Genomic DNA, 55,147 nt, shown 5'->3' with positions numbered 1-55,147 from the left:
CGGTGTCATGCGATGATTGTGGGCGGCGCATCACGGGGCGGTGCCGCATCTGCGGGCCTGACATACAGCGGCGCAGGGCGGGGCGGGGTGCGGTCGCCCTGCGCCCAGCGGATCGCGGCACAGCTTGCGATCCGTGCCGCCACATTCACAGGGGCCGCAACCCGCGCGGTGGCACCGAAATGGTCCGCGATCTGGTGGGCGCTAGCACCGGTCACGACAAGGCCGGACAGGTGCAGATCGGATGGCGGTGCCGCTGGATCGAACAGGCAGGGCGCGCCCGTAGCGATACCATCGCGGAATAGCTGGCCATGGACCTGTCCGCGCGGCGCATCCAGCGTCACAAGCTCTGCGCCGTGGGGTTCTTGGCGCAGAATATCAAACAGCGAAACGCCCATCACGGGGATCTGCAACGCCAGCCCAAGCCCGCGCGCAGCAGCAACGGATACGCGTATTCCCGTAAAATTCCCCGGCCCGATCCCGACCGCAATCAGGTTCAGGTCTGACCAAACCAATCCGTTCGTGGCCAACAGATCCTGCAACATCGGCATCAGATGTTCGGCCTGACCGCGCGTCATGTCCTTGGACACATGATCCAAGACGACTTTGCGCCACAGCGCTGCCGCGCAATGCGGTAGCGACGTGTCAAAGGCCAGTACGACGGGTGGTGTCGTCAGCTCCGTGGTGGCGTTGGCCATCAGGCGGCGACGGGGCGCACTTCGGTAACTTCGGGGATGTAGTGCCGCAACAGGTTTTCGATGCCCATCTTCAGCGTCAGGGTCGACGACGGGCAACCCGCGCAGGCGCCCTGCATGTGCAGATAAACGACGCCGCGTTCGAAACCGTGGAACGTGATGTCGCCCCCGTCTTGTGCCACGGCGGGCCGCACGCGGGTGTCCAGCAGTTCCTTGATCTGGTCGACGATGGCACCGTCTTCGCCATCATGTTCGGCATGACCGCTGACCGGTTTGTGATCCGCGCCCATGACCGGTTGGCCCGACTGGTAATGTTCCATGATCGCACCCAGCAGCGCCGGTTTGACATGGTCCCAATCGACGTCATCCGCCTTTGTGATTGTCACAAAGTCGATGCCAAAGAATACGCCGGTCACGCCATTTACCGCAAAAAGCCGTTGCGCAAGCGGAGAGCTGCCCGCAGCGTCCGCTGTCGGAAAGTCCGCCGTGCCTGCATCCAGCACGGACTGGCCGGGCAGAAATTTCAGCGTCGCGGGGTTCGGTGTCGATTCAGTCTGGATGAACATCGGCGTCGTCCTTTCGTGTCAGGCTACAGATATGCGCCCTGACCCGCCCGTCGTCAAGGTTTAGAACAGTTCTAAATTATGTGATCGCATCCAGCTTTTCCTTTGACAGGTCGCCCGGCACGATGGTGATCGGCACATGGAACGTCCCTGCCTGACGGCTCAGCGCGCTGACAAGAGGGCCGGGGCCCTTGTTGTCTGTGCCTGCACCCAGCACCAGCACGCCGATTTCGGGATCATCCGCGATCTGCGCCATGATTTCCGGCAGCGGCTCTCCTTCGCGGATCACCAGCTGGGGATCGACGTTCTGACGGTCCCGCATCCATTTGGCGAACACTTCAAAATGAACCTCGATCCGTTCGCGGGCTTCTTCGCGCATGATTTCGCCCACGCCGATCCAATGGTTGAATTCATCCGGCGGAATGACAGACAGCACGGTCACGCCGCCGCCGGTTTTCGATGCCCGCATCGCGGCATAGCGCATTGCGTTCAGACATTCCCTGCTGTCATCCAGCACGACCAGAAACTTGCGCATAACATCCCCCCATTTCGGGCGTATCCTGCCCCGCGTGCCCGTCCAACGCAACGGGTCAGAGCGTTTCGGACGCCGCCCAGTCCCAATACAAACTCCGGACCCGGTGGGTCATTGGCCCGACGTTATAGGACCGGTCGTCAAAGGCGCTGACCGGCGTGACCTTCATCATGTTGCCCGACAGGAACACCTCGTCGGCGGCGCGGAAATCGTCGAACGTCAGCACTTTTTCCACGACCTGAATGCCGTCGGCGGTCAGGTTCGCGATGTGGCGCGCGCGGGTGATCCCGGCCAGAAAGGTACCGTTCGGGATCGGGGTCAGCACGACACCGTCGCGCACCATGAACACATTGGCACTGGCGGTTTCCGCAACGTTGCCCATGATGTCGGCGACGAGCGCGTTGCCGAACCCCTTGGCGCGCGCCTCTGCCAGCATCCGCGCGTTGTTGGGATACAGGCAACCGGCCTTTGCGTTGACCACGTTGTCTTCCATCACGGGGCGACGGAAACGGGTCGTCGTCAGGGTGGTCGATGCGCTGTCCGGGGCCATGTCGATCACTTCAAGCGATATGGCAAAGCCGGTGGACCCTTCTTTCGGAACGATCCCCAGATCACCGCCATCCAGCGCCCAATACATCGGGCGGATATAGACCGGCGTACCGGGCGCATAGGCGCGCAATCCGTCGCGCACGATGGCCACCATGTCGTCGGTGCTGACCGTCGGCGTGATCATCAGCGCCTTGGCCGATTGGTTGACCCGCGCGCAATGTGCTGCAAGATCCGGCACCACGCCATTGGCATAACGCGCCCCGTCGAACACGGTCGAGCCAAGCCACGACCCATGGTCCGCAGCCCGCATCACGGCCAGATCGGCATCGTGCCAGCGGCCTTCGAAGTAGGTTCGTATCTCTTTGCCCGTCGCCATGTCCGGTTCCCCTGCTTTGATCGGCACAGGGTTAGGACGCTGGCGCGGCGACGTAAAGTACGTTCAGGCCGGATGGGCTGCCAGCAAGGCGTCCAGATCGAACCTTGCGTTGACCATTGCCAGCGTGCCGTCGGCGTTCAGCGGCCAGTCGACACACGGACGGTCGACATACAGTTCCACGCCGTTCTGATCGGGATCACGCAGATACACGGCTTCGGACACGCCATGATCGGCGGCACCGTCCAGCGGGATACCCGCATCCATCACACGGCGCAGCACTGCGGCCAGTGCGGCACGGTCGGGATACAGAAACGCAGTGTGATACAGCCCCGTATGGCCCGGCGGCGGGGGGGTGGCCCCGGCGGATTGCCATGTGTTCAGCCCGATGTGGTGGTGATAGCCGCCTGCCGACAGGAACGCGGCCCCCGTGCCCATCCGCTGCATGACGGAAAATCCCAGCACGTCGCGGTAGAACGCAATCGCGCGATCCAGATCGGCAACCCGCAGATGAACGTGCCCGACAGTGGTGCCGTTGGGGGCGTGTGACATGGCAAACTCTCCTTTGTTACCATCTTGGGTCCAAAGCAAAGACGCACCATCCGCCATGTTCGCGCAGTTTACTGCGCAAAATCGCGCAAGCTCAGCGCAGCAGGCCCACGATGTCATACGTCCGCGCCAGGATCGGTTCCGCAATGGCGCGGGCGCGGGCGGCGCCGTCGGCCAGAATGCGGTCGATTTCAGCCGGATCATCCATCAGGCGCGACATCTCGGTCGAGATCGGCGCCAGCTTATCCACCGCCAGATCGGCCAGTGCCGGTTTGAACCGCCCCCAGCCCGCGCCCGCATATTCGGCGATAACGGCTTCAGACGTGGTATCGGACAGGGCGGCGTAAATATCGACAAGATTCCGCGCCTCTGCCCGACCTTTGAGACCGTCAAGGGTTTCGGGCAGGGGTTCGGGATCTGTTTTCGCCTTTTTGAATTTTTTGGCGATGGTGTCTGCATCGTCGCGCATGTTGATGCGTTCCATGTCGCTTTCACCGGATTTCGACATCTTCTTGGACCCGTCGCGCAGGTTCATCACCCGCGTTGCGGGCCCGTCGATCACCGGGTCGGTCATGGGAAAGAAATCGACGCCAAAGTCATGGTTGAACTTTGCCGCGATATCGCGTGTCAGTTCCACGTGCTGTTTTTGATCTTCGCCCACGGGCACATGTGTCGCGTGATACAGCAGGATGTCGGCGGCCATCAGCGACGGATAGGCATAAAGGCCCAGCGACACCTTTTCCGCATTTGACCCGGCCTTGTCCTTGAACTGCGTCATCCGGTTCATCCAGCCCACCCGCGCCACGCAGTTGAAAATCCAGCCCAGTTCTGCATGGGCGGATACGCGGCTTTGGTTGAACAGGGTCGATTGCGCGGGGTCCAGACCGGCGGCAAGATAGCCTGCCGCGACCTCTCGGGTGGCGTGCGCCAATTCCTTGGGATCCTGCCAGACGGTGATCGCGTGCAGATCGACCACGCAATACATCGTGTCCATCGCGCCCTGCATCCCGACAAACCGTTTGATCGCGCCCAGATAATTGCCCAGCGTCAGCCCGCCTGACGGTTTGATGCCGGAAAACACGCGCGGGGTAAAAGTCGGTTCGGTCATGGGGTCATCCGGACTGGTAGGCTGTGGATTTGTCGCATACCCATGCCAGAGCGCACCGCCAACCGCAACAACCCGAAAGCATTCCCATGGCCTATGAAAGCCCCATCAACGCCCTGCCGCCTGTCGTGACGGCGCTGTGTCTTGTGATCTTTGCGGTTGAACTGACGATGTCCGCCGGTGCCATCGGTCTTGTTGGCGGACCGGGGGCGATTGGTTGGCGTCTGTCGGTGGTGCAGGATTACGCGGTTTCACCCGCCGTGGTCGATTATGTAGTCTGGCGGGGCGATCTGTCATTCGATCTGCTGAAACGCTTTGTCACCTATGCGTTTGTCCACGGCAGTTTCACCGACGCGCTGTTCGGGGGTGCGCTGCTGCTGGCGCTGGGCAAATTCGTGGGCGATGTCTTTCATCCCGTCGCAACCGGCTTGCTGTTCGTCATATCCGCCATCGCAGGCGCGGTGGCGTTCGGATTGGTCGCGGACGGGTCGCAGCCGCTGTACGGGGCGTATCCTGCGGTCTACGGTTTTATCGGTGCATTCACCTATTTGCTGTGGACGCGGATCGGCCAACAAGGTGGCAATCAGGTCAAGGCGTTCCGCCTGATCGGCTTCCTGCTGGCGCTGCAACTGGTGTTTGCGCTGATCTTTGGCGGCACGCTGCGCTGGGTCGCGGATGTCGCGGGTTTCACCGTGGGCTTTGCTGCGTCCATCGTGCTGGCACCGGGCGGCTGGGCAGCGCTGCTGGACCGCCTGCGCCAGCGTTAACGGCGCAATGCGCGGCGAAAGTCCTGCAATTTGAACGCACCCAGCAACTGGCCGACCGCGAAATAGGATACAATCCCGATTGCAATCAGCACCGCCAGCGCCAGATACCGCAGCCCCGGTGCCGCGAAAAACGGCCCCATGGTCGCGCTGGCCACAAACAGGATCGCCCCCATTACGCCCGACGCACCGACGATGCGCCAGATGCGCGCCTTGAACCGGTCGTCCCATGTGGCCGCAGCCCCCATGTCGCGCGACCCCATCCACAGTTGCAGCACCATGATCCAACCCACCGCCGTCGTGCCAAGTGCGGCCGCGATGAAACCGATGAACGGCGATAGCCCCACGGCGATCAGCAGGTTCAGCACCATCGCCACCAGCGCATAATTGAACGGACGCCGGGTGTCTTCGCGCGCGAAAAACAGTGGCTGCAGTGACTTTTGCAGCACGAATGCGGGCAATCCCAAACCATAGACGGCAACGGCAAGCGCCGTGGCAGTCGTGTCTTCGGGCGTGAATGCACCGCGCTGGAACAGCACGGACGTCAGCGGCACCGGGATTACCAGCAGCGCCACCGCGGCGGGCACGGTCAGCGCAAGGCTCAGTTCGGACGCCCGGTTGAACGCATCGCGCCCGCCCGCATCGTCGCCCGCCCGCAACCGCCGCGACAGATCGGGCAACAGCACCACGCCGATGGCAATGCCGACGACACCCAGCGGCAATTGATACAGCCGGTCGGCATAGGACAGCCACGCCACAGCGCCGTCAAAGAAACTGGCAACCTGCCGACCGACCAGCAGGTTGATCTGGACCACACCGCCCGCCAACGCAGCGGGGGCCGCGATCATCGCCAGCTTTTTCAGCTCTGGCGTCCAGCGCGGCATCCGCAGTTTCATCGTGAAACCGGCCTTGGACGCCGCCCACCAGACCACGGCCATTTGCAACAGCCCCGCAATCGGCACGGCGAACGCCAGACTGTCACCGATTTTCAGCCCAAACGCACTGTCAGCGCCCATGCCCAGACTGTCGGTCATATCCCGTCCCAAGGCGGCGGTGACCAGCATCGCCACGATGAACACCACGTTCAGGATCACGGGTGCCGCGGCCGCCGCGACGAAACGACCTGTGGCGTTCAGCACGCCCGACAGCAGCGCGGCAAGCGAGATGAACAGGATATAAGGAAACGCGACCCGCCCGTATTCCACCGCCAGATCGAACCTTGCGTCGTCACGGAATCCGCTGGCCATCGCGGTCACCAGCCACGGCATCAGGATAATCCCTGCTACCGTGAATAAGGTCAGGATGACTGTCATTGCCACAAAGGCATCCTGCGCAAAGACCTTTGCGTCCTCCTCGCCTTCCAGCTTTTTGGAAAACATCGGAATAAAGGCCATGTTGAACGCGCCTTCGGCAAAAAACCGGCGGAACAGGTTCGGCAGCGAAAACGCGACTATGAACGCCTGCGCGGCGATCCCTGTGCCCAGATAGCCCGCGATCAGAATGTCACGGGCGAACCCCATGACCCGGCTCAGCAGTGTCCACACCCCGACCGTAAAAAAGCCTGACATCAGGCGGATGGGTTTCATTGTCTGGGCCTCTTTTGGATGCGGCGCTAGCCTTGCGCCCGTTCCGCGCCCCGGTCAATGGCATCCCGCAACCGGGCTTCCAGCGCGTCACGTTTGGCTTGGGAATGAAATTTCAGGCCCGTCATGTCCTTGACGTAGAACGTGTCGACCGCCTGTTCGCCATAGGTCGCGATCACGGCGGACGAGATATAGACGTTCGCGTTCGCCAGTGTCCGGGTCAGATCATACAGCAGGCCGGGACGGTCGCGGGTGTCGACCTCGATGATGGTGTAGATTTCGGACCCGTCGTTATCAAAGGTGATAACCGTCGGCACACGGAATGCCCGCATCCGTTTGGGCAGCACATCGCGGTCTTTCAACGCCTCGCGTGCAACGATCTCTCCCATCAGGGTGCGCTGGATCATCGACCGCAGGCGGGGCAGGCGCGCTTCTTCAAAGGGATGGCCATCGGCGTCCTGAATCCAGAACACTGCGGTCGCATAGCCGTCCTTGGACGTATAGGTGCGGGCATCGACGATATTGGCCCCCACCAGCGCCAGTGCGCCGTTCATCCGGCTGAACAACCCCGGATGGTCAACCATGGCAAAACAGGCCCGTGTGGCGTCGCGGTCGTGGTCGAGCGTCAGGTTTATTTTAATCTCGCTGTCGGAAATGTCCTGCAACAATTCGGCAAAGACAACATGGGTCGTCGGCGGCAACCCTTGCCAATAAGGGCCGTAGTGACGCGACATTTCCTGTTTCAGCGCAGCCGTGTCCCAGTCCGCCAGCGCATCGCGCAGGGCGCGTTTAGCCACGGCTTCACGGGTTTCGCGGCTCAGGTCTTCTAGCCCGGTATCCAGTGCGTCGCGGGTCGCGGAATACAGGTTGCGCAGCAAGACTGCTTTCCAGTTGTTCCATGTTCCGGGGCCGACGCCGCGGATATCGCAGACCGTCAGCAGCAGCAAAAGATCCAGACGCTCCTTGGACTTTACCGCCTTGGCGAACCCCCGCACCGTGCGCGGTTCGGATATGTCGCGCTTTTGCGCCGTGTCCGACATCAACAGATGATTGCGGATCAGCCATTCGACCGTGTCGCACTCTTTTTTTGACAGGCCCAGGCGCGGCGCAACCTTGCGCGCGATGCGGGCACCCAGAACGGAATGATCTTCTGGCCGGCCCTTGCCGATGTCGTGCAGCAACAGCGCGACATACAGCACCTTCCGGTTCACCCCCGCCTGAATGATTTGCGACGCATAGGGCAATTCTTCGACCAATTCGCCGCGTTCGATACGCGCCAAGTGGCTGATCACCTGGATCGTGTGTTCGTCCACGGTATAGCTGTGATACATGTTAAACTGCATCATGGCGACGATCGGCGCAAATTCCGGCATGAACGCTGCCAGCATGTTCAGCTCGTTCATGCGCCGCAATGCGCGTTCCGGGTTGCCGTATTTCAGCAGCAACCGCAAAAAGATGCGGTTTGCTTCGGGGTCTTCGCGGACCGTGTCATCGATCAGATGCAGGTTCGCGGCGATCAGGCGCATGGCGTCGGGATGCATCAACGTGCCGGTCCGCAGCGATTCCTCGAAAATGTGCAGCAGGTTGAGCGGGGCCGCCAGAAACGTCTTTGGTCCAGAAACGGTCAGACGGTTCTGTTTGATTGCATAGGGCGGCTTGGTCTTGGGCTTACGCTTCAACAGCCGTTCCAGCATCGGTGCGGCCTTGGCATGGGTGCGTTCCTGCGCCGTCAGAAAGATCCGCGTCAGATCCCCCACCATGGTTGCGTGGCGAAAATAGGCCTGCATGAAATGTTCGACACCGCGCCGTCCGGTGCGGTCTTCGAACCCCATCGCGTCAGCGACCTGCACCTGCATGTCGAATGTCAGCTGATCCTGTCCGCGGCCCGCGATCAGATGCAGATGGCACCGCACCGCCCACAAAAATTCATGGGCTTGGCGAAACGTCTCGTATTCGCTTTGGGAAAAGACCTTGTATTTCACCAGATCCGACGCTTCCTGAACGCCGTGGATATATTTGCCGATCCAATACAACGATTGCAGGTCGCGCAGGCCGCCTTTGCCTTCTTTGACATTGGGTTCGACCATATAGCGCTGACCGCCCTGCTTTTTATGGCGTTCTGTGCGTTCTTTCAGCTTGGCTTCGATGAAATCGGGGGCAGAGGATTTGAACAGGTCGGTCCACAGCCGCTTACCCAGTGTGACCGCAAGATCGGCGTCTCCCGTCAGATAGCGGTATTCCACAAGACTGGTGCGGATCGTGTAATCTTCGGATGCCAGCCGCAGGCAATCCTTGACCGTCCGGCTGGCGTGGCCGACCTTCATTTTCAGATCCCACAGCATGTAAAGCGATGATTCGATCACCGCTTCGGCCCATGGTGTGATCTTGTAGGGTGTCAGAAACAGCAGATCGACGTCGGAATAGGGGGCCATTTCCCCGCGCCCATAGCCACCGACCGCAATCACCGACAGCCGTTCGCCGTCCGTGGGGTTGGGCAGCGGATGCAGGCGGTCCCGCGCGACGTCCAACACCGATGTCACCAGACAATCGGTCAGCCAGCTATAGGCGCGTGTGGTCGGGTTCGCCTGAAACGGTGCCGCGATAAACGCGGTGCGGATCGCCTCGCGTCCGCGCGCCTGCGCGTCTTTGAGGATGCGGACAATCTCTGTCCGCAGCGCGCGGTCGTCGGACGCGGTTTCGCAGGCGCTGCGGATCAGGGCGCCGATCGCGTCACGATCAAAAATCGACGACGCCGGAAGGATCAGATCCTCCGGCGTCGTTGGCGATGCGATCGGGGTTGCGTCAGCTGCCAGCACGGCCAAAACTGCGTGGCGCATTTTCAAGGATGACGACGGCATTGTCCCGTACAGTTGCGACGGACAGGGCCCGTTCGTTCAGGCCGTTCGGCAGCAACCGGAACACCCCGGATGTGCCCATGAAACCCTGTTGCTGGGTCAGTGCGTTTTTGGTCAATGCGTCGGATCTGCCCTGCGCCACCAGCGCACCCACCGCCGCAATCCCGTCGTAGGCCAGACCGGCCAACGCGTGCGGCTGTCCGCCATAGACGCTGGCATAGCGCGATTCAAAGCTGCTGGTCATCGCGCGGTCAGGCACGGCGAACAAACCGCCCTGCAATCCGGGCAGGGCCAGTGCCTGCGGTGCGGCGTCCCAGCGGGTCAGTCCCAGATACTGGGTGTCTGTCGGGTTGATCCCCGCATCGGGCAGCGCTGTCGCCAACAGGGGCAGATCGGCATTCACCCCGGCGGTCAGGAACACGGCGTCCGCGCCATTCGATTTCACGGTCGCAGCAATCTGACCGGCAGATGCGGTAATGCCCTGCTGGCTCAGCGGATAGCTGGCGATCCCTGCCAGTGTCGCACCATTCGCCTGCACGGCGCGGGCAATGGCGTCGCGGCCCACTTGACCCTGCAAATCATCGCCATGCACGATACCGATCCGGTTCAAACCCTGACGGCTGGCATAGCGCACCAGCCGGTTGGCCGTGTTGTCGAACGTCGCACCCAGTACGAACACGTTGCCGCCTGCGATGGTCGGGTTGTTCGAAAACGCCAGCACGTTCACGTTGCGCGCGGCCACCGCAACGCCTGCCGCGTTGGCGGCATCGGCAAACAGCGGCCCCAGAATGATCTTTGCGCCTTCGTTCACGGCTTGCGTGGCAACCGCGGCGGCCTGCGCCGAATCGGACCCAGAGTTGTACACTCGCAGGTCGATGGTGACGCCCTGCAGATCGCTGATCGCCATGCGCGCTGCGTTTTCCAGACTGGATGCAATCGCCTGATTGCTGCCTTGGGTCGATCCACCCGGCACCAGCAACGCGACCTGGACCGGGGCGTTGGCGTCGATGGTCTGTCCGGTATCCTGCGTCACGCCGACCGTGCCAACGGGCACACAGGCGGCCATCCACAACAGGCCTATGGCCGCTGTCACGCGGGCAGCGGCGTGGCGCAGCATCGCGGTCGGTGTGAACTTGGTGGCGACGGTCATGGCGTGTCCTTTTCGTGATGGCGCGACGGTGCGGCGTATCGGCGTTGTCCTTAACGCCGGAAAACCGCATTGTCCCCCTTTATTGCTATCATAAGGCGAGAGCCGGACGGGTCTAGAGATGAATCACCGCATTACGCCGCTCTCTGCGGGTTTGTATCTGGTCGCGACACCGATCGGCACAGCCCGCGATATCACCCTGCGCGCGTTGGATATCCTTGCAAGCTGCGACCTGATTGCGGCAGAAGATACCCGCACAGCACGCAAACTGATGGAAATTCACGGCATTCCGCTGGGGGACCGGCGCGTTGTTGCGTTCCACGACCACAGCAGCGACGCCGCAGTCACAAAGCTTGTCGACGCCATACGTGGCGGGGCTGCCGTGGCGTGCGTGTCAGAAGCAGGCACGCCGCTGATCGCCGATCCGGGGTTCGAACTGGCGCGCGCGGTCCGGGCTGCGGGTCTGCCGGTGACGGCAGCGCCGGGGCCGTCTGCCGTGATCACAGCCCTAAGCATCGGTGATCTGCCCACGGACCGCTTTGCGTTTTGTGGGTTCCTGCCTGCCAGCCCCGCCGCGCGGTCGGCGGAACTGGTCGAATTGCGCGATTTGCCATTCACGCTGGTTTTTTACGAATCGCCCAAGCGGGTTCATGATTTTTTAATCGCTGCGCGCGATGCTTTGGGGGGAGAGCGGCAGGCCAGCGTCTGCCGGGAACTGACGAAAAAGTTTGAAGAGGTATCCACCGGCACTCTGTCGGAACTGGCCGACGCTTTCGACGGACGCAGTGTAAAAGGTGAAATCGTCGTCCTGATCGGTCGCGCCGGTGCCGTGGCGGTGGTGGATGCCGATATCGAAACCGCGTTGCGGCAGGCGATGCAGACCATGCGGGTCAAGGACGCAGCGACCGCCGTGGCGGGCGCCATGGGACTGCCGCGACGGCAGGTCTATCAGACGGCGCTGAACCTGAAGGACGACCATGATGACGGCCATACAGACACCGGCGATCGGGACAGCTAAGGCCAAACCCCGGACCGCCCGCCAGCATCGCGGCCAGCGCAATTATCACGCGGGCGTCGTGGCCGAAGACATCGTGGCGCAACACTATCTTCGGCAGGGCTGCCCGACCGTGGCGCGACGCTGGCGCGGCACGGCGGGGGAAATTGATCTGATCGTGCGCGACGCTGCCACGCTCGTGTTCGTCGAAGTGAAGAAAAGCAGCACATTTGACCGGGCGGCCACGCATATCACCCGCAGACAGGCGGACCGAATTTGTACCGCTGCCACTGCATTTGTGGCCAGCGAACCGACTGGCCAGCTGACTCCGATGCGGTTCGATGTGGCGTTGGTGGACGGGATCGGCGCCGTGCGGATCATTCCCAACGCCTTTGGTGGGTGGTAAGCGCCATTGCCCACGGGACCGACCTGCGCCATATCCGGGAGGAAACCCGCACGCAGGAGCTGCCACCGATGCCGTTGAAAATCGCCTTTCAGATGGACCCGATCGGTCCGATCAACATCAACGCTGACAGCACCTTTCGCATTGCCGAAGAAGCGCAGGCGCGCGGGCACGAACTGTTCTATTACACGCCTGACCGGATTGCGTTTGACGCGGGCCGTGTCACCGCACGTGGCTGGCCGCTGACCGTCCGGCGCGAAAAGGGTAACCATTTCACACTGGGCGCCGAGACGACCGTCGATCTGTCGGATTTCGATGTGGTCTGGCTGCGGCAGGACCCGCCATTCGACATGAGCTATATCACCACCACGCATCTGCTGGACATGATCCACCCCGACACGCTGGTGGTCAATGATCCGTTCTGGGTCCGCAACTATCCTGAAAAACTGCTGGTCCTGCAATTTCAGGACCTGACGCCGCCCACGATGATCGCCCGCGATCTGGCCACGTTGAAAGAGTTTCGTGCCAAACACGGCGAGGTGATTTTGAAACCGCTTTACGGCAACGGCGGTGCGGGTGTGTTCAAGCTGGGCCAGTCCGACAGCAACCTTGCATCGCTGCATGAATTGTTTTCCGGCATCAATCGCGAACCGCTGATCATGCAGAAATTCCTGCCCGCCGTGTCAAAGGGCGACAAACGCGTGATTCTGGTCGATGGCGAACCGGTCGGCGCGATCAACCGCGTCCCCGCCGAAGGCGAAACGCGGTCCAACATGCACGTCGGCGGCCGCCCTGAAAAGGTGGCGCTTACAGACCGTGATCGTGAAATCTGCGCGCGCATCGGCCCGATTTTGCGCGAAAAGGGCCAGATTTTTGTGGGCATCGACGTGATCGGTGACTGGCTGACCGAAATCAACCTGACCTCTCCGACCGGGATTCAGGAACTGGAACGGTTTGACGGCACCAACGTCGCCGCGAAAATCTGGGAAGCAATCGAAGCGCGCCGCCTAGCGTAGGCGCGGCGCCGCGCCCAGCGGCAATGGCCCCAGCATCATGTCGCCCCCGGCAAAGGTCAGCGGCAGTTGCAGGCTGTCGCTGCTCCCTGACAACATCCGCAAACCTGACGTCACCGCAGGCAACACGTTTTCAGGCACGATCCCGCCTTGATCCAGCAATGTCAGCAGATCGCGCCAGTTCACGACCTGCAAAAGGATACGCCCCTCTGGCACCCCATCCGCGCCGATGTCGACCGTGCCTTCGCCGGCCAGCCGCAGATCGCCCCAGTTCAGATCAAAGGTGTTGATGGTCAGCCGGTCCAGAAGGGCTGGCGCGTTGATCACCAGACGGTCCAAAGGGCGGTCCAGCACCGCTGTGACATCGGCGGTCAGTTGCGCAGGCACGTCGGGCGCACCGGCCAGCGGGATCGTCGGCACGATATCGGACAGGCTGATATATCCGGCATAGGTATTGATTGCCGGTCCCATCGGGCGCAGGGCCACCACTGCCGGGCCGGTCTGCACTTGCCAGCCCGCGTCGGATTGAATGTCAAAAGACGCGGCTTCGGCGGTGAAATTTTCAAAAGGTAGCGACGGCGTGGCCGCAACATCAAAATTCGCGCGCAGCCCGTCGGATTCGACCGTCAACGCTTGCTCGCCCACTTGTACGGTCTGCACGGGCGGGAGCGTGGCAATCACCCGGTTGGGCCTGTAGCTCAGCGCGGCGGTCTGCACCATCGGCGCCTGCCACTGCACAAAACCCATCGGGCTTTGAACCCGCAGGTCTGTTGCGGTGACATCAAAACGCGATGGAAAGCCCGATGTTTCCAGTGTGCCCGTCTCGACCTGCCAGCCATAGCTTTCAGCCGTTTCGATGGCAGTTTGCAATCCGCCGTCCAGACCGCGCGTCGCCACGACCCAATAGCCGGAATAAAGTGCCGCCAGCGCCAGAACCACAACCAAAAGTGTCTTCATCATAGTGCCCTCGCATTCAGTCCGGTCGCGGTCTATAGCGGCAGCAAAGAAAGGGCCAGCCGCATGAGTCTTTGGGTATTCGGCTACGGATCGCTGTTGTGGAAAGCGGGGTTCACCCCTGTCGAACAACGCCGCGCCGTGCTGTGTGACTATCACCGCAGCTTTTGCATGCTGTCCATTCACCATCGCGGCACGGTCGCGGAACCGGGGCTGGTGCTGGCGCTGGATGAAACGCCGGGTGCGACCTGCACAGGCATCGCATTTCGCGCCGCCGACGATCAGGCCGACGCCGTGCTGGCCATGCTACGCGAGAGAGAGTTGATTTCGTCGGCCTATCTGGAACGCATGCTGACGCTGGATACCGACGACGGGCCGCTGACCTCGTTGGCCTATGTGATCGACCCGACGCATGAACAATATGTCCAGTTCGATCTGGAAACGCAGGCGCAGATGATCGCCCGCGCGACCGGTGGCATGGGGCCGAACCCCGAATACCTGTTCAACACCGCGCATTTGCTGGACGACATGGGAATCAGCGATCCCGACATGCGCTGGCTGGCGTCGCGGGTGCGTGACCTGACGGGTCAGGAATAAACGTTTTCACGCCCGGCTTAGCACGTTAGGCTTCGCAAAACAGAGCAGGGACCGAAACCTTTGTCAGACCTTCGGGAATCCAAGGCAGACCCACAATTTTCGCAGCCTGTCCGGCAGATCACATCCATGTTGATCGTGTTGGCGCTGGTGGGTGCGGGACTGTATGTCGGCTATCCGCAGATGCGCGGCATCTTTTTGACGAACCCGTATCTGAACGGGGCGATCCTGCTGGTGTTCGTGATCGGTGTCTATTCCACCTTTGCCCAAGTCTATCAGTTGATGAAATCGGTCGAATGGATCGAAGGCTTTGCCGCCGGGCGGTCCGGTCATCATCTGACGCAGGCGCCATCGCTGCTGGCACCGCTGGCGACCTTGCTCAGATCCGTGGGCAAGCGGATGCAGATCAACGCCACGTCCAGCCGGTCGATCCAGGATTCCGTCGCCCAGCGAATCGATGAAGACCGCGAAATCACGCGATACATCGGTAACACCCTTATTTTTCTTGGCCTTTTGGGCACGTTCTACGGTCTTGCGACAACCGTGCCTGCGCTGGTCGATACGATCCGGTCACTGTCGCCCGCCGATGGTGAAAGCGGTCAGGACGTGTTCGAACGCTTGCAGCAGGGGCTGGAAAGCCAGCTTGGCGGCATGGGCACGGCGTTTTCGTCGTCCCTGCTGGGGCTGGCGGGGTCGCTGATTGTCGGGCTGCTGGAACTGTTCGCAGGCCATGGTCAAAACCGGTTCTACCGCGAACTGGAAGAATGGCTGTCCACGATCACCCGCCTCAGCTTTGCGTCGGGTGAAGAGGGCGGCAACGAAGACGGCGCGATCCTGACCGCCTTTGCCGAACATATGGGGCAGCAGCTGGATACGATGGGCGAAATGTTCGCCCGTGCACAGGACAGCACCCGCGAAACCGACGAACAGCTTAGCCAGTTGGCCCGCACGATTGACCGTCTGGTCGATGCGCAGCGTGGGTCGGGCACCAACGACGCCTTGCTGACACGCATTGCCGAAGGCCAGCAGCGTCTGATCGAAAAGCTGGAAGACGGCGGCGTTGACGGTCTGGATGCCGAAAGCCGGATGCGTCTGCGGTCGATGGACACCCAGATGCTGCGCCTGACCGAAGAAATGGTGTCCGGCCGACAGGAACTGATCGGCGAATTGCGCACCGAACTGGCGAACTTGACGCGGGCGATCCGGCAGACCCGCAGGGAGGGCTGACATGGCGCTGTCCCGCCGCAGCCAACGGATGAATTCAACGATCTGGCCCGGTTTCGTCGACGCGATGACGGGCCTTTTGCTGGTCTTGATGTTCGTGCTGACCATTTTCATGGTGATCCAGTTCGTGCTGCGTGAAACAATTAGTGGGCAGGCGACCCAGCTGGATAATCTGGCGGGGCAGATCGCGTCGCTGACGTCGGCGCTGGGCCTTGAACAATCGCGGACGGCCAGTCTGACGGCGGATTTGACGGCGGCCAACGAAACCGCCGACGCGCAAGCCAGCCGGATTGCCGCGTTGATCGGTGAACGCGACAGCGCGGCCGATGCGCTGGTTGCCGCACAGAACCGGATCACCGGATTCGAGGCGCAGGTCGCTGGTCTGCTGGCCCAACGCGCCGATCTGACGGCACAGGTCGATGGGCTGGAAACCCGACAGACCGAATTGCTGACCGAACAGGAACAGCTAAATCTGGCACTCGCCAGTGCCCGTGACGAAGTTGACGCACAGGCCGAAGCCGCGCGTCTGGCGGCAGCCCGCCGCGAAGCACTGCAGGCGCTGGTTGCTGATCTGGAAACCGAAACCGGCACACAGGCCGAACGTATTTCTGATCTGGAAGCGACACAGTTGGCTGACGCGGCTGCCGCACAGGCGTTGCGCGACCGGCTGGAAAACGCCGACGCCGAATTGACCGCGATGACACTGGCACTGGAAGAACAGCGGCGCGAAGCCGAAGAAACGCTGACCCTTTTGGCCGCCACCCAATCCGCGCGGGATGAACTGGACATGAATCTGTCCGCAGCACTCTTGGCGCAGCAGCAAGCGGAAACCGATTTGTCAGCGGCGCTGTCACAGGGCGACGATCTGGATGAACGGCTGGTCGCCGCACTCGCCCTGCAGGAAAATACGGCAGCAGAACTGGATGCGGCGCGCGCGGCGCTGGATCTCAGCCGGACGCAGGCCGAAGATCTGACCGCGCGTCTGGCCGCCGCCGCCATTTCAGAACGCCAAAGCGATGCGGAACTGGCCGACGCCCGCGCGGCCCTTGATGCCGCATTGGCCGAAGGCGAAGCTAATCTTGACGATATGCAGGCGCAACTGGCAGCTGCCATTCTGGCCCGTCAGGCTGCCGAAACGCAGGCAGAAAATGCCGGCGAACGAAACGCCACACTCGAAGACCGCTTGGCAGAGGCGCTGCTGGCGCGCGATGAATTATCGGCGCAGGTCGATGCCTTGCGCGATACCACCTCGACCGTCGATCAGCAGCGGGCCGACATCAACGCCCGTATGGTCGCAGCACTCGCCGCGCGGACGGATGCCGAAGAACAGGTTGACCAGCGGACCGCCGCACTGGCCGAAGCGAACCGCCGCCTGTCCGCGCAAGAAGCGCAGACCGCGAACGCACAGCGCCAGACGGCATTGCTGAACGAACAGGTCGCCGCCCTGCGCGCGCAGGTCGGATCGCTGCAAACGCTGCTGAACGTCGCGGGGCAGGACAATCAGGATGCAGAAGTGCAGATCGAACAGCTTGGGGCGCAGTTGAACACCGCGCTGGCGCGTGTCGCTGCCGAAGAACGGCGCCGCCGCGCGCTGGAAGAAGCCGATCGCACCAGACTGGAAGCAGAAGCAGCCCGCCTTGCGGCAGAGGCGCAGAACCTCGAACGCTTCCGGTCGGATTTCTTTGGTCAAGTCCGTGACGCGGTCGAAGGTCTGGACGGGGTCCGCATTGACGGCGACCGTTTCGTGTTTTCGTCAGAGGTGCTGTTCAACCCCGGGTCTGCCACGCTGTCGCCGCAGGGGCGGGACGACATTTCCAACGTGGCATCGCTGTTACAGCAGATCGCGTCCGAAATTCCTGACAGTATCGACTGGATCATCCGGGTCGATGGTCACACCGATGACATCCCCCTGTCTGGGCAGGGAGAATTTGCCGACAACTGGGAATTGTCGCAGGCCCGTGCCTTGTCCGTCGTGCGATATATGGAAGATTTTCTGGATATCCCGCCGACACGGCTCGCGGCCAATGGATTTGGGGAATATCAGCCGATCAACCCGGCCGACACGCCCGCGGCCCGCGCCCAGAACCGCCGGATAGAGCTGAAATTGACCGAACGCTAATCGGTCAGGACGATTTCGGATGTCAGCATGGCCTTGCGCTGTCCGTCGCGGAACAGTTCCACCCGTCCGGTGTGCAGGCCCGGATTCCATCCGCCCGCCGGTGTGCGGCGACCGCCCGCGCGGAACAATTGCGCCTGTGTCCGGTCCAGCACGTCGGTGGTTTCAAAAACCGGCCGCCCGTCCGGGCCAAGAATCGTCAGTTTCACAATGTCCCCGACCTGACTGCCGAACAGATACCCCCACAAAACCAACGCATCCGATCCAGTGGTCAGGTCTGTCGCCGTGGCGGTTCCGGCCTTGATCGCGTCATAGCTGGGCACCGCGTCGCTGAAACCCACGGAAATGATACCGCCGGGCGGGGCGGGGATGATGTCGGACCACAGCAAGTCCGGATCGGGATCGCCGCAGATGATCAGGCCATCGGGATCATAGGGGTCGACGACCTGACCGTCCTTGCGGACCGACAGGTGCAGGTGTGGAAACTGTGTCTGGCCGGACAGGCCGACGCGGCCCAGCGGATCGCCTGCACTCACCAGATCACCGCCCGCCACGCTGATCGACCTTGCCGCAAGATGGCAATACTGCGTTTCCCAACCGTCATCGTGACGGATCACGACGCCGTTGCCGCATTCCCGGCCCGCTACGTCGGGGGCAGTTTCACCGGTTTGCAAAATATCGGGCATCCCGTCGCGCACGCCTGCCACAACGCCATCCGCTGCCGCCAGTACGGACACGCCCGCTGCCTGTGCCGCAAGCGACGGCAAGGCAAAATCAGTGCCTTTATGTCCGTCATAGGTCAGCGACCCGCAGCGAAAATCCGATGCGCCGTCGGTTGGATCGTGATCGACCATCTGCTGCACGTGGCAATCCTGCCCCAGCGTGCAGGCGATGGGCTGTACCAACGAAAAATCCCCCGCAGCCGATGTGGCTGCGAGGGACAATGTCGCGATCAATCCGGTCCGGATCATTCAGCCGTCAGAAGAGGCGGCTTTTTTCCCGATATCCGGCCCTGTTCAGGTGGATCATAGGACAGGTCCAGCGCGCCGTCCTTGACGCCCACCTTGACCAGACCGCCTTTCATCAATTTGCCGAACAGCAGTTCTTCTGCCAGCGGTTTCTTGATGTTTTCCTGAATCACGCGGCCCAGCGGGCGCGCGCCCATCTTGGCGTCATAGCCCTTGTCGGCCAGCCATGCGGCGGCTTTGGGCGTCAGTTCAATATGGACGTTGCGGTCAATCAGTTGCGCTTCAAGTTGCAGGACAAATTTGTCCACAACCTTCATGATGACCTCTTTCGGCAGGGCACCGAAACTGATGATCGCGTCCAGACGGTTGCGGAATTCCGGCGTAAAGATCCGTTCGATGGCGGCGGTGTCTTCGCCTTCGCGCGTTTCACGGCCAAAGCCCATGGCGTTCTTGCCCATTTCGGCGGCACCGGCGTTGCTGGTCATGATCAGGATCACGTTGCGGAAATCTGTGGTCCGGCCATTGTGGTCGGTCAGTTTCCCGTGGTCCATCACCTGCAACAGGATGTTGTAGACATCCGGGTGGGCCTTTTCCATTTCGTCCAGCAACAGCACGCAATGCGGATTCTGGTCGACACCGTCGGTCAGCATGCCGCCCTGATCAAATCCGACATAGCCCGGAGGCGCGCCAATCAGACGCGAAACCGCGTGCTTTTCCATGTATTCCGACATGTCAAAACGGATCAGTTCCACACCCAGCGTATCCGCCAGTTGCTTTGCCACCTCTGTCTTGCCCACACCAGTCGGCCCTGCGAACAGGTAGTTGCCGATTGGCTTTTCGGGTTCGCGCAAACCGGCACGGGCCAGCTTGATCGCGGATGACAGCGCCGAAATCGCCTGATCCTGCCCGAACACAACCCGCTTGAGCGACTTTTCAAGGTCTTTAAGAACCTCTGCATCGTCCTTGGTCACGTTCTTCGGCGGGATGCGCGCGATTTTGGCCACGACGTTTTCGATTTCCTTGACGCCGATGGTCTTGCGGCGCTTGGATTCCGCGACAAGCTGCTGGCTGGCCCCGGCTTCGTCGATCACGTCGATTGCCTTGTCGGGCAATTTGCGGTCGTTGATATACCGCGCCGACAATTCCACAGCCGTGCGAATCGCATCAGCCGTATATTTCACGCTGTGATGCTCTTCAAAGTAGGGCTTCAGCCCGCGCAGGATTTTCACCGCATCTTCGACCGACGGTTCGTTGACGTCGATTTTCTGGAACCGGCGCGACAACGCGCGGTCCTTTTCAAAATGTTGGCGGAATTCCTTGTACGTCGTGGACCCCATGCAGCGCAGCTTGCCGCCCTGCAACGCGGGTTTCAGCAGGTTGGATGCATCCATGGCACCACCGGATGTCGCACCGGCCCCGATGACCGTATGGATTTCGTCGATGAACAGAACCGCGTCCTTGTGGTTCTCCATCTCTGTCATCACGGCTTTCAGGCGTTCCTCGAAATCGCCGCGATACCGCGTGCCGGCCAGCAGCGCACCCATATCAAGGCTATAGATCGTGGCCCCCGACAGCACTGCGGGCACGTCTTTTGCGACAATCTTAAATGCCAGGCCTTCGGCGATGGCTGTTTTGCCCACACCGGGGTCGCCCACCAGCAGCGGGTTGTTTTTGCGGCGGCGGCACAGCACCTGAATGCAGCGTTCGACCTCATGGGCGCGGCCGATCAGCGGATCGACGTCGCCCTTGCCTGCCTTGGCGTTCAGATCGACGCAATATTTGGCCAGCGCTGATTCTTTTCCGTCGCCGTCGGTGACGCTTTCGTCCTCTTGCTCGATCGAGCCGGTGACAGGCCGCGCTTCGCCGTATGCGGGGTCTTTGGCCACGCCATGTGCGATGAAATTGACCGCGTCGTAACGGGTCATGTCCTGTTCTTGCAGGAAATAGGCCGCGTTGGATTCGCGTTCTGCAAAGATTGCGACCAGTACATTCGCACCGGTCACTTCGTTGCGGCCGGACGATTGCACATGGATGGCCGCGCGCTGGATCACCCGCTGGAATGCGGCGGTCGGCACGGCCTCTGATCCTTCGACGTCGGTTTCAAGCGTCGACAGATCGTCAGAGATGAAATCTTCCAGATCCTTGCGCAATTCGTCCAGATCGACCGAACAGGCCTTGAGGACGCGCACGGCGTCCGGTTCGTCGATCAGTGCCAGAAGCAGATGTTCCAGCGTCGCAAGTTCGTGACGGCGCGCATTGGCAAGCGCCAAGGCACCGTGGATGGATTGTTCTAGCGTTGCGGAAAATGATGGCACGTCGGGTGCTCCTTTTCTCGGGCGCGGGCGGGGTGCCGCGTTTGCCTCTTGCCTTCAAGGTCAGACGTTATTGGCCAACCTTCAAGAATTTTCTGTCACAGGGTGTTCACAAAATCACTGACGTGTCGTGAACGCCCGCCTCATTTGACGTTTCGCCTAGATTCGGTCTCTGCGACCGCGGACTTCGGCAAAAATTTCGGCAGGTTCTGCATCCGGCATCTTTAACGCACGCGCTAAATCCGGATCGTCGGCCCGCAGGAACGGATTGGTGTCCCGTTCCAGCGACAAAAGCGAAGGCACGGTCGCGTGGCCGTTTTCACGCGCCTTTTCCGTCGCTTCGAGCCTTGAAATAATCGCTCTGTTCGATGGTTCAAGAGATGAGGCAAAGCGCGCATTCGTCAAAGTGTATTCATGCCCTGAACAAACACGTGTTTCGGGGGCGAAATGACGCAGCTTGCACAGGCTGTCCCACATCTGTGCGGCGGTGCCTTCAAACAGGCGACCGCATCCCATCGCCATCAGACTGTCACCGGTGAACAACAGACGCTCTGCGGGCATGTGGAATGCAATATGCCCGACGGTATGGCCTGACACGTCCAACACGTCGACGTCACGCCCCAGCACCGTGAAACGCTCACCTTCTGATACGGCCAGATCCAGCGGGGGCAGGCGGTGCTGATCTGCCTTTGCGCCGATCACACGGGCCGTGCCGCGTAAATCGGCCACACCCTGCACATGGTCCGGGTGATGATGCGTCAGTAAGATATCCGTTAACGTCCAGCCCCGCGCGTCAAGTGCCGCCCGGATCGGTGCCGTTTCTGGTACATCGACGACAGCTGTGTCGCCGCTTTGCGTGTCATGAATAACAAAGGCATAGTTGTCCGAAAGACACGGGACGGTGATCAGTTCAACGGGCATGGCGTCCTTACCTGTGTTTTTGCTATGATGCCGGAACCCTAGAACAGGACCGCCACCTTATGCATCTCGACGTTCTGGACCTGCGCAGCTTTTACTACCGCAGCACCCTTGGGCGAGCCGCACAACGGGTCGTACGCAATGAATTGGTGCAAATCTGGCCAGAAGCAAAGGGCCAGACGGTCGCAGGCTTCGGTTTTGCCGTGCCCCTGCTGCGCCCCTATCTGGCAGACGCGCGGCGAGTGATCGGTTTGATGCCGGGTCCACAGGGGGTGATGCCGTGGCCGCCGGGTGAAAAAAACGTGTCCGTGCTGTGCGAAGACACGTCCTGGCCGTTGCCGACGGGTATCGTCGACAAGTTGGTGGTGATGCATGGGCTTGAAACCTCGCAGAAGCCTGAATTGCTGCTGGCCGAATGTTACCGCGTGCTGGGTCCGGGCGGGCGCGCGGTGTTCATCGTGCCGAACCGCGCGGGGATGTGGGCGCGGTCCGACCGGACGCCTTTCGGTTTCGGTCGCCCCTATCTGCCCGGCCAGCTCGAAGACCAATTGCGCGCACATGATTTTACGGTGCGACATGCGACCGCAGCCCTGTATCAACTTCCGTCGCAAAAACCGATCTGGCGCAAGTCCGCGGCCTTTTTGGAAAAAGCGGGCCACAAGATACCGATGTTGGCTGGCGGCGGCGTTCTGATCGTCGAGGCTGCAAAAGCAAAGGCAGCCATGCCGGGCGGCGGTTCTGTTGTAAAAACGACGGCCGGGGCACCCGCGTCCGTCCCGCAGGCGGCGCCTGCCTGAAAACCGATCTCAAAAGAATGCTTCAACGCTTGAAATGATGGCGCTTCACAGAGTTGCGGACCGCGCACACCTCTGTTATCTCCGCGCTGACTTTTACAGCCCAGACGCTCCCGTCTGGGTAAAATCTTAATGCCTGACGGATCCACGATGGATTCGTGGGCCTTAGATCGGAAGGGTGGACGTGTCCGAACCAGCTTCGATTTCTCAAGGCATCGCCAGTCGCTATGCGTCGGCGGTGTTTGAACTGGCCAAAGACGGCAATAATCTTGACGCAATGGGCCGCGATGTCGACGCGCTGCAGGCCGCGCTGAACGACAGCTCTGATCTGCGTGATCTGATTAGCTCGCCGATCTATGGCCGCGATCAGCAGTTCGCTGCGATCCGGGCCGTTGCCGCAAAAATGGGTTTGTCCGACACGATGGCAAACGTGCTTGGCCTGCTGGCCGACAAACGCCGCCTGTTCGTGTTGCCCGGCGTTCTGACCACCTTGCGTGAAAAGCTTGCCGAAGAACGTGGTGAAGCCACGGCAGAAGTCTTGACCGCAAAGGCGCTGACCAAACCGCAGCGCGAAAAATTGACCAAAGCCCTGTCCGACCAGTTCGGAAAGGCCGTTTCCATCGACGAAACCGTCGACCCCGCCATTATCGGCGGTCTTATTGTCAAAGTGGGCTCCAAGATGATCGACACCTCGATCCGCTCGAAGCTCGACGCACTCCAGAACAACATGAAAGAGGCCGGATAAATGGCGATCCAAGCATCTGAAATCTCTGCAATCCTCAAGGATCAGATCAAAAACTTCGGTCAGGATGCCGAAGTTGCCGAAGTCGGTCGCGTGCTGTCCGTCGGTGACGGTATCGCCCGCGTCTACGGTCTTGATAACGTGCAGGCTGGCGAAATGGTTGAATTCCCCGGTGGTATCCGCGGGATGGCCCTGAACCTCGAATCCGACAACGTCGGCGTCGTGATCTTCGGCTCTGACCGCGACATCAAGGAAGGCGACACCGTCAAGCGCACGAATTCCATCGTGGACGTGCCTGCCGGTCCCGAACTGCTGGGCCGCGTCGTTGACGGTCTGGGCAACCCGCTGGATGGCAAGGGCGACATCAACGCCACCGAACGCCGCGTCGCAGACGTCAAGGCGCCGGGCATCATCCCCCGTAAATCCGTGCATGAACCCATGCCGACCGGCCTGAAATCCATCGACGCCATGATCCCGATTGGCCGTGGCCAGCGCGAATTGATCATCGGTGACCGTCAGACCGGCAAGACCGCCGTGGCGCTTGACACGATCCTGAACCAGAAATCGTATAACGACGCGGCCAAGGACGATTCCGAAAAGCTGTATTGCATCTACGTCGCCATCGGCCAGAAACGGTCCACCGTGGCACAGCTGGTGAAAAAGCTCGAAGAAACCGGCGCGATCGAATACACCACCGTCGTGGCTGCCACCGCATCCGAACCGGCACCGATGCAGTATCTCGCACCCTATTCCGCCACCGCAATGGCCGAATATTTCCGCGACAACGGCAAGCATGCCCTGATCATCTATGACGATCTGTCAAAACAGGCCGTGTCCTACCGTCAGATGTCGCTGCTGCTGCGTCGTCCGCCGGGCCGTGAAGCCTACCCCGGCGACGTGTTCTACCTCCACTCCCGCCTGCTGGAACGCTCTGCAAAGCTGAACGAAGACAACGGTTCGGGCTCGCTGACGGCACTGCCGATCATCGAAACGCAGGGTGGCGACGTGTCGGCGTTTATTCCGACCAACGTGATTTCGATCACCGACGGCCAGATCTTCCTTGAAACCGAACTGTTCTTTCAGGGTATCCGCCCGGCTGTGAACACGGGTCTGTCGGTGTCGCGCGTCGGCTCTGCCGCCCAGACCAACGCGATGAAATCCGTCGCGGGTCCGGTGAAACTGGAACTGGCGCAATACCGTGAAATGGCTGCGTTCGCGCAGTTCGGCTCCGACCTTGATGCCGCCACACAGCGTTTGCTGAACCGTGGCGCCCGTCTGACCGAACTGATGAAGCAACCGCAGTATTCGCCGCTGACGAACGCCGAAATCGTGACCGTCATCTATGCGGGCACCAACGGCTTTCTGGATAAACTGTCCGTCGATCAGGTCGGCAAGTTCGAACAGGGTCTGCTGAAGCATATGCGCAACAACAAGCGCGACGTGCTGGACTACATCACGAACGAAGACCCCAAGATCAAGGGCGACGCCGAAGCCAAACTGAAGGACGCGATTGAATCGTTCGCCAAGGACTTCGCGTAACTCAGCCCGAGAGAGGAGTTTAGGTTTTGCCTAGTCTCAAGGACCTTAAAAATCGGATCGCGTCGGTCAAATCGACCCGCAAGATCACCAAGGCCATGCAGATGGTGGCCGCCGCGAAACTGCGGCGCGCCCAGGATGCAGCCGAAGCCGCGCGTCCCTATACGGAACGCTTCAACGCGGTGATGGCCGGTCTGAGCCAGGCAGCAGAGGGGTCGCCCTCTGCGCCGAAACTGTTGTCCGGTACGGGCAGCGATCAAACCCACCTGCTGATCGTGATGACGGCGGAACGCGGTCTTTGCGGTGGCTTCAACGCCAATATCGCAAAGCTGGCCCGCCAGCACGCACAGCGGCTGAAAGCCGACGGCAAGACGGTTAAAATCTTGACGGTCGGCAAGAAAGGACGCGACGCGCTGCGTCGCGATCATGGCGATTTGTTCGTCAGTCACGTCGACCTGTCCGACGTCAAACGGATCGGCTATGTCGATGCGCAAGGCGTCGCCAAAGAGGTGCTGACCCGATTTGATGCCGGCGAATTCGATGTTGCGACGATCTTCTTTGCGCGCTTCGAAAACGTTGTGACCCAGCATCCGACCGCACAGCAGATCATTCCGGCAAAGTTCGAAGATGTCGCCGATGGCAATGCTGCCGACGCGAACACGCTTTACGACTACGAACCCAGCGAAGAGGCCATTTTGGCCGACCTGCTGCCGCGCGGTGTTGCAACGCAGATCTTTGCCGCATTGCTGGAAAACGCAGCCTCCGAACAGGGCGCGCGGATGTCCGCCATGGACAACGCGACCCGCAACGCGGGCGAAATGATCGACGACCTGACGATCGAATATAACCGCTCGCGCCAGGCCGTCATCACCAACGAGCTGATCGAAATCATTTCCGGCGCGGAAGCGCTGTAACGAACCCGGAGAACCATTATGGCTAATGCAAAAGGCAAGATCACGCAGGTGATTGGCGCCGTCGTGGACGTGCAGTTCGACGATCACCTGCCGGAGATCCTGAACGCACTCAAGACGGACAACAACGGCAAGGAACTGATCCTTGAAGTCGCGCAGCACCTTGGTGAAAAAACCGTGCGCTGTATCGCGATGGACGCGACCGAAGGTCTGGTCCGCGGTCAGGAAGTGATCGACATGGACGAAACCATCACCGTTCCCGTCGGCGATGCAACGCTGGGCCGGATCATGAACGTCGTCGGCGCGCCCGTCGATGAAAAAGGTCCGATCGAAACGACCGAACGTCGTTCGATCCACGCCGAAGCGCCCACATTCGAAGCGCAGTCCACCACATCCGAAGTGCTGGTGACCGGCATCAAGGTCATCGACCTGCTCGCGCCCTACGCCAAAGGCGGCAAGATTGGCCTGTTCGGCGGGGCAGGCGTGGGCAAGACGGTTCTGATTCAGGAACTGATCAACAACATCGCTAAAGTGCACTCTGGCTATTCCGTGTTCGCGGGCGTCGGTGAACGGACCCGTGAAGGCAACGACCTTTACTATGAATTCATCGAATCCGGCGTCATCAACGCCGAAGACCTGACCAAATCCAAAGTGGCACTGGTTTACGGCCAGATGAACGAACCGCCGGGTGCGCGTATGCGCGTGGCCCTGTCGGGTCTGACGATGGCAGAACAGTTCCGCGACCAGTCCGGTACCGACGTTCTGTTCTTTGTGGACAACATCTTCCGCTTTACGCAGGCCGGGTCCGAAGTGTCCGCGCTGCTGGGTCGTATCCCGTCCGCCGTGGGCTATCAGCCGACGCTGGCCACCGACATGGGCCAGATGCAGGAACGCATCACATCCACCAAGAACGGGTCCATCACGTCCGTGCAGGCCATCTATGTGCCCGCCGATGACTTGACCGACCCCGCACCGGCCACGTCCTTTGCGCACCTCGACGCGACGACCGTTCTGAACCGTGCGATTTCGGAAAAGGGCATCTACCCGGCTGTTGACCCGCTCGATTCGACTTCGCGTCTGCTTGACCCCGGCATCGTGGGTGAAGAGCATTACAAGGTGGCCAACGACGTGCAGCAGACGCTTCAGCGTTACAAATCGCTGCAGGACATCATTGCCATCCTTGGCATGGACGAACTGTCCGAAGACGACAAACTGGCCGTCGCCCGCGCCCGCAAGATCGAGCGTTTCCTGTCGCAGCCGTTCGACGTGGCACAGGTATTCACCGGTTCCCCCGGCGTTCAGGTCGCATTGGAAGACACCATCGCGTCTTTCAAGGCTGTCGTGAACGGCGAGTATGACCACCTGCCCGAAGGTGCGTTCTACATGGTCGGCGGCATCGACGAAGTGAAAGCCAAGGCAGAGAAAATGGCGGCCGACGCCGCGTAAGGAGCCGACATGGCAGACAACCTGCAATTCGACCTCGTCTCGCCCGAACGCCGTCTGGCGTCGGTCGTGGCGACCGAAGTCCGCATTCCCGGTGCGGATGGTGACCTGACGGCGATGGCAAACCACGCGCCCACGATCACCACCTTGCGTCCCGGTATCCTGACTGTCGTTCATTCCGGCGGTCAGGACGAATATGTCGTTGTCGGCGGGTTCGCTGAAATCACGGCGAAATCGGTTTCGGTCCTTGCCGAATCCGCACTGCCCCGTGACGAGATGAGCCAGGACGTGTTCGATCGCATGATGGATGATGTTCGCAAGCAGATCGAAACGGCAAAGACATTTGAAAACGAACCCGGTCCAGTCGACGACGCGGCAAAGCTGATCTCTGACATGGTTGCCGTCGGGACGCACATCGGTCTGGACCCGAAACAGTCAAACTTCGGCTAAGTCCGGTCAAATAGATCTGAATCAAGAAAGGGGCCGTGTTTATCGGCCCCTTTTTGCTGCATAATCGTCACGAACTGGGCAGATTGTTCACTACACTGACAGCGACCTTATTCGGGCCTCACTCATGCGCAGAATCGAAAACAATGCCGTCGGTGTCGATCAGGGCGATCTTGTCCTGTTTTCCGATTTCGAAGACGACGGCGAAATGTGGACCGGAAACGGCCCGCGCCTGATTCGTCAGCGTGTGACGTTTGGCGAAATTTTTGCCGACAATCCGGTTGTTCATGTCACGCTGTCCATGTGGGATATTGCACATTCCACCAACGGGCGTGTCGATGTCACATCCGAAAACATCACGCGTGATGGATGTGACATCGTCTTTCGCACATGGGGCGACACGCAGGTCGCACGGGTCCGCGTTGCATGGCTGGCGATCGGAACGCTGCGGTCCGAAGATAGCTGGGATATCTAGCAGGCGGGCCGCATCCCCTTTGATCAAACAACCAAACCGCAGTCAGCCGCTGTAGACACCTTCGTAGATCGGTTTCAGTGTCTTGTGGTTGAACAATGACGATACGCTGGTGCCGTTCCAGGTGTTCAGGATGGCCTGCGCAAACACCGGGGCCGTGTTCACGATGCGGATCTGGGGGCAGGCCTTGACCGCTGCGGTCGGCGCGATGGTATTGGTAATGACCAAATTCGTCATCACGGAACTGGCGATGCGTTCAATCGCAGGGCCGGACAACACCCCATGCGTGATGTAGCTGTGAACTTCTTTTGCGCCATTATCGACCAGCACCTGCGCCGCCTTGCACAATGTTCCCGCTGTATCGACGATGTCGTCCACGATCAGGCAGACCCGGTCGGTCACATCCCCGATGACGGTCATTTCCGCGACTTCGCCGGGCTTGCCACGGCGTTTATCCACGATGGACAGCGGTGCGTTCAGACGCTGGGCCAGATCGCGGGCGCGGGCCACGCCGCCCACATCGGGGCTGACGACCATGACTTCGTCCATGCGGTCCTTGAAATGGTGCATCGCGTCCAGCGCCCAAATCGGGCTGGCATACAGGTTATCGACCGGAATATCGAAAAACCCCTGAATCTGCGTGGCGTGCAGGTCCAGTGTCAGGATGCGTTCGATCCCCGCTTCGACCAGCAGGTTCGCCACCAGTTTTGCGGTGATTGGCGTGCGCGCCTTGCTGCGGCGATCCTGACGCGCGTAACCGAAATAGGGCATCACGGCGGTGATCCGGTCGGCAGACGACCGGCGCAGTGCGTCCGCGATGATCAGCAATTCCATCAGGTTATCGTTTGCGGGGTTCGATGTCGGCTGGATGACGAACATGTCTTCACCCCGGACGTTTTCGAACACCTCGACGAAAATTTCACCATCGTTGAACCGTTCGACCCGTGCATCCACCAGCCCGACGTCTAGGCCACGGTGCATGCTCATCCGGGTGGCGATCATCTCTGCAAGCGGGCGGTTGGCATTCCCGGAAATCAGTTTGGGTTCATGAGAGGTTGGCATGCAGGGCTGTCCTTTTGCGCTGGCAGCGGCAGGATTCGCTGCGTTGACACCGCGTAGCACACGGCTACCGTCGCGCAAACATCCCCCGCAAGCAAGGATCGCCGAATGGCCCATATCGATTACTATTTCGCAACGATCAGCCCCTACACCTATCTTTGTGGCGTCCGTCCTGCGGAAATCGCGGCTGCGCATGGCGCGACATTGACCTATCGGCCGATTGATCTGATGCAGGTTTTTTCCCGCACGGGGGGGCAGGCACCGGCGGATCGTCACCCCAGCCGTCAGGATTACCGCGCGCAGGACCTGCGCCGGCGTGCGATGGCCACAGGCAAACCGCTGATCCCGAAACCCGCGTTCTTTCCCACGAACCCCGCCCCGTCGTCCTATGCCATCATCGCGGCACAGGCGGACGGATCGGGTGATCTGGCCGCCTTGGTCGCGGGCATCACCCGCGCCTGCTGGGCCGAAGACCGCGATATCGCGTCAGACGATGTGATCCGCGACTGCCTGACCGCCGCCGGTTTTCCCGCTGCTTTGGCCGACAGTGGCCTGCTGGCCGGGGCAGAGGCCTATCACCGCAACACCGAAGACGCCGTCCGCCTTGGCGTGTTTGGCGCGCCGTTCTTCATTACCGACAGCGACGAACGCTTCTGGGGGCAGGACCGCTTGGACGATCTGGAATCATACCTCGCCGGGCGCACCTGATGGCTGCACTGCACTGGGGGCAGACTGCGCCGGACCCCGATACGCTGATGCTGCATTGCACGCTGGCACGGCACGAATCACTGTTGCCGCTGGCGCGTGCGGCAGGGTTGCGGGCGGTGTTGCCAGACCTGTTGGGGCATGGGCGCAGCCCGGCATGGGACGGGCAGGGCGATTATCAGACAGCCAATCTGGATGCGATCCTGCCGATGATGGACCGCCCGATGCATGTCATCGGCCATTCGTTCGGGGGCACCGTCGCATTACGGCTGGCCGTCACGCGCCCTGATCTGGTGACCCGGCTGACCCTGATCGAGCCTGTTTTTTTCGCGCTGGCCAATGGGACACCAGCGGGCGCGCAACATGCTGCGATTTTTGGTCCGATCTATGACGCCGTGGCGGCAGGTGATCCGGACCGCGCTGCACAGCTGTTTCACGCCGCCTATGGCATGGGGCAGTGGGATAAACTGCCACAACGCACCCGTATGGCAATGGCGGCAGGCATGCCGCTGGTGATCGCATCCGCGCCCGCCATTCAGGATGATATCCACGGCGTTGCGGCCCGTCTGCCGGAAATCACCGTGCCCGTCACGCTGATCGGGGGCAGCGACAGCCAGCCGGTCGTGACGGAAATTCACAAAGCGCTTGCGCAGATCATGCCGCAGGCCAACGCGCATGTGATTGCGGGCGCGGGCCACATGGCAACGCTGACCCATCCCGACCGCGTTGCCGCTCTGATCTAGCCGCGCAGCAGGTCCAGCAAACCGTCGACGGATTCGTCCGGGCACGACCAGTCACAGACCAGCCGTCCGGTCAGCATCTCACCGTCCGGCCCTGTGTGGGGATCGCCGCCCATGACGTAATACTGCGCGCCGCCAGCCAGCGCGCGGGCATGCGTCGCCCGTGGCGCGTCAAAGAACAGCAGGTTCGCAGCTGGATCGAACAGCACCTGCACATCCGGCATCTGCCGCAGGCCGCGCAACAGGCGTTGACCGGCGGCGTTGGCTGCACGCGCCATGTCCAGCCACAGATCGTCGGCCAGATAGGCCTGCATCTGCGCCGAAAGATAGCGATGCTTTGAAAACAGATGCGCCCCACGTTTGCGCCGCAAGGCAAAGGTCGCCGCATCCGCCGGATCAAAGAACACCACCGCCTCGACCCCCAGCAGGCCATTTTTCGTCCCGCCGAAACAGACGACATCGACGCCTGCCTTCCATGTCATCTCTGCCGGGGTGCAATCCAGTGCGACAAGCGCATTGGCGAACCGTGCGCCGTCCAGATGCACCTTTAGCCCATAGTCATTGGCCACCGCCGACAGCGCGGCAATCTGCGCGCAGGTATGCACCGTGCCTTTTTCCGTGACCTGCGTGATGCTGACCGGTCCGCGCTGCGGGCCATGCACGCCGCGGGTTTCTTCGGCATCAATCGCATGGCGCAGCGCATCGGGCGTCATCCGCGCCTGTTCGGTGTCCACCAGTGTCAGTTTGGCCCCACCGGTAAAGAATTCGGGCGCGTTGCATTCGTCTTCGTTGATGTGGGACATCGGTGCGCAGAACACCGTCTGCCACGGCATGCACAGTGTTCCCAGCGCCAGCGCATTGGCCGCCGTGCCGGTCGCCACCAAAAACACCTCTGCCGATGGCGCCTCGAACAGGGTGCGGATATCGGCGCGGACCTGTTCCATGATCGGATCGGCCCCATAGCCGCTGGCATAGCCCGCATTCGCGTCCAGCAGCGCCTGCATCACGCGCGGATGCGCCGGCCCACCGTTGTCAGAGGCAAAAAACATCAGGTCGGTTCCTCTATGATGTGGTCGTCCCAGTCTTCGTCGGCCACTTCGAATTCCGACAGCATATCGCCGCGCATTGTCACGCCTGCATCATGCGGGCTGTCGGGATCGCCGGTCAGCAGCGGGTGCCACGGATACAGCTTTCGCCCTTCTGTCAGCAGCCGGTAGGCGCAGGTTTGCGGCAACCAATACATGTTGTCCGCAATCGTCTTGGGCGTCAGCACGATGCATTCGGGGACAAAGTTGTGCCGGATCGGATATTGCGCGCATAGGCAGGATTCGTTGTCCAGCAGGCGGCAGGCCACGCGGGTCAACGCGACCTCTCCGGTGTCTTCGTCTTCCAGCTTGTTCAGGCAGCATTTGCCGCAGCCATCGCACAGCGCTTCCCATTCCTTGCGCGTCATCTTGGCCATCGGCACGGTTTCCCAGAACCGGGGCCGCAGCCCGCTGCGGTCGATTTCAGCCATCGGTCAGGATCTTTCGCGCACGGTCGCAGTCGGCATCCATCTGGGTGATCAGCGCGTCAAGACTGTCGAATTTTTCCTCACCCCGCAGATAGGCGACCAACCCGACCGAAATTTCGGTCCCGTAAAGGTCGCCTTTGAAATCGAACAGGAATGTTTCGCAATTCGGCACGTTTTCACCGAACATCGGCCGCACCCCGATGGATGCCGCCCCGTGGTAATGGCCCGCATGGGGGCCGTCGTGCACGTCGACGACAACGGCATAAACGCCGAATTTCGGTGGATGCAGGCCTGCAATACTTTGATTTGCGGTCGGATAACCCAGATCGCGGCCGCGCTGGTCGCCCCGGATCACGGTCCCCACGATGCGGTGCCGATGGCCCAGCATCGCAGCGGCGGCATCGGGTCGCCCATCGGTCAGCGCACGCCGGATCGCGGTGGAACTGATGCGCCCGGCGTCGTTCTGCACCATCGGCGCAATCGTCACGCCGAATCCCATCTGTGCGCCAAAGGCCTGCAAATCCGTGGCGGTCCCGGCGCGATCCTTGCCAAAGCAGAAATCACGGCCCACGACCACATGCGCCAGACCCAACCTGTCATGGATCACCTGACGCGCGAATTCTTCTGGCGTCAGCGCGACAAGTGCTGCGTTGAACGGCACCTCGTACAGCTTGTCGACGCCCAGTTTTTGCAGGGCTTCGGCGCGGGCAGCGGCGTTCATCAGGCGAAAGGGCGGGGCATCGGGTGCGAATTGTTCGCGCGGATGCGGCTCGAACGTCATGACACCCAGCGGCGCACCCGTCTGTGCGGCGGCGTCGCGCGTCAGATCAATCACCGCGCGGTGACCCAGATGGACCCCGTCAAAATTGCCGATCGCCGCGGCGGCACCACGGTCGGCAGGGTCGATATACAAGGTGTCTCGGATGATACGCATTTGCGTGGCGTAGCGCGCGCGCGGGATCAGCGCAAGTTAGTCAAACTTGCCAGAGGGTGCCAAAACCGTCGCTTCGCCGATCAGGACTTTCTTGCCGTCGACCAGACAACGGGTTTCCATCGTCACGCGCCGTTTCGCATAATCGATGGCCGTCACCTCGACCTCTGCCAGCACGGTATCACCGGGGCGCACGGGGCCAAGGAATTTAAGGGTCTGGCCCATGTAAACCGTGCCATGCCCCGGCAGTTGTTCACCGATCACGGCGGACACCAGTCCCGCCGTCAGCATGCCATGCGCGATGCGTCCGGCAAAGATCGTATCCTGCGCGTAATCTTCGTCCAGATGCACCGGGTTCCGGTCCGTCGTGACCTGGGCGAACATTTCGATATCGGCGTCGGTCACGACCTTGCGTAACGAACGGACCATCCCGATCTCGATATCTTCGATCACGATGGTGCCACGGGGCATGTTGTCAAGCATATCGGTCATCCGGCTAGCAATAAAAGTCCACTTGCGCGTTTATGCGTGAAACTAAATTACGCTGCGGGTGCGAAATGTCAACCGCTCGGGTGGTCTAACGCAAATGACCGATGGCAAAGGTCGGTGTGACCTGTTCGGCCTGCAGGTAGCGTGCCAATGCGCCCGCATCCGGCCCTGCACTGGCCGTCGTTGCCGTTTCTGCGGCGGCAAGTCCGCCCGTGATGAACAGGGTGTCCAGATCTTCTTGCAGCCCGCCCAACACGTCGGTGCGAATCCCGTCCCCGATGCAGATGATGCGCTGCGGGTCGACGTGGTTATCGACCTGCGCCAGCCTGCGCCGCGCCAGATCATAGACGGGCGGGTGCGGCTTGCCGAAATACAGGCTTTCCCCGCCCATTTCCGTATAAAGCTGTGCCAGTGCGCCCGCGCACCATTCCCGCGTTTCGCCCCGGTCCACCACGATATCGGGGTTGGCGCAGAGCAGTTTCAGTCCGCGCTGTTTGGCGGCCAGAAATTGCGGACGATAGGTATCGGGATGCGCTTGCGGGTCGAATGGCCCACAGCAGACGATGCCGTCGGCCTGATCCAGCGGCACACGATTGATGGTGACCGGATCGTCCAAAAGCTCCATCGGTTTGAAAAATGACTGGTCGTGGTCTTCGCCAATGAACCAGACATCGGACCCGACGGCGCCCCGGAACATCGCGGCGCGCGCCGAATCGCCCGACGTGGCGATGGCATCAAACGAGTCGTCCGGCACGCCCATGCCATTGATCTGTTTGTGCACCGACGCCCAAGGCCGGGGAGAGTTCGTGACCAGCACGACCCGCCCCCCCGCGCTGCGGTAATCCTGCATGGCTGCAACCGCCGCCGGGTGGGCCCGGATGCCATCGTGCATGCAGCCCCACAAATCGACAAAGGCCGCGTCGTATTCGCCCGCCACATCCAGAAAGCTGTTGATGATCTGTGTCATATGGCGGGACCTTTTTGGGGCGCGGTGGCCGGTTTTTCGCAAAAAACCGGTGCCTCCGGCGGGAGTATTTGGGGCAAGATGATGCTGGCGGCGCTTACTTTTTCAGGTTCGGGATGATCTGCTTTTTCCGGCTCATCACGCCGGGCAGCACCACGGTATCGCCGTCGGGATTGGCGGCAAAGCTGGCGCGCGCGACGTCCTTTGTCAGGTCATTGGGCAGCAGCATCGTGGCTTCTTCGTTCAGGATATCGACCACGAACAGCAGCACCTGATCGACGCCATCTTCTTTTGCGACGGCGGGCATCGCGGCCATCAGCGCATCCTTGCGGTCCAGCACGGCCTTGGGCGAGGTTGTTTCCAGCACGCTGACGCGGAATTTGGTGCCGTCGACTTCATATTCCTTGCTGTCCATCCGCAGCAGTTCAGCGTCCGAAAACGCGCTGACGTCGGATTTCGCGGCAAACATTTCGTCGGCATAGGCGGTGATGTCGATGTCCAGATCGGCGGCCAGTTGTTCGGCCAGCGCGCGGTCGGTGTCGGTCGTGGTGGGCGAGCGGAAGTGCAGCGTGTCCGACAGGATGCACGACAGCATCAACCCCTTGATGCCGCGTGGCATGGCGGCGGCCTTGTCGCCCATCAACTGGTGCATGATCGTGGCGGTGCAGGCCAGCGGGCGCACGGTAATGTCGATCGGCGCCTTGGTTTTCAGGCCGCCGACCAGCAGGTGGTGGTCGATGATGCCCTGAAGGTCGGCCTCATTGATGCTGTCGGGCAGTTCTGCGGGGTTGTTGGTATCCACGACGATGCAGGGCTGGCCAGCGGTGACATCCTTTATGATCTCTGGCTGGGTGAATTCCCAACGGTCGATGACGAATGCCGCTTCGGTGTTGGGTGTGCCCAGCAGCACCGCCTTGGCATCCACGCCTGCATCCTGAAGAAACCATTCCCAGATCAACGGGGATCCGGTAGAATCGGTGTCGGGGGACTTGTGGCCGAAAATCAGGGTGGTCATGGTCTGTGCCTCATGCGATGCGAATTTGGCGCCTTATAGGGCTGTCCGGCGCAGGTGTCACGGGGGCGTGCAATGGCAAGGGAAAGCGATCTGTATCCGCCGCTGAAAGCGTGGTTCACCGCACGCGGCTATGACGTCAAGGGAGAGGTCGGGCCAGCCGATCTGGTGGCCCGCAAGGGCGACGACCTGATCGTGGTGGAATTGAAGCTGGGATTTTCGCTGACCCTGTTTCATCAGGCGATGGACCGGCTGGCGCTGAATGACATCGTCTATATTGCCGTGCCTGCCGGGGGGCGGGCGAAATCCTTTGCCGCCAATGTGAAACTGGCGCGTCGACTGGGTTTGGGTGTGCTGTCGGTGCGGGCGCGCGACGGGTTCGTGGAATGCCATGCCGATCCCGGCGGCTATACCCCGCGCCGGTCACCCAAAAAACGCAAGCGGCTATTGAAAGCGTTCGACCGTTTGCAGGGCGATCCCAACGCGGGCGGGGCGACGCGTCACGGGCTGGTGACGGGCTACCGGCAGGATGCGGTAACCTGTGCGCGGTTTCTGGCCGTGCATGGCGCATCCACCGGTGCTCGGATCAAGGACTGGGCAGAGGTGCCGGACGCCACCCGGATCATGGCCGACGACCATTATGGCTGGTTCATACGCGTGGCACGCGGGGTTTATGACCTGACCCCGGCGGGGCGGCAGGCGCTGGCCGATTGGAGTGACGTCTGACGATCAAAGACCGGGCGTGACGGTCCAGCCATCGGCCTGCAGCAACGACAGCACGCCATCCGCGCCGGGCAGGTGGGCTGCCCCGACGGCCAGGACAATACGGTCATGCGCGTCGACGGCATCAGTGATGACCGGCATCCAGTCGTGGTTCCGGTCCGTCAACATCTGCGTTTCCATCTTGGCGAACAGCGCATCGGCCTCGATCGGCGACATCGCGTCGATCTGGCGGTTGGCGGCGCGGCTCAGTTCCCACAGGGTTGCGATGTCGCCGGCAAAGTAGCTGTCCAGCATCGTGGCCGTCATGGCGTTGCCCAGATCGTCGGGCATCAACGCAAGGTTCAGGTCTGCGACCTGTTCGTCGATGGGGTCGCCCGCCAGAATGTTGAACAGGGTGTCCCAGGGTTCCACGGCCTGCACCGATACGTTTGCGCCAGCGGCAATGTCCATCAGCGTGGCGTCCAGCCCACGCTTGCCGTCCAGAAGATCCGATTGCGCGCAGACCGGCATCGCCAGCGTCAGCGACAGATACCACGGTTTCATCTGGGCGGCTGTGGCGGCGGGCAGGCCTCGCGCTTCGACCGCGCGCGACAATGCGACAAAGGCCGCAGGGTCCATCCGTTCGCTCAGCGTGGTGCCGTCGGTCAAAAAGATCAGCGACGGGTCCTCGGTAATGGCCGCGGTCAGCTGCGCCTCTTCCTGGGGGCCGGCTTCGACCAGCAGCAGGTCGGCGTCGGTGATCGCAGGTGTCAGGCGCGCGACAATCGGGGCCAGCCGGGGATCGGACAGATGCAGCGTGCCCACAACGGTGATCTGGTCATCGTCGCGGGTCGCGGTCCAGATCGTGCCGTTGCCAAACGGGGTGTCCGCCGCCGCTGACTCTACGGCTGTCAGGTCCGCAGGGGACAGGTAATCGCGGATGTCACCGTCGTTGCAGGCCGCAACGGCGCTTTGGGCCACAACCGTCATGGTTACGGCGCACGAATAAAGTCTGAACATCTTGAATCCCTGTGTCGTTTGTCAGCGTCTGCCGCCCGCGCGGACGTTCAGGAACCATAAGCCGGGCATTGCCGAACGGCCAGCGCAGGACCGCCTATTCGGGGGATTGGCGCCGACGACGGTGCCCGCCGTAAACGGCGGTGTTTTGCAGCGCGCGTAAATCATCCGCGCTTTCGTCCAGCAGGGCAGTTGACAGCTTCAGGTGACCTGCCTATCTGTGCGTCGCTAGCACTCGTCTTGGGTGAGTGCTAACGCAATTGAAACATCAATGAAGGAAGGTCTTTCAGATGGCATTCACCCCTCTTCATGACCGCGTTCTCGTCCGTCGCATCGAAAGCGACGACAAGACCAAAGGCGGCCTAATCATCCCCGAAGCTGCAAAAGAAAAGCCCGCCGAGGGCGAAATCATCAGCGTCGGCGCGGGTGCCCGTAAAGACAGCGGCGAGCTGATCGAAATGGCCGTAAAGGCCGGAGACAAGGTTTTGTTCGGCAAATGGTCCGGCACCGAAGTCAAGATCGACGGCGAAGACATGCTGATCATGAAGGAAAGCGACATCCTCGGCATCCTGTGATCGCCAAGGACCACCGCTTTTCCCCTAAAACCAATATCAGGAGCATTTGAAAATGGCTGCTAAAGACGTCAAATTCGGCACCGACGCCCGCAATCGCATGCTCAAGGGTGTGAACATCCTTGCAGACGCCGTCAAAGTCACGCTGGGCCCCAAAGGCCGTAACGTGGTTCTGGACAAATCCTTTGGCGCGCCGCGCATCACAAAGGACGGTGTCTCTGTCGCCAAAGAGATCGAACTGGAAGACAAGTTCGAAAACATGGGCGCGCAGATGGTGAAAGAGGTTGCCTCTCGCACCAACGACGAAGCCGGTGACGGCACCACGACCGCGACGGTACTGGCCCAGGCCATCGTCAAGGAAGGCATGAAATCGGTTGCCGCCGGTATGAACCCGATGGACCTTAAGCGCGGCATCGACTTGGCGACAGCCAAGGTCGTCGAAGCGATCAAGGCCGCGGCCCGTGACGTGACCGACAGCGACGAAGTCGCGCAGGTCGGCACCATCTCTGCCAACGGCGAAGCAGAAATCGGTCGTCAGATCGCTGATGCAATGCAAAAGGTCGGCAACGAAGGTGTCATCACCGTCGAAGAGAACAAGGGTCTGGAAACAGAAACCGATGTCGTCGAAGGCATGCAGTTCGACCGTGGTTACCTGTCGCCCTACTTCACGACAAACACTGAAAAGATGACGGCGGAACTTGACGATGTCATGATCCTGCTGCACGAGAAAAAGCTGTCTTCGCTGCAGCCTATGGTGCCGCTGCTTGAAGCTGTGATCCAAAGCCAGAAGCCGCTGCTGATCATTTCCGAAGACGTCGAGGGCGAAGCCCTGGCGACACTGGTTGTGAACAAGCTGCGTGGCGGTCTGAAAATCGCGGCCGTCAAGGCACCGGGTTTCGGCGACCGTCGCAAGGCCATGCTGCAGGACATCGCAATCCTGACAGGCGGTCAGGTGATTTCCGAAGATCTGGGCATGAAGCTGGAATCGGTCACGATGGACATGCTGGGCACTGCCAAGCGCGTGTCGATCACAAAGGACACCACCACCATCGTTGATGGCGGCGGCGAAAAGGCCGAGATCGAAGCACGGGTCAACCAGATCCGCGGCCAGATCGAAGAAACCACGTCCGACTACGACCGTGAAAAGCTGCAGGAACGTGTGGCCAAGCTGGCAGGCGGCGTTGCCGTCATCCGCGTCGGCGGCATGTCCGAAGTCGAAGTCAAAGAGCGTAAGGACCGCGTCGATGACGCTCTGAACGCAACCCGCGCGGCTGTCCAAGAAGGCGTCGTCGTCGGTGGTGGTGTTGCTCTGGTGCAGGGTGCAAAGGCACTGGACGGTCTGAAGGGTGCGAACTCTGATCAGGACGTCGGTATCAACATCATCCGCAAGGCACTTGAAGCACCGCTGCGTCAGATTGCTGAAAACTCTGGCGTGGACGGTTCGGTCGTGGCGGGCAAGATCCGCGAAAGCACCGACAAGAACTATGGCTTCAACGCGCAGACCGAAGAATATGGCGACATGTTCAAATTCGGCGTGATTGACCCGGCCAAAGTTGTGCGCACCGCACTGCAGGACGCCGCATCGGTTGCTGGTCTGCTGATCACAACCGAAGCCATGGTTGCCGATAAACCGTCCAAGGACGGCGGCGGCGGCGGCGACATGGGCGGCATGGGCGGAATGGGCGGCATGGGCGGCATGATGTAAGAACCCGTTTTGGGGCATCGCCCCGAAACGGTTCTGGCGGGACACGGCAGGGGTTTGCGCAGCAAGCGTCCAACGTGTCCCGCACCGTGCCCTAGGGCACGACATCGACCACCCCTAACGCACTGATCTGACCACAGATTTCGGGCGGTCCCTCACGGGGCCGCCCTTTATCTTTGGGGTGGTGCGTTCGATGCGATCCGACTGGAAAAGAATGTCTTGGCGGTAGCCAACCCTGCGCGCGCCGCGCGCGGCGCAAACAGAAACAAATTCCGGTTGCAGCACACCAGTTTCACCAATGTGCAGCGGGGCCGATGTTCGGACTAGGTCAGATGCTGGTTGAACCATGCGATCGTGCGGTCCCACGCCAGTTCCGCTGACGCTTCGTCGTATCGCGGCGTGCTGTCGTTGTGGAACCCGTGGTTCACGCCTGGATAAATATGCGCCTCATAGGTGGTGCCGGCGTCCTGCAACGCAGCCTCGAACGCGGGCCAGCCTTCGTTGATGCGTTCGTCCAGTTCGGCGTATTGCAGCATCAATGCTGCTTCGATCTTTGGCACATCGGCGGCGTCTGCCTGCCGGCCATAGAATGATACCCCGGCGGCCATTTCGGGATAGGCGACAGCGATCGCGTTCACGACACCGCCGCCATAGCAGAACCCGACCGCGCCGACCTGACCGGTGCTGTCCTCGCGGTTCAGAAGATGTTCAAAGCCCGCAAAAAAGTCATTCATCAGTGCGGTGCCATCGACCTGCGACTGCAATTCGCGCCCGTCGGTATCGTTCCCGGGATAGCCCCCGACCGATGTCAGACCGTCGGGCGCCAGCGCTATGAACCCCGCCTTGGCCAGTCGTCGTGCGACGTCTTCGATATAGGGATTCAGACCACGGTTTTCGTGGATCACCAGCACGGCGGGCAGCGCGCCTTCGGCGTTGGCCGGGCGCACCAGATAGCCGCGCACATCGCCTGTGCCGTTCGGGCTGGGATAGGTGATGTAATCGGCCACGATATCGGGATCGTTGAACGACACCTGTTCGGCCATGGCATAGTTGGGCGACAGCATCCCCAGCAGCGACAGCGCTGTCACACCCCCGACAGCATAGCGTCCGGCCTGATCCAGAAATTCGCGCTTGGTAATCTTGCCGTGCGCGTAAAAGTCGTAAAGGTCCAGCAGTCCCTGATCGAAATCCTTGGCCGTCATGCGTGTCATGGTGGTGCTCCTGTTCAAATCTTGCGACAGGTTAGGGCGGGCAGGCCCGGATCGGTGCATCACTTTTTCTTGTCACGTGGAAATCAGCGGCCTACCAACGTTTTCTTGCTGATCCAAAGGGACACCCATGACCGCAGCTTCGCCCCCAAAAATGCGCCTTTTCGTGCTTGTTGCGCTGACCATGGTGGCCTTTGCCGCAAATTCGGTGCTGAACCGGTATGCCGTGGCAGGACAGGATATGGCGCCGCTGACCTTTGCCACGCTGCGGGTGGCGGCGGGTGCGGTTGTGTTGCTGGCACTGGCAAGGCCGCGCCTGTCGCTGAGCCCGGACAGACTGGCGGGTGCAGGCACGCTTGCGGCCTATGTGATCGGGTTTTCATGGGCCTACCGTGGTCTGGCTGCGGGGCTGGGTGCATTGATATTGTTCGGCTGCGTGCAGTTGGGCATGTTCGGCGTCGCCGTGCTGCGCGGCAATACCGTCCCGCCGCGCCGTTGGGCGGGCAGTGCGGTCGCGCTGGGCGGTCTGGCCGTGCTGCTGTGGCCGACCGAAGCGCGTGGCGTGCCCCTGTGGCCCGCGCTGGCGATGGTGATCGCGGGTCTGGGATGGGCGGGTTACACGCTGTTGGGGCAGTCCGCCCGCGATCCGCTGGCCAGTTCGGCCGTGAATTTTGCCCTATGCCTGCCGCTGGTTGTTTTTGCGCTGGCTCTGTCCGGGCAGGTCGGGCCGCTGACGACGGCGGGGGTCGTGGCTGCCGTGGTGTCGGGCGCGCTGACATCCGGATTGGGCTATGCGCTGTGGTATCGCCTGTTGCCCCGGTTGGCGACGACGATGGCGGCCACAGCGCAGCTAAGTGTGCCGCTGATCGCGGTGGCGGCGGGCGCGCTTTTTCTGGCAGAGCCGTTGACTATCCGTCTGTTGGCCAGCGCCGTTCTGGTGCTGGGCGGGATTGCATTATCACTGGGGCGCTGACCCACGCTGGGCGTTGTCCTAACGCAGGATCGGTTCCAGCGGGTCATAGACCGCAACCGCCCCGTCAAAGGCGACATGGGACAGCGTATCGGGTTTTACCCGCAAATCCCGCATCTGGTCGCGCGTGACCCAGCGATGGGCGGTTACGATGCCTTCGGGGTCGGTCCAGTCGGCGGCGATGGGCTGGTCGCCGACGGAGCAGCGAAAATAGATATCGACCTGATGGAAATCGCGCTGCGGGTCGTGGAATTCGTTCACAAGGCAGGTTTCGCCAATGTTGATCCGCAATCCCAGCTCTTCCATCACTTCGCGGTGCAGGTTGTCGTGCAGCGACTGGTGCGGTTCCACGCCGCCACCGGGTGCGCACCACAGATCTGTGCGCCCGGCATAGGCGTTTACCAGCAACAGGTGGTCGTCGCGCAGGATCACGGCGCGCACGGCAAGGCGGGGCGGTCTGGACATGACACCACTGTGAGCAGGGTGAAATGCGGATGCAAGATGATTGCCCCCGCCCCGGATCGGATTAAACTCGTACCATGCGTTATTTATGCCTTGCCTTTGCCCTGACACTGACCGCCTGCGGCAAGGGAGCCCCGCTGATGGCCGAACCCGAAACCGATTGCGTGGTTTTGCTGCACGGGCTGGCCCGTAGCGAAATCTCTTTGACGCCGATGCAGCTGTATCTGGAAAATCGCGGCTATTTCGTTGTGAACAGGGGATATCCATCGACAGAACAGACCATCCAGCAGCTGGTAGAGGAAAACGTCGGGCAGGACGTGGCGCAATGTGGCGACCGCACGGTGAATTTTGTCACGCATTCGATGGGTGGCATTCTGGTGCGCGCATGGCTGGAAGATCATCGTCCGGCACGCATGGGGCGCGTTGTCATGCTTGCCCCGCCGAACCACGGGTCCGATCTGGTTGATATGTTCGGTGAATGGGACCCCTTTGAATGGATCAACGGTCCGGCTGGCGATCAGTTGGGAACCGGACCAGACAGCCTGCCGAACCGTCTGTCGGATGCCACGGATTACAGCCTTGGGGTGATCGCGGGCACGCGCAGCCTGAACCCGGTCTATTCCACCGTGATCGACGGGGCCGACGACGGCAAGGTCAGTGTGGAATCGACCATGCTGGATGGTATGGACGACCATATTGTCTTGCCTGTCACGCATACGTTCATGATGAACAACCCACTGGTGATGGCGCAGATCGTGGCATTCCTGACCACGGGCGAATTTGACCGCAGGCTTAGCCTGACCGGCGTGATCCTGGGAACGGAATAAATACATAACGAAATGCCGATGTTTCGCATGCGAAACATATTATGTTATATTTAACAGGCGCTTAACCTTTATGGCCAAGGTCTAAGCCTACCGCGCGGCGGGTCCGGTGACGCGGTTGACGTGGCCCATCTTGCGACCGGGCTTTGCATCCGCCTTACCATACAGATGCAGGCTGACAGGCGCTTTTGCCAGATCCGGCACGCGGTCCATGTCGGCACCGATCAGGTTTTCCATCACCACGTCGGAATGACGGCTGCCGTCACCCAGCGGCCAGCCTGCGACCGCGCGGATATGTTGTTCGAACTGGTCCACGGCGCAGCCGTTCTGCGTCCAATGACCGGAATTGTGCACGCGTGGCGCAATTTCGTTCACGATCAGCGCGTCGCGGGTCACGAACAGTTCGACCCCCAGAACACCCACGTAATCCAGTGCGTTCAGAACGCGTGCAGCGATCAGCACGGCATCGGTGCGCTGCCCGGCGGTCAGGCTGGCGGGCACGGTGGTCGTATGCAGAATACCGTCGCGGTGGACGTTTTCACCGGGATCGAAACAGGCGACCGCGCCGTCCTGCCCACGTGCGGCGATCACCGACACCTCGCGCTGGAAATCGACAAAGCCCTCCAGCACGGCGGGCGCACCGGCCATCGCGCGCAGGGCGTCATCGGAGTCATCTGGCGACATGATCCGGGCCTGCCCCTTGCCGTCATAGCCCATGCGCCGGGTTTTCAGGATCGACGGCGTGCCGATCTGGTCAAGGGCAGCGCGCAGGCTGTCCGCGTCCGTCACGTCGGCAAAGGGGGCGACGGTCAGGCCAAGATCCTGCAGGAACGTCTTTTCCGTCAGCCGGTCCTGAGATGTCGCAAGCGCCCGGCGGTTGGGGTGAATGGGTTTCACCGATTCCAGAACGTCCAGTGCTGCAGTGGGGATGTTTTCGAATTCGTAGGTAATCACGTCGACCGACTGGGCAAAGCGTTCCAGCGCAGCGTGATCGTCATAATCGGCCTTCATGTGGAAATTGGCCACGTGACTGGCGGGACAATCGCTGCCGGGTTCAAAGATGCAGGTCTTGAATCCCAGCCGGCTGGCCGCGACGGACAGCATCCGGCCCAACTGGCCCCCACCCAGTATCCCGATGGTCGCCCCGGTGCGCAGCGGTTCAGTCATCAGTCGGCACCTCTGGGATGGATGCGGACAGATCGGCGCGCCATTTGTCCAACCGGGCAGCCAGTGCGTCATCGTGCAAGGCAAGGATAGCGGCCGCCATCAGGCCTGCGTTTTGCGCGCCTGCGGCCCCGATCGCCATGGTCGCCACGGGGAAACCGCGCGGCATCTGCAAAATGGAATACAGGCTGTCGACACCAGAGAGCGCTTTGGTCTGCACGGGCACGCCGATCACGGGAACGCGGGTTTTCGACGCCATCATACCGGGCAGGTGGGCCGCGCCACCCGCGCCCGCGATGATGACCTGCAACCCGCGGTCCACTGCGGTTTTGCCATAGTCCCACAGCCGGTCGGGGGTGCGATGCGCCGACACGATGCGCGTGTCATAGGCGACATCGAGCGCATCCAGGATCAAGGCGGCCTCTTTCATCGTGGGCCAGTCGGACTGGCTGCCCATGATGATGCCGACGCGTGATTGGGCCATGTGTTGCATCCCCTGACAGAATTGAAGCGGCACTATAGTCAGCGCCCCACCGGGCGCAATGCGCGTCAGGCGATGATGTCGGGGTTGATCGCATCCTCGATCCGGGCAATCCGGTCTTTCAGCATCAGTTTCTTGCGTTTCAGCCGTTTGATTGTCAGCACATCGCCCGGATGGGTGATCTGCAGGGCCGTGATGGCAAGGTCCAGATCGTGGTGTTCCTGCCGCAGCACGCCCAATTCGATCCGCTGCACTTCTGTTTCGGATAGTTGGGTAGAAGAATTCATGTGCGGTTGCCTTTGTGTCAGGGGGCACTTCTAACGCGATCCGGCCCGCAGGCATAGGGTCTTGCGCGGCGCAGTCCTGACCCCCATATTTCAGTGGACAGGTTGCCGCATCAGGGACCGGTCGACGATTGTCGCTTGCTACATAAGGACTGGTCGCCATGACGAAACTGGCTTTGGGAACCCATCCGTTCCTGTTGGGATTCGAAGGTCTGGAACGGTTGGTGGAACGCACCGCCAAATCCGGCAATGACGGATACCCGCCCTATAATATCGAACAGACGTCCGATGCCAGCTATCGGATCACGCTGGCTGTGGCGGGATTTTCCGAATCCGACCTGTCGATCACGGTCGAGGATGCGACGCTGCTGGTCCGGGGGCGACTGCCGCAGGACGCAGACGACCGCGTCTATCTGCACCGGGGTATCGCGGGGCGGCAGTTTCAGCGGGCATTCGTGCTGGCGGACGGTGTCGATGTGGGAACCGCAACAATGGAAAACGGGCTTTTGCATATCGATCTGAACCGAAAGCAGCCTGACCGCGTTATTCAGTCAATACCGATCTCGAAAGGGTAGATCATGTTCACGAAAAAAGACTTTGCCGATCTGGGCCAGAACATCGTGTATCTCAAGCCTGTGTCGATCGACGACCTGCCGGACGAAGTCCGCGAGCAGGCAGGCGGGCTGGAAACACTCTTTGCCGTGCACAACACCAAGGGCGAACAGGTTGCACTGGTCGCCAGCGAAGGTATCGCCACGCATCTGGCCGCCGAACACGACATGCAACTGGTGACATTGCAGTAATGAACGGGCATGGCGGGCGATAGGGTCTGCCATGCATTGACGCGGCTGGCGGGGCCGCTAGCGTAGCCCCCAAATGATTCAGGGGATACGACATGGACATCATGGCAAAGGCCGCATCGGTCGTCGGCGGCGCAATGGTGATGCTACGCAAGCGACAGGCACCCAAACAGGTCGCGATGGGTGGCACGCCCGCTATTCCGCACGCCCGATCCCAAGGCATCATGACGTTGAAAATGCCCACCGCGCAGGGCTGGGCCGATGGGCAGGTGCCGACGACGGCGCCGGGTCTGGCGGTCAACGCCTTTGCCCGCGATTTGCTGCACCCGCGCTGGATCGAAGTGCTGCCGAACGGCGACGTGCTGGTCGCGGAAGCGTTGCAGGAAGCCGGACCGCCGCGCGATCTGATGGATCGCGCCGCACAGGCAACCATGCGGCGCGCCCGTGCGCTGGGCAAAAGCGCCAACCGCATCACGCTGTGGCGCGACGCCGATGGCGACGGCGTGGCAGAGGAACGTCATGTCTTTTTGGAAAACCAGCGACAGCCGTTCGGCATGGCGCTGGTGGATGGCACATTCTACGTCGGCAATACCGACGGGATCGTGGCATTCGATTATACCGACGGGGCGACGAACCTGACCGGACCGGGGCGCAAGCTGGTTGATTTCAAACCCGGTGGCCACTGGACCCGCAGCCTGATCGTGTCGCCGGACAAAACCAAGATCTATGCCGGTGTCGGATCGCTGACGAACATCGCGGACGAAGGTTTCGCCGCCGAAGAAGGCCGCGCCTGCATCTGGGAACTTGATCTGAAAACCGAAAAGGCGCGGGTGTTCGCCAGTGGCTTGCGCAATGCCGTCGGCACCGCGTGGGAACCCCGCACAGGGGCGCTGTGGACAGTGGTGAACGAACGCGACGGGCTGGGGGACGAAACACCGCCCGATTACCTGACGCGGGTGAAAGACGGCGGCTTCTATGGCTGGCCCTACAGCTATTGGGACCGGATCGTGGATGACCGCGTGCCGCAAGACCCCATCGCCGTGGCAGGATCGACCGTGCCGGATTACGCGCTGGGCGGACATACAGCGTCGCTGGGTCTGTGCTGGATGCCTGACGGCACGTTGCCCGGTTTCGGCGAAGGCATGGTGATCGGCCAGCACGGATCATGGAATCGCGCCACATTGTCAGGCTACAAGCTGATTTTTGTGCCGTTCAAGAACGGGATGCCCGACGGCATGCCACGCGATATCCTGACCGGGTTCCTGTCCCCGGATGAGCGTGTATCCTACGGGCGTCCGGTGGGGGTCACCGTCGGTGCGGACGGCAAATCGCTGCTGATGGCAGATGACGTGGGTGATGTGATATGGCGCGTCACGGCGGCCTGAGGCGCCCGGTTGTCGTCTGACGTCAGGCGTCAGCCATGCCTTTGTCGAACAGGCTTTCGTCCATCAGATCACTGCCCGCGTCACACGACGCGTGGCGGTTGACGAAATGGCGCACGGCCGCGACCGCGGTACGGCTGGTCCAGACAGTGGTGCGTGAAATGCTGCCGCAGGTCAGCCCTTCGGCAAGATGGGCGTGACCGGCTTTTTGCAGGGCGGTCACGATATTGATTTGCAGCGCGCTCATCGTTTCGCGGCGGCGGCCATAGGTCACGCCGACGAATACGCCGTGTCCAGCATAGGCCAGATCCATTTTGTGATCGGTGGCCGACAGCGCTGTATCAAAAACGTGGTCGAGATTCTCGGCAAACCGTTCCGCGCGCTGCGGGGCCGGCGCGGTGGCGGCGGTCGGGACCATGATGTGGAACAGGTGCAGTGCATGACAGCCTTGGGGTGCGGTCAACAGACGGTTTTCCAGTTCCATGTAGCGCAGGCGCCCGGTCTTGGCCGCCTGTGGCGGATGATGCGCGAACGGATCAGCGATCAGCCGTGACAGGGTTTTTGCAGTCGCGCGGGCGGCGTTTGCGTCGCGGCGGGCGGTGGTCAATTCTTCGGCCATCATCACGCGGGTCAGCAATTCCAGACCTTCCAGTGGCTTTTTGACGAAATCAGTCGCCCCGGCGTTATAGGCGCGCTGGATCAGATCAATCTGGCAACTGCCGGTCATGATGATGATCGGCACCTGGGCATAATCAGGCATCTTGCGCAGCTTCGCACACAGGTCGATTCCGTTGGTGCCGGGCATGAACACGTCGAGCAACAGCACATCGAACGGTATATCCTGTTGCGCGATGGCTTTCAGTGCAGTGGCCGCGTCGACTGCGCAGGTCACCGTATGGGCGGCCCCCAGCAGGGCGGGGTCGCACAGCAGTTCCAGAATGATTGGATCGTCATCAACGGCCAGAATGTGCATGATGTCCAATCCCCTGGAAATACCCTGTCGCGCGATGCGACCTTGGCTTTGGATTGCATGGGATCAGGGCAAAAAAGCGCCAATCAGGTGACGTTCACGTGGCTGTGAGGTTGAAATTGAAAAGGCCGGGCGAATTGCCCGGCCTTTTGCCCTGTCTATAATGGCGTGATCAACCGCTGATCAGGCCCAGCGATTCCAGTTTCAGGATCACCTGATGGGCGCAGTTGTCGACATCCTGACCTTCGGTGTCCAGGCGCAATTCGGGATCTTTGGGCACATCGTAAGGATCTGAAATGCCTGTAAATTCCTTGATCTTGCCTTCGCGGGCCAGCTTGTACAGACCCTTGCGGTCACGGCGTTCGCATTCTTCGATCGATGTGGCGACGTGTACTTCGATGAAGGCGCCGAATTGTTCGATATCTTCGCGCACGGCACGGCGGGTCGTCGCATAGGGCGCGATGGGCGCACAGATGGCGATACCACCGTTTTTGGTGATTTCGCTTGCGACATAACCGATACGGCGGATGTTCAGGTCGCGGTGTTCCTTGCTGAAGCCCAGTTCGGACGACAGGTTCTTGCGGACGATATCACCGTCCAGCAGCGTCACGGGACGGCCGCCCATTTCCATCAGCTTGACCATCACGGCGTTCGCGATTGTCGATTTGCCGGAACCGGAAAAGCCGGTGAAGAACACCGTGAACCCCTGCTTGGACCGCGCGGGTTTCGTGCGACGCAACTCTTCGACCACCTGCGGGAACGAAAACCATTCGGGGATTTCCAGACCTTCTTGCAGACGACGGCGCAATTCGGTGCCGGAAATGTTCAGGATCGTGACGTTGTCGCGGTCCTCGATTTCGTCGGCGGGTTCGTATTGGGCGCGTTCCTGCACATAGACCATGTGTTTGAAATCGACCATTTCGATGCCCATTTCGTCCTGATGTTCGCGGAACAGGTCCTGCGCGTCATAGGGGCCATAGAAATCTTCGCCGGCGGAATTCTTGCCGGGGCCGGCATGGTCGCGGCCGACAATGAAATGGGTGCAGCCGTGGTTTTTGCGGATCAGGCCGTGCCACACCGCTTCGCGCGGGCCAGCCATGCGCATGGCAAGGCTGAGCAGGGACATCGTGGTGGTCGACGGCTGATACTGGTCCAGCACCGCTTCGTAGCAGCGCACACGGGTGAAATGGTCCACGTCGCCCGGTTTTGTCAGACCGACAACGGGATGGATCAGCAGGTTGGCCTGTGCTTCTTTTGCGGCGCGGAACGTCAGTTCCTGATGCGCGCGGTGCAGCGGGTTCCGGGTCTGGAACGCCACGACCTTGCGCCAGCCCAGCTTGCGGAAATAGGCGCGCAATTCGTTCGGCGTATCGCGGCGGGCGCGGAAATCGTAGTGCATCGGTTGCTGGATGCCGGTCACGGGACCGCCCAGATACACCTTGCCTGCATGATTGTGCAGATAGTTCACCGCCGGATGCGCGTCGTCGTCGGCGCCAAAGACCTTTTCCGCCTCGCGCGCCTTGTTCGGCACCCATTTGTCGGTGATGGTCATGGTGGCAAGGATCACGCCTTCCTGATCGCGCAGGGCGATGTCCACACCGGGTTCGATTTTGGCTGCGAAATCTTCGGAAACGTCCAGCGTGATGGGCATCGGCCACAACGTACCGTCGGCCAGACGCATGTTTTCGACGACGCCGTTATAATCAGCCTCGCTCAGAAAACCCTTCAGCGGGTTGAACCCGCCGTTCATCAACAGTTCCAAATCGCAAATCTGACGCGGGGTCAGATCGTGGCTGACAAGACTGCCTGCCGCGTGCTTCAGTTTCTGGGCACTGTCATAAGAGACATACAGTTCGGGGATCGGCGCAAGATTTTCGGGCATCTGTAGACTTTCGCTGGCGCAAATAGGGGTTCGCGGACGCGATACACGGATTCGCGCCCATGGCAAGGCAAAGCGGGGCATGCGGTCGGGCGCAAAGGTCAGCGTGTTGCGTCTTTGCGCCGCCTTTGGCCCGCCGTCGGACTGATTATTCCGCCGGTTCTTCAGCGCCGTAACCCAGCGGTTCGGTAACGGTATCGCGCACCGCCTGATCGTGTTCAGCAAGGAACCGTTCGGCGTCAAGGGCCGCCATGCAGCCCATGCCGGCGCTTGTCACGGCCTGACGATACACATGGTCGGTCAGGTCGCCTGCGGCAAACACACCGGGGATCGCGGTGCGCGTCGTGCCGGGTTCGACCTTGACGTAGCCGCCGTGGTGCAGGTCCAGTTGATCCTTGACCAGTTCGGACGCAGGGGCGTGACCGATCGCAATGAACACGCCCTTGGCGGGCAATTCGGTAATTTCGCCGGTCTGGACGTTTTTCAGTGCGACGGATTCGACACCCTTGGGGCTGTCGGTGCCGCGGATTTCTTCGATCTGGTGGAACCAAAGCGTTTCGATCTTGGGATTTTTCTTTAGCCGGTTTTGCAGGATCGCTTCGGCGCGCAGTTCGTCGCGGCGGTGCACCAACGTGACCTTTGATGCAAAGTTGGTCAGGAACAATGCTTCTTCGACGGCGGTGTTGCCGCCACCGACCACGATGATTTCCTGTCCACGATAGAAAAACCCGTCACAGGTCGCGCACGCGCTCACGCCGAACCCCTTGAACGCGTCTTCGGACGGCAGGCCCAGCCATTTGGCGCGCGCGCCGGTCGCAAGAATGATCGCGTCGGCGGTCACGACGGCACCGCTATCGCAGGTCGCGGTAAACGGACGTTTGGACAGGTCCAGATCGGTGACGATATCATGCACGATGTTGCACCCCATCGCGCGGGCGTGCGATTCCATCCGGACCATCAGATCGGGGCCCTGCACTTCTGTGTCGCCGGGCCAGTTTTCGACCTCTGTGGTGGTGGTGAGCTGCCCGCCGGGTTCAATCCCCTGAATCAGCATCGGTTCCAGCATGGCGCGGGCGGCATAGACCCCAGCGGTGTAACCTGCGGGACCAGAGCCCACGATCAGAACGCGGGTGTGCTGTGTGTCGGACATGAAAGCCTCCTGTCGGTGTCAGGGTCCATATAGGCGGACGCAGGCGTCAGGGAAAGATGCGGCAGGTTTCGGATAATTGCGCGGTGATGAAACATTGTTGCGCTTGTAGGGCTTTGGTCGTAGGAATCGGAAAACCAAACAGGAGTTTTCCGCACATGCCCGGAGCGAAGCTGGACGAAATCGACCGGATGATTCTGGCTCAATTGCAGGCTGACGGTCGCATGACGAATGTCGAGTTGGCAAAGCGCGTTGGCATCAGCGCGCCACCGTGCCTGCGCCGCGTCCGCACGTTGGAAGAGCAGGGATATATCCTAGGCTATCACGCCGACGTCGACCCGCGCGAACTGGGGTTCGAAGTGCAGGTCTTTGCGATGGTGGGGCTTGTCAGTCAGGCCGAAGCAGACCTGTCCGCATTCGAAGGCCGCTGCCAGACTTGGCCGCTGGTCCGAGAGTGTCATATGTTAAACGGCGAGGTCGATTTTATCCTGAAATGTGTGGCCCCCGACCTGCGGTCGTTCCAGCGGTTCCTGACCGAAGAGCTGACCAGCGCGCCCAATGTCGCCAGCGTTAAAACGTCATTGGTGATCCGTGGTGCAAAGGATGAACCCGGCGTGCCGTTTGACGTGCTGGAAGCACGACTGGCAAAAGACGCCTGATCCAACATCCTGAAATGCTTGGTAACGTCCGCGTGATATGTCATTTGACATATCACGCGGTTTCTAGGTCCAGATCGCGAAGCGTCACCCGCGGGTGCAACAGCGGGCCGAATTCAGCCAGCGATTGCATGTGTGGGAACAGCGACATCAAAAGGTTCAGGCTGTCGGGCCGCAGTTTGAGCGTATGCGGCAGGCCGGGATGCAGGGATTCCATGTCCAATCCACCGGCGACGGAAACGCTGGCGTGATGTGCGAAACCCAGCTGATATACGTCAACTGCCGTGGCCGGGTGCAATTCGATGATGCTGGATTGGTCGATGAAGTCACGCGCCGGCACAAATGTATCGGTGTCGCCGGTCAGCCGCGCATTCATGGCGTGACGGTGCAGAATCCGCGCGGCCGGGCCCAGCACCAGATCGACGTTCGGTCGTCGGTATCCCAGCGCATCCTGCGTCAGTCGCGTCATTGTGCCCATTTCGGGCCGGGCGTTCTGCGAGCCGGGAATGACCTGCATGCGACCGTGCCATAACAGTGGCAGCAGGCCATGGCTGGTGGTCAGCACGCGGTCACCGGGCAACAGATCCTCGACGGCGCGCGGACCGTTTTCGGTCGTGACAATCGCACCACGCCCGAAGGCTGCAAAACAATCTTCGAACAATGGGATCGCCGGGGCGATACGGGTCAGATTGACGATATCAAGGGCGGGAGTCAGATGGGCAATCTCGTATTGGCGCATGAGAGGCTTCACGCGTCGAGATTGCCCATCCAGACCAGCTGTCCGGTCTGAGGAAACCGGGGTGGAAAAGGCGCGTTCCATCAGGCCTGTGGAACGAGAGTGGGACTGATTAGGCATGTGTCGCACCATATGGTTTGTCACATCATCTGTCGGCCCCACCGACAACATCTGAGGAGAACGTTGCTGTTGACCCAAATAAGGCGCCAACCGACGCAATTGGTCAAACATTTCCGATCATTGGCCAATTTCCTGCGATAATCCAACAGATCGCGCTAGGATTGTTTTTTAACCGTGGCTAAATCCGCCACAATCCTAGGGGGCTGCCACGCGTTCGTGGCACGAATCGCACAAAGGGAACGCAGCGATGACGCAGACGCCGCACTTCACCATCGGAATCGAAGAAGAATATCTGCTGGTGGATGCCCGGACCTGCGCGTTGATGCCGACCCCCGATGCCCTGATGGCCGATCTTGTCGATGCATTGGGCGACCGGGTCACGTCGGAATTTCTGAATTGCCAGGTCGAGGTCGGGACAGACATCTGCAACACGATTGCCGATGCCCGCGCCGATCTGGGGCATCTGCGGTCCACGGTGGCGCGGCTGGCGCAGAATTACGGGCTGCGCCCGATCGCAGCATCCTGCCATCCGTTCGCGGATTGGAAACAGCAAAACCGCACCGACAAGCCGCGCTACAATCAACTGGATAACGATCTGGGCGCTGTTGCGCGGCGCATGCTGATTGGCGGGATGCATGTCCATGTCGGGTTGCCGGACAAGGACATGCGGATTTCACTGATGAATCAGCTGTCGTATTTCCTGCCGCATCTGCTGGCGTTGTCGGCGTCGTCACCGTTCTGGCAGGGCCGCGACACAGGGCTGGCAAGCTACCGGATGACGGTGTTCGATTCGATGCCGCGCACCGGGCTGCCACCCCGCATGGCGGGCTGGGCGATGTATCAGCGCCGTGTGCAAACGTTGGTTGATCTGGGCGTGATCGAGGATGCGACGAAAATCTGGTGGGATCTGCGCCCCTCTGCCAACTTTCCGACGCTGGAAACACGGATCTGCGACGTCTCGCCCCGGATGGAAAACACGCTGACGCTGGCGGCTGTCATTCAGGCGCTGGTGCGCATGCTGTGGCGGCGCACGCAAGACGGCAAACCATGGCGCGAAACCGACCCGCTGATCGTGTCCGAAAATCGCTGGCGTGCACAGCGCTACGGCGTGTCCGAAGGGCTGATCGACAGCGGCGAAAACCGCGTCGTGCCCTTTGCCGAACTGATGGAAGACCTGTTGGACCTGATTGGCGAAGACATCGACGCGCTGAACAGCCGGGCTGAGGCGACGCGCGTGCGTGACATCGCAGCACAGGGCACCGATGCGGATCGGCAGCGCCGCGTGCGACAACAGGCACTGGACAAGGGCGCCGACGATCACGCGGCGCTGTGCGCGGTCGTGCATGCGCTGGCGGACGTGTTCTGCGACTATTGATCCGATATAAAAAACCCGCGCGGCCAGAGGTGGCTCCGCGCGGGGCAGGTAGACCGGCCGGGGAACGCAGCGCGGTCATCGGGAAAGCGGGGGCAGTCTAGCCTGCGAGGCACAGACCTTCGGGCAGGGGCGCCAGAGAGATTTTCACACTGCGGGTTTCGGTTTCCAGCCGACGCGTGATCATGGCCTGACGACGCAATCCGCGTTCCCAGGGCATTTTCGTCGTGCAGGTTGCGGCCTCTTCAACGGTGTTCTTCATCCAACGTGCTTTGCTCATTTTTCCGGTCCTCTGTTTCAAATGCGTGTCGCTGATTTCGCTGCGACTGAAAGCAGTTTCACCTTTGGACGGGGCAGGAATTGGACAGTTTTGCGGATTGGACGATTTTTTTCGCGCGCCAGCCGGGTCAAATTTGGCGCGGTTGTCGCGATTGAAGAAACACTGTGTTTTCAGTTGATTTAGCCGGTTTGCGTCGTCAATCATGCCTGAGTGCTGTGGATTGTTTCGCCATCTGGGGCAAAACCGTGGCGCGCCGTTGCCGCCAAGCCGCCTTAATCCAGTCGGATCGACGCGATCAGCCTGCCATAGTCGGCGTCATTCGCATGGACAGACCGGCGATAACTGAAGAATCGATCCGGGTCGCCATAGGTGCAATGCCCGGTCCATGACGCCTGACCGATGCCAGCGGCGCGCAAACGGTGCAAACCGTACCCCGGCAGATCGAATTGCAGG

Annotated in this window: 59 protein-coding genes (2 of these 59 only partly in view); 26 read left to right on the top strand and 33 right to left on the bottom strand. The window is 61.1% G+C overall.

Annotated elements, in window-relative coordinates; translation table 11 throughout:
* From GZH79_RS03035 to trpS, 7 genes are all read right to left on the bottom strand, one after another.
* Positions 1 to 9 carry the beginning of a GNAT family N-acetyltransferase gene (locus tag GZH79_RS03035; protein ID WP_211641702.1) on the bottom strand. Its footprint begins 420 nt before the window's first position, so only the first 9 of its 429 coding nucleotides appear in the window; it begins with the start codon at positions 7 to 9; the stop codon falls past the left edge of the window.
* Positions 6 to 695 (bottom strand): tRNA (adenosine(37)-N6)-threonylcarbamoyltransferase complex dimerization subunit type 1 TsaB, encoded by a 690-nt coding sequence (gene tsaB / locus GZH79_RS03030; protein ID WP_211641701.1) that lies wholly within the window; start codon positions 693 to 695, stop codon positions 6 to 8. Before tsaB ends, GZH79_RS03035 begins: the two co-directional genes overlap by 4 nt.
* Positions 695 to 1,258: a NifU family protein gene (locus GZH79_RS03025; protein WP_211641700.1), complete on the bottom strand. Its 564-nt coding sequence runs from the start codon at positions 1,256 to 1,258 to the stop codon at positions 695 to 697. Before GZH79_RS03025 ends, tsaB begins: the two co-directional genes overlap by 1 nt.
* Before the next feature lie 76 nt (positions 1,259 to 1,334).
* Positions 1,335 to 1,790, bottom strand: coding sequence for a universal stress protein (locus GZH79_RS03020; protein WP_211641699.1), 456 nt, complete (start codon positions 1,788 to 1,790; stop codon positions 1,335 to 1,337).
* 55 nt (positions 1,791 to 1,845) lie between these two features.
* On the bottom strand, positions 1,846 to 2,712 hold the full coding sequence (locus tag GZH79_RS03015; RefSeq protein ID WP_211641698.1) for a branched-chain amino acid aminotransferase: 867 nt from the start codon (positions 2,710 to 2,712) through the stop codon (positions 1,846 to 1,848).
* Between the two features lie 63 nt (positions 2,713 to 2,775).
* Complete coding sequence (locus GZH79_RS03010; RefSeq protein ID WP_211641697.1) at positions 2,776 to 3,261, bottom strand: VOC family protein; 486 nt, start codon at positions 3,259 to 3,261, stop codon at positions 2,776 to 2,778.
* A gap of 91 nt (positions 3,262 to 3,352) precedes the next feature.
* Positions 3,353 to 4,366, bottom strand: coding sequence for a tryptophan--tRNA ligase (gene trpS, locus GZH79_RS03005; protein ID WP_211641696.1), 1,014 nt, complete (start codon positions 4,364 to 4,366; stop codon positions 3,353 to 3,355).
* 86 nt (positions 4,367 to 4,452) lie between these two features.
* Between trpS and GZH79_RS03000 the strand changes: the two genes are divergently transcribed.
* A complete protein-coding gene (locus GZH79_RS03000; protein WP_211641693.1) occupies positions 4,453 to 5,130 on the top strand; it encodes a rhomboid family intramembrane serine protease in 678 nt (225 codons plus the stop codon).
* Here GZH79_RS03000 and murJ read toward each other — a convergent pair.
* The 3 genes from murJ to GZH79_RS02985 are packed head-to-tail and all read right to left on the bottom strand — an operon-like array spanning position 5,127 to position 10,715.
* Positions 5,127 to 6,713: a murein biosynthesis integral membrane protein MurJ gene (gene murJ / locus GZH79_RS02995; RefSeq protein WP_211641691.1), complete on the bottom strand. Its 1,587-nt coding sequence runs from the start codon at positions 6,711 to 6,713 to the stop codon at positions 5,127 to 5,129. The genes GZH79_RS03000 and murJ overlap by 4 nt on opposite strands.
* Before the next feature lie 26 nt (positions 6,714 to 6,739).
* Entirely contained in the window at positions 6,740 to 9,568 is a 2,829-nt protein-coding gene (locus GZH79_RS02990; RefSeq protein ID WP_249218948.1) for a [protein-PII] uridylyltransferase, read from the bottom strand.
* A complete protein-coding gene (locus tag GZH79_RS02985; RefSeq protein WP_249218947.1) occupies positions 9,513 to 10,715 on the bottom strand; it encodes a penicillin-binding protein activator in 1,203 nt (400 codons plus the stop codon). The genes GZH79_RS02990 and GZH79_RS02985 overlap by 56 nt, the downstream gene beginning before the upstream one ends.
* Positions 10,716 to 10,833: 118 nt before the next feature.
* Between GZH79_RS02985 and rsmI the strand changes: the two genes are divergently transcribed.
* From rsmI to gshB, 3 genes are all read left to right on the top strand, one after another.
* The gene (rsmI, locus tag GZH79_RS02980) at positions 10,834 to 11,730 is read left to right on the top strand and encodes a 16S rRNA (cytidine(1402)-2'-O)-methyltransferase (protein ID WP_211641689.1); all 897 of its coding nucleotides are present in this window, start codon (positions 10,834 to 10,836) and stop codon (positions 11,728 to 11,730) included.
* Positions 11,693 to 12,112: a YraN family protein gene (locus GZH79_RS02975; RefSeq protein ID WP_211641687.1), complete on the top strand. Its 420-nt coding sequence runs from the start codon at positions 11,693 to 11,695 to the stop codon at positions 12,110 to 12,112. The genes rsmI and GZH79_RS02975 overlap by 38 nt, the downstream gene beginning before the upstream one ends.
* 68 nt (positions 12,113 to 12,180) lie before the next feature.
* The gene (gene gshB / locus GZH79_RS02970) at positions 12,181 to 13,125 is read left to right on the top strand and encodes a glutathione synthase (protein WP_211641685.1); all 945 of its coding nucleotides are present in this window, start codon (positions 12,181 to 12,183) and stop codon (positions 13,123 to 13,125) included.
* Here the strand turns inward: gshB and GZH79_RS02965 are convergent.
* Positions 13,117 to 14,079 carry a DUF2125 domain-containing protein gene (locus GZH79_RS02965; protein ID WP_211641684.1) on the bottom strand — a complete coding sequence of 321 codons (963 nt, stop codon included), beginning with the start codon at positions 14,077 to 14,079 and terminating at the stop codon, positions 13,117 to 13,119. The two genes, gshB and GZH79_RS02965, sit on opposite strands and share 9 nt — an antisense overlap.
* 63 nt (positions 14,080 to 14,142) lie before the next feature.
* Here GZH79_RS02965 and GZH79_RS02960 point away from each other — a divergent pair, with 63 nt between their 5' ends.
* The 3 genes from GZH79_RS02960 to GZH79_RS02950 all read left to right on the top strand — a co-directional run bounded on the left by GZH79_RS02960 (position 14,143) and on the right by GZH79_RS02950 (position 18,013).
* Positions 14,143 to 14,673 carry a gamma-glutamylcyclotransferase gene (locus GZH79_RS02960; protein WP_211641683.1) on the top strand — a complete coding sequence of 177 codons (531 nt, stop codon included), beginning with the start codon at positions 14,143 to 14,145 and terminating at the stop codon, positions 14,671 to 14,673.
* A gap of 126 nt (positions 14,674 to 14,799) precedes the next feature.
* On the top strand, positions 14,800 to 15,897 hold the full coding sequence (locus GZH79_RS02955) for a biopolymer transporter ExbB (RefSeq protein ID WP_211641678.1): 1,098 nt from the start codon (positions 14,800 to 14,802) through the stop codon (positions 15,895 to 15,897).
* A gap of 1 nt (position 15,898) precedes the next feature.
* Positions 15,899 to 18,013, top strand: coding sequence for a peptidoglycan -binding protein (locus GZH79_RS02950; RefSeq protein WP_211641677.1), 2,115 nt, complete (start codon positions 15,899 to 15,901; stop codon positions 18,011 to 18,013).
* Here the strand turns inward: GZH79_RS02950 and GZH79_RS02945 are convergent.
* From GZH79_RS02945 to gloB, 3 genes are all read right to left on the bottom strand, one after another.
* Positions 18,010 to 18,981 (bottom strand): M23 family metallopeptidase, encoded by a 972-nt coding sequence (locus GZH79_RS02945; protein WP_211641676.1) that lies wholly within the window; start codon positions 18,979 to 18,981, stop codon positions 18,010 to 18,012. The two genes, GZH79_RS02950 and GZH79_RS02945, sit on opposite strands and share 4 nt — an antisense overlap.
* A complete protein-coding gene (clpA, locus tag GZH79_RS02940; protein WP_211641675.1) occupies positions 18,978 to 21,293 on the bottom strand; it encodes an ATP-dependent Clp protease ATP-binding subunit ClpA in 2,316 nt (771 codons plus the stop codon). Before clpA ends, GZH79_RS02945 begins: the two co-directional genes overlap by 4 nt.
* A 156-nt stretch (positions 21,294 to 21,449) precedes the next feature.
* Positions 21,450 to 22,211 carry a hydroxyacylglutathione hydrolase gene (gene gloB / locus GZH79_RS02935; protein WP_211641674.1) on the bottom strand — a complete coding sequence of 254 codons (762 nt, stop codon included), beginning with the start codon at positions 22,209 to 22,211 and terminating at the stop codon, positions 21,450 to 21,452.
* 59 nt (positions 22,212 to 22,270) lie between these two features.
* Between gloB and GZH79_RS02930 the strand changes: the two genes are divergently transcribed.
* The 7 genes from GZH79_RS02930 to GZH79_RS02900 all read left to right on the top strand — a co-directional run bounded on the left by GZH79_RS02930 (position 22,271) and on the right by GZH79_RS02900 (position 28,556).
* A complete protein-coding gene (locus GZH79_RS02930) occupies positions 22,271 to 23,005 on the top strand; it encodes a class I SAM-dependent methyltransferase (protein WP_211641673.1) in 735 nt (244 codons plus the stop codon).
* 175 nt (positions 23,006 to 23,180) lie between these two features.
* Positions 23,181 to 23,747, top strand: coding sequence for a F0F1 ATP synthase subunit delta (locus GZH79_RS02925; protein ID WP_211641672.1), 567 nt, complete (start codon positions 23,181 to 23,183; stop codon positions 23,745 to 23,747).
* Positions 23,748 to 25,283 (top strand): F0F1 ATP synthase subunit alpha, encoded by a 1,536-nt coding sequence (gene atpA / locus GZH79_RS02920; RefSeq protein WP_211641671.1) that lies wholly within the window; start codon positions 23,748 to 23,750, stop codon positions 25,281 to 25,283.
* Between the two features lie 26 nt (positions 25,284 to 25,309).
* Positions 25,310 to 26,194 (top strand): F0F1 ATP synthase subunit gamma, encoded by an 885-nt coding sequence (locus GZH79_RS02915; RefSeq protein WP_211641670.1) that lies wholly within the window; start codon positions 25,310 to 25,312, stop codon positions 26,192 to 26,194.
* 18 nt (positions 26,195 to 26,212) lie between these two features.
* Entirely contained in the window at positions 26,213 to 27,637 is a 1,425-nt protein-coding gene (atpD, locus tag GZH79_RS02910; RefSeq protein ID WP_211641669.1) for a F0F1 ATP synthase subunit beta, read from the top strand.
* Between the two features lie 9 nt (positions 27,638 to 27,646).
* Positions 27,647 to 28,084: a F0F1 ATP synthase subunit epsilon gene (locus tag GZH79_RS02905; RefSeq protein ID WP_211641668.1), complete on the top strand. Its 438-nt coding sequence runs from the start codon at positions 27,647 to 27,649 to the stop codon at positions 28,082 to 28,084.
* 124 nt (positions 28,085 to 28,208) lie between these two features.
* Positions 28,209 to 28,556 carry an H-type lectin domain-containing protein gene (locus tag GZH79_RS02900; RefSeq protein ID WP_211641667.1) on the top strand — a complete coding sequence of 116 codons (348 nt, stop codon included), beginning with the start codon at positions 28,209 to 28,211 and terminating at the stop codon, positions 28,554 to 28,556.
* A gap of 42 nt (positions 28,557 to 28,598) precedes the next feature.
* Here GZH79_RS02900 and GZH79_RS02895 read toward each other — a convergent pair whose 3' ends face one another.
* Positions 28,599 to 29,615: a ribose-phosphate pyrophosphokinase gene (locus GZH79_RS02895; protein WP_211641666.1), complete on the bottom strand. Its 1,017-nt coding sequence runs from the start codon at positions 29,613 to 29,615 to the stop codon at positions 28,599 to 28,601.
* Between the two features lie 105 nt (positions 29,616 to 29,720).
* Between GZH79_RS02895 and GZH79_RS02890 the strand changes: the two genes are divergently transcribed.
* Positions 29,721 to 30,320 (top strand): 2-hydroxychromene-2-carboxylate isomerase, encoded by a 600-nt coding sequence (locus GZH79_RS02890; protein ID WP_211641665.1) that lies wholly within the window; start codon positions 29,721 to 29,723, stop codon positions 30,318 to 30,320.
* Positions 30,320 to 31,060 (top strand): alpha/beta hydrolase, encoded by a 741-nt coding sequence (locus GZH79_RS02885; RefSeq protein ID WP_211641664.1) that lies wholly within the window; start codon positions 30,320 to 30,322, stop codon positions 31,058 to 31,060. Before GZH79_RS02890 ends, GZH79_RS02885 begins: the two co-directional genes overlap by 1 nt.
* Here the strand turns inward: GZH79_RS02885 and GZH79_RS02880 are convergent.
* From GZH79_RS02880 to GZH79_RS02855, 6 genes are all read right to left on the bottom strand, one after another.
* Entirely contained in the window at positions 31,057 to 32,106 is a 1,050-nt protein-coding gene (locus GZH79_RS02880) for a beta-eliminating lyase-related protein (RefSeq protein ID WP_211641663.1), read from the bottom strand. The genes GZH79_RS02885 and GZH79_RS02880 overlap by 4 nt on opposite strands.
* Entirely contained in the window at positions 32,106 to 32,573 is a 468-nt protein-coding gene (locus GZH79_RS02875; protein ID WP_211641662.1) for a YcgN family cysteine cluster protein, read from the bottom strand. The genes GZH79_RS02880 and GZH79_RS02875 overlap by 1 nt, the downstream gene beginning before the upstream one ends.
* A complete protein-coding gene (locus GZH79_RS02870; RefSeq protein WP_211641661.1) occupies positions 32,566 to 33,504 on the bottom strand; it encodes a bifunctional riboflavin kinase/FAD synthetase in 939 nt (312 codons plus the stop codon). The genes GZH79_RS02875 and GZH79_RS02870 overlap by 8 nt, the downstream gene beginning before the upstream one ends.
* A 36-nt stretch (positions 33,505 to 33,540) precedes the next feature.
* The gene (locus GZH79_RS02865) at positions 33,541 to 33,984 is read right to left on the bottom strand and encodes a MaoC family dehydratase (RefSeq protein WP_211641660.1); all 444 of its coding nucleotides are present in this window, start codon (positions 33,982 to 33,984) and stop codon (positions 33,541 to 33,543) included.
* Between the two features lie 94 nt (positions 33,985 to 34,078).
* Positions 34,079 to 34,957: a TIGR01459 family HAD-type hydrolase gene (locus GZH79_RS02860; protein ID WP_211641659.1), complete on the bottom strand. Its 879-nt coding sequence runs from the start codon at positions 34,955 to 34,957 to the stop codon at positions 34,079 to 34,081.
* Positions 34,958 to 35,051: 94 nt separating this feature from the next.
* A complete protein-coding gene (locus GZH79_RS02855; RefSeq protein WP_211641658.1) occupies positions 35,052 to 35,969 on the bottom strand; it encodes a manganese-dependent inorganic pyrophosphatase in 918 nt (305 codons plus the stop codon).
* A 72-nt stretch (positions 35,970 to 36,041) separates the two neighbouring features.
* Between GZH79_RS02855 and GZH79_RS02850 the strand changes: the two genes are divergently transcribed.
* Positions 36,042 to 36,692: a DUF2161 family putative PD-(D/E)XK-type phosphodiesterase gene (locus tag GZH79_RS02850; RefSeq protein ID WP_211641657.1), complete on the top strand. Its 651-nt coding sequence runs from the start codon at positions 36,042 to 36,044 to the stop codon at positions 36,690 to 36,692.
* A gap of 3 nt (positions 36,693 to 36,695) precedes the next feature.
* Here the strand turns inward: GZH79_RS02850 and GZH79_RS02845 are convergent, their stop codons facing one another.
* On the bottom strand, positions 36,696 to 37,688 hold the full coding sequence (locus GZH79_RS02845) for a TraB/GumN family protein (protein ID WP_211641656.1): 993 nt from the start codon (positions 37,686 to 37,688) through the stop codon (positions 36,696 to 36,698).
* A gap of 287 nt (positions 37,689 to 37,975) precedes the next feature.
* Here GZH79_RS02845 and GZH79_RS02840 point away from each other — a divergent pair, with 287 nt between their 5' ends.
* Both GZH79_RS02840 and groL read left to right on the top strand, forming a co-directional pair.
* Positions 37,976 to 38,260, top strand: coding sequence for a co-chaperone GroES (locus tag GZH79_RS02840; RefSeq protein WP_211641655.1), 285 nt, complete (start codon positions 37,976 to 37,978; stop codon positions 38,258 to 38,260).
* A 52-nt stretch (positions 38,261 to 38,312) separates the two neighbouring features.
* The gene (groL, locus tag GZH79_RS02835; RefSeq protein ID WP_211641654.1) at positions 38,313 to 39,962 is read left to right on the top strand and encodes a chaperonin GroEL; all 1,650 of its coding nucleotides are present in this window, start codon (positions 38,313 to 38,315) and stop codon (positions 39,960 to 39,962) included.
* Between the two features lie 320 nt (positions 39,963 to 40,282).
* On the opposite strand, the gene yghX is transcribed toward groL, so the two are convergent.
* Complete coding sequence (gene yghX, locus GZH79_RS02830; protein ID WP_211641653.1) at positions 40,283 to 41,170, bottom strand: YghX family hydrolase; 888 nt, start codon at positions 41,168 to 41,170, stop codon at positions 40,283 to 40,285.
* Positions 41,171 to 41,297: 127 nt separating this feature from the next.
* Here yghX and GZH79_RS02825 point away from each other — a divergent pair, with 127 nt between their 5' ends.
* Complete coding sequence (locus tag GZH79_RS02825) at positions 41,298 to 42,140, top strand: DMT family transporter (RefSeq protein WP_249218946.1); 843 nt, start codon at positions 41,298 to 41,300, stop codon at positions 42,138 to 42,140.
* Between the two features lie 18 nt (positions 42,141 to 42,158).
* On the opposite strand, the gene GZH79_RS02820 is transcribed toward GZH79_RS02825, so the two are convergent.
* Complete coding sequence (locus GZH79_RS02820; protein WP_211641652.1) at positions 42,159 to 42,602, bottom strand: NUDIX hydrolase; 444 nt, start codon at positions 42,600 to 42,602, stop codon at positions 42,159 to 42,161.
* A 74-nt stretch (positions 42,603 to 42,676) separates the two neighbouring features.
* On the opposite strand from GZH79_RS02820, the gene GZH79_RS02815 reads away from it, so the two are divergent.
* The gene (locus GZH79_RS02815; protein WP_211641651.1) at positions 42,677 to 43,426 is read left to right on the top strand and encodes an alpha/beta fold hydrolase; all 750 of its coding nucleotides are present in this window, start codon (positions 42,677 to 42,679) and stop codon (positions 43,424 to 43,426) included.
* Between the two features lie 87 nt (positions 43,427 to 43,513).
* Here the strand turns inward: GZH79_RS02815 and GZH79_RS02810 are convergent, their stop codons facing one another.
* From GZH79_RS02810 to GZH79_RS02800, 3 genes are all read right to left on the bottom strand, one after another.
* Entirely contained in the window at positions 43,514 to 44,590 is a 1,077-nt protein-coding gene (locus tag GZH79_RS02810) for a 5-(carboxyamino)imidazole ribonucleotide synthase (protein ID WP_211641650.1), read from the bottom strand.
* Complete coding sequence (gene purE / locus GZH79_RS02805) at positions 44,583 to 45,071, bottom strand: 5-(carboxyamino)imidazole ribonucleotide mutase (protein ID WP_211641649.1); 489 nt, start codon at positions 45,069 to 45,071, stop codon at positions 44,583 to 44,585. Before purE ends, GZH79_RS02810 begins: the two co-directional genes overlap by 8 nt.
* A gap of 65 nt (positions 45,072 to 45,136) precedes the next feature.
* On the bottom strand, positions 45,137 to 45,355 hold the full coding sequence (locus GZH79_RS02800; RefSeq protein ID WP_211641648.1) for a DUF465 domain-containing protein: 219 nt from the start codon (positions 45,353 to 45,355) through the stop codon (positions 45,137 to 45,139).
* Between the two features lie 158 nt (positions 45,356 to 45,513).
* On the opposite strand from GZH79_RS02800, the gene GZH79_RS02795 reads away from it, so the two are divergent.
* The 3 genes from GZH79_RS02795 to GZH79_RS02785 all read left to right on the top strand — a co-directional run bounded on the left by GZH79_RS02795 (position 45,514) and on the right by GZH79_RS02785 (position 47,537).
* Entirely contained in the window at positions 45,514 to 45,927 is a 414-nt protein-coding gene (locus GZH79_RS02795) for an Hsp20 family protein (protein ID WP_211641647.1), read from the top strand.
* Between the two features lie 3 nt (positions 45,928 to 45,930).
* Positions 45,931 to 46,155, top strand: coding sequence for a DUF1150 family protein (locus GZH79_RS02790; RefSeq protein ID WP_211641646.1), 225 nt, complete (start codon positions 45,931 to 45,933; stop codon positions 46,153 to 46,155).
* A gap of 92 nt (positions 46,156 to 46,247) precedes the next feature.
* The gene (locus GZH79_RS02785) at positions 46,248 to 47,537 is read left to right on the top strand and encodes a sorbosone dehydrogenase family protein (protein WP_211641645.1); all 1,290 of its coding nucleotides are present in this window, start codon (positions 46,248 to 46,250) and stop codon (positions 47,535 to 47,537) included.
* 22 nt (positions 47,538 to 47,559) lie between these two features.
* Here GZH79_RS02785 and GZH79_RS02780 read toward each other — a convergent pair whose 3' ends face one another.
* The 3 genes from GZH79_RS02780 to trxB all read right to left on the bottom strand — a co-directional run bounded on the left by GZH79_RS02780 (position 47,560) and on the right by trxB (position 51,533).
* A complete protein-coding gene (locus GZH79_RS02780; protein WP_211641644.1) occupies positions 47,560 to 48,507 on the bottom strand; it encodes a response regulator in 948 nt (315 codons plus the stop codon).
* A gap of 169 nt (positions 48,508 to 48,676) precedes the next feature.
* The gene (locus tag GZH79_RS02775) at positions 48,677 to 50,386 is read right to left on the bottom strand and encodes a bifunctional sulfate adenylyltransferase/adenylylsulfate kinase (RefSeq protein ID WP_211641643.1); all 1,710 of its coding nucleotides are present in this window, start codon (positions 50,384 to 50,386) and stop codon (positions 48,677 to 48,679) included.
* Between the two features lie 145 nt (positions 50,387 to 50,531).
* Positions 50,532 to 51,533: a thioredoxin-disulfide reductase gene (gene trxB / locus GZH79_RS02770; RefSeq protein ID WP_211641642.1), complete on the bottom strand. Its 1,002-nt coding sequence runs from the start codon at positions 51,531 to 51,533 to the stop codon at positions 50,532 to 50,534.
* A 155-nt stretch (positions 51,534 to 51,688) separates the two neighbouring features.
* Here trxB and GZH79_RS02765 point away from each other — a divergent pair, with 155 nt between their 5' ends.
* Entirely contained in the window at positions 51,689 to 52,189 is a 501-nt protein-coding gene (locus GZH79_RS02765; RefSeq protein ID WP_211641641.1) for an Lrp/AsnC family transcriptional regulator, read from the top strand.
* A gap of 52 nt (positions 52,190 to 52,241) precedes the next feature.
* Here GZH79_RS02765 and GZH79_RS02760 read toward each other — a convergent pair whose 3' ends face one another.
* Positions 52,242 to 52,925 (bottom strand): Hint domain-containing protein, encoded by a 684-nt coding sequence (locus GZH79_RS02760; protein WP_211641640.1) that lies wholly within the window; start codon positions 52,923 to 52,925, stop codon positions 52,242 to 52,244.
* A gap of 364 nt (positions 52,926 to 53,289) precedes the next feature.
* On the opposite strand from GZH79_RS02760, the gene GZH79_RS02755 reads away from it, so the two are divergent.
* Complete coding sequence (locus GZH79_RS02755) at positions 53,290 to 54,417, top strand: carboxylate-amine ligase (RefSeq protein ID WP_211641639.1); 1,128 nt, start codon at positions 53,290 to 53,292, stop codon at positions 54,415 to 54,417.
* A 97-nt stretch (positions 54,418 to 54,514) separates the two neighbouring features.
* Here the strand turns inward: GZH79_RS02755 and GZH79_RS02750 are convergent, their stop codons facing one another.
* Entirely contained in the window at positions 54,515 to 54,898 is a 384-nt protein-coding gene (locus GZH79_RS02750; protein ID WP_211641638.1) for a hypothetical protein, read from the bottom strand.
* Between the two features lie 68 nt (positions 54,899 to 54,966).
* On the bottom strand, positions 54,967 to 55,147 hold the 3' portion of the coding sequence (gene pgeF, locus GZH79_RS02745) for a peptidoglycan editing factor PgeF (RefSeq protein ID WP_211641637.1). Its footprint extends 578 nt past the window's final position; only the last 181 of its 759 coding nucleotides appear in the window; the start codon falls outside the window, past its right edge; it ends in the stop codon at positions 54,967 to 54,969.

Origin of the sequence: Loktanella sp. SALINAS62 (assembly GCF_018263905.1) — a bacterium.
In the GTDB taxonomy this organism is placed as follows: Bacteria; Pseudomonadota; Alphaproteobacteria; order Rhodobacterales; family Rhodobacteraceae; genus Loktanella.
Note: the sequence above shows the minus strand (reverse complement) of the source record. Positions and strands in the feature narration are given on the sequence as shown.

Bases quoted from the DNA above. Each gene is read 5' to 3' on its own strand.
- GZH79_RS02865 (WP_211641660.1), bottom strand. From the start codon at position 33,984: ATGCTTGACAACATGCCCCGTGGCACCATCGTGATCGAAGATATCGAG.
- GZH79_RS02815 (WP_211641651.1), top strand. From the start codon at position 42,677: ATGCGTTATTTATGCCTTGCCTTTGCCCTGACACTGACCGCCTGCGGC.
- GZH79_RS02930 (WP_211641673.1), top strand. From the start codon at position 22,271: ATGCATCTCGACGTTCTGGACCTGCGCAGCTTTTACTACCGCAGCACC.
- GZH79_RS02900 (WP_211641667.1), top strand. From the start codon at position 28,209: ATGCGCAGAATCGAAAACAATGCCGTCGGTGTCGATCAGGGCGATCTT.
- purE (WP_211641649.1), bottom strand. From the start codon at position 45,071: ATGGCCCAATCACGCGTCGGCATCATCATGGGCAGCCAGTCCGACTGG.
- trxB (WP_211641642.1), bottom strand. From the start codon at position 51,533: ATGTCCGACACACAGCACACCCGCGTTCTGATCGTGGGCTCTGGTCCC.
- GZH79_RS02870 (WP_211641661.1), bottom strand. From the start codon at position 33,504: ATGCGTATCATCCGAGACACCTTGTATATCGACCCTGCCGACCGTGGT.
- GZH79_RS02825 (WP_249218946.1), top strand. From the start codon at position 41,298: ATGACCGCAGCTTCGCCCCCAAAAATGCGCCTTTTCGTGCTTGTTGCG.
- GZH79_RS03020 (WP_211641699.1), bottom strand. From the start codon at position 1,790: ATGCGCAAGTTTCTGGTCGTGCTGGATGACAGCAGGGAATGTCTGAAC.
- GZH79_RS02850 (WP_211641657.1), top strand. From the start codon at position 36,042: ATGGCAAGGGAAAGCGATCTGTATCCGCCGCTGAAAGCGTGGTTCACC.
- GZH79_RS02945 (WP_211641676.1), bottom strand. From the start codon at position 18,981: ATGATCCGGACCGGATTGATCGCGACATTGTCCCTCGCAGCCACATCG.
- GZH79_RS02750 (WP_211641638.1), bottom strand. From the start codon at position 54,898: ATGATTGACGACGCAAACCGGCTAAATCAACTGAAAACACAGTGTTTC.
- GZH79_RS02775 (WP_211641643.1), bottom strand. From the start codon at position 50,386: ATGCCCGAAAATCTTGCGCCGATCCCCGAACTGTATGTCTCTTATGAC.
- GZH79_RS02800 (WP_211641648.1), bottom strand. From the start codon at position 45,355: ATGAATTCTTCTACCCAACTATCCGAAACAGAAGTGCAGCGGATCGAA.
- GZH79_RS02820 (WP_211641652.1), bottom strand. From the start codon at position 42,602: ATGTCCAGACCGCCCCGCCTTGCCGTGCGCGCCGTGATCCTGCGCGAC.
- GZH79_RS02895 (WP_211641666.1), bottom strand. From the start codon at position 29,615: ATGCCAACCTCTCATGAACCCAAACTGATTTCCGGGAATGCCAACCGC.
- GZH79_RS02760 (WP_211641640.1), bottom strand. From the start codon at position 52,925: ATGCGCCAATACGAGATTGCCCATCTGACTCCCGCCCTTGATATCGTC.
- GZH79_RS02885 (WP_211641664.1), top strand. From the start codon at position 30,320: ATGGCTGCACTGCACTGGGGGCAGACTGCGCCGGACCCCGATACGCTG.
- GZH79_RS02890 (WP_211641665.1), top strand. From the start codon at position 29,721: ATGGCCCATATCGATTACTATTTCGCAACGATCAGCCCCTACACCTAT.
- GZH79_RS03000 (WP_211641693.1), top strand. From the start codon at position 4,453: ATGGCCTATGAAAGCCCCATCAACGCCCTGCCGCCTGTCGTGACGGCG.
- trpS (WP_211641696.1), bottom strand. From the start codon at position 4,366: ATGACCGAACCGACTTTTACCCCGCGCGTGTTTTCCGGCATCAAACCG.
- GZH79_RS02765 (WP_211641641.1), top strand. From the start codon at position 51,689: ATGCCCGGAGCGAAGCTGGACGAAATCGACCGGATGATTCTGGCTCAA.
- GZH79_RS02975 (WP_211641687.1), top strand. From the start codon at position 11,693: ATGACGGCCATACAGACACCGGCGATCGGGACAGCTAAGGCCAAACCC.
- tsaB (WP_211641701.1), bottom strand. From the start codon at position 695: ATGGCCAACGCCACCACGGAGCTGACGACACCACCCGTCGTACTGGCC.
- GZH79_RS02960 (WP_211641683.1), top strand. From the start codon at position 14,143: ATGAGTCTTTGGGTATTCGGCTACGGATCGCTGTTGTGGAAAGCGGGG.
- GZH79_RS02790 (WP_211641646.1), top strand. From the start codon at position 45,931: ATGTTCACGAAAAAAGACTTTGCCGATCTGGGCCAGAACATCGTGTAT.
- groL (WP_211641654.1), top strand. From the start codon at position 38,313: ATGGCTGCTAAAGACGTCAAATTCGGCACCGACGCCCGCAATCGCATG.
- gloB (WP_211641674.1), bottom strand. From the start codon at position 22,211: ATGCCCGTTGAACTGATCACCGTCCCGTGTCTTTCGGACAACTATGCC.
- GZH79_RS02955 (WP_211641678.1), top strand. From the start codon at position 14,800: ATGTTGATCGTGTTGGCGCTGGTGGGTGCGGGACTGTATGTCGGCTAT.
- GZH79_RS02875 (WP_211641662.1), bottom strand. From the start codon at position 32,573: ATGGCTGAAATCGACCGCAGCGGGCTGCGGCCCCGGTTCTGGGAAACC.
- GZH79_RS02985 (WP_249218947.1), bottom strand. From the start codon at position 10,715: ATGACCGTCGCCACCAAGTTCACACCGACCGCGATGCTGCGCCACGCC.
- atpA (WP_211641671.1), top strand. From the start codon at position 23,748: ATGGCGATCCAAGCATCTGAAATCTCTGCAATCCTCAAGGATCAGATC.
- GZH79_RS03010 (WP_211641697.1), bottom strand. From the start codon at position 3,261: ATGTCACACGCCCCCAACGGCACCACTGTCGGGCACGTTCATCTGCGG.
- GZH79_RS02845 (WP_211641656.1), bottom strand. From the start codon at position 37,688: ATGTTCAGACTTTATTCGTGCGCCGTAACCATGACGGTTGTGGCCCAA.
- GZH79_RS02785 (WP_211641645.1), top strand. From the start codon at position 46,248: ATGGACATCATGGCAAAGGCCGCATCGGTCGTCGGCGGCGCAATGGTG.
- GZH79_RS02950 (WP_211641677.1), top strand. From the start codon at position 15,899: ATGGCGCTGTCCCGCCGCAGCCAACGGATGAATTCAACGATCTGGCCC.
- GZH79_RS02795 (WP_211641647.1), top strand. From the start codon at position 45,514: ATGACGAAACTGGCTTTGGGAACCCATCCGTTCCTGTTGGGATTCGAA.
- GZH79_RS02860 (WP_211641659.1), bottom strand. From the start codon at position 34,957: ATGACACAGATCATCAACAGCTTTCTGGATGTGGCGGGCGAATACGAC.
- GZH79_RS02880 (WP_211641663.1), bottom strand. From the start codon at position 32,106: ATGTTTTTTGCCTCTGACAACGGTGGGCCGGCGCATCCGCGCGTGATG.
- GZH79_RS02990 (WP_249218948.1), bottom strand. From the start codon at position 9,568: ATGCCGTCGTCATCCTTGAAAATGCGCCACGCAGTTTTGGCCGTGCTG.
- GZH79_RS02840 (WP_211641655.1), top strand. From the start codon at position 37,976: ATGGCATTCACCCCTCTTCATGACCGCGTTCTCGTCCGTCGCATCGAA.
- GZH79_RS03025 (WP_211641700.1), bottom strand. From the start codon at position 1,258: ATGTTCATCCAGACTGAATCGACACCGAACCCCGCGACGCTGAAATTT.
- GZH79_RS02810 (WP_211641650.1), bottom strand. From the start codon at position 44,590: ATGACTGAACCGCTGCGCACCGGGGCGACCATCGGGATACTGGGTGGG.
- atpD (WP_211641669.1), top strand. From the start codon at position 26,213: ATGGCTAATGCAAAAGGCAAGATCACGCAGGTGATTGGCGCCGTCGTG.
- gshB (WP_211641685.1), top strand. From the start codon at position 12,181: ATGCCGTTGAAAATCGCCTTTCAGATGGACCCGATCGGTCCGATCAAC.
- murJ (WP_211641691.1), bottom strand. From the start codon at position 6,713: ATGAAACCCATCCGCCTGATGTCAGGCTTTTTTACGGTCGGGGTGTGG.
- GZH79_RS02855 (WP_211641658.1), bottom strand. From the start codon at position 35,969: ATGACCACCCTGATTTTCGGCCACAAGTCCCCCGACACCGATTCTACC.
- GZH79_RS02965 (WP_211641684.1), bottom strand. From the start codon at position 14,079: ATGAAGACACTTTTGGTTGTGGTTCTGGCGCTGGCGGCACTTTATTCC.
- rsmI (WP_211641689.1), top strand. From the start codon at position 10,834: ATGAATCACCGCATTACGCCGCTCTCTGCGGGTTTGTATCTGGTCGCG.
- GZH79_RS02780 (WP_211641644.1), bottom strand. From the start codon at position 48,507: ATGCACATTCTGGCCGTTGATGACGATCCAATCATTCTGGAACTGCTG.
- GZH79_RS02905 (WP_211641668.1), top strand. From the start codon at position 27,647: ATGGCAGACAACCTGCAATTCGACCTCGTCTCGCCCGAACGCCGTCTG.
- yghX (WP_211641653.1), bottom strand. From the start codon at position 41,170: ATGACACGCATGACGGCCAAGGATTTCGATCAGGGACTGCTGGACCTT.
- GZH79_RS02755 (WP_211641639.1), top strand. From the start codon at position 53,290: ATGACGCAGACGCCGCACTTCACCATCGGAATCGAAGAAGAATATCTG.
- GZH79_RS03015 (WP_211641698.1), bottom strand. From the start codon at position 2,712: ATGGCGACGGGCAAAGAGATACGAACCTACTTCGAAGGCCGCTGGCAC.